Source organism: Streptomyces sp. NBC_00316 (genome assembly GCF_036158715.1).
GTDB lineage: Bacteria > Actinomycetota > Actinomycetes > Streptomycetales > Streptomycetaceae > Streptomyces.
Window position 1 is genome coordinate 1,261,137 of sequence record NZ_CP108023.1, and the last position, 57,671, is coordinate 1,318,807.

Annotated in this window: 47 protein-coding genes and 1 pseudogene (2 of these 48 cut by a window edge); 22 read left to right on the forward strand and 26 right to left on the reverse strand. The window is 69.7% G+C overall.

The annotated features are described in order from the left end of the window. Both pntB and OG878_RS05720 read left to right on the forward strand, forming a co-directional pair. Positions 1 to 686: the final stretch of a Re/Si-specific NAD(P)(+) transhydrogenase subunit beta gene (gene pntB / locus OG878_RS05715; protein WP_328885749.1), read on the forward strand. Its footprint begins 787 nt before the window's first position; only the last 686 of its 1,473 coding nucleotides appear in the window; its start codon lies beyond the left edge, outside the window; its stop codon occupies positions 684 to 686. Between the two features lie 190 nt (positions 687 to 876). After that, complete coding sequence (locus OG878_RS05720) at positions 877 to 1,575, forward strand: GntR family transcriptional regulator (RefSeq protein WP_328885750.1); 699 nt, start codon at positions 877 to 879, stop codon at positions 1,573 to 1,575. Positions 1,576 to 1,877: 302 nt separating this feature from the next. Here OG878_RS05720 and OG878_RS05725 read toward each other — a convergent pair whose 3' ends face one another. The 5 genes from OG878_RS05725 to OG878_RS05745 form a co-directional block, all read right to left on the reverse strand. Further along, positions 1,878 to 3,311, reverse strand: a complete 1,434-nt coding sequence (locus OG878_RS05725; RefSeq protein ID WP_328885751.1) for an OFA family MFS transporter — start codon at positions 3,309 to 3,311, stop codon at positions 1,878 to 1,880. A gap of 509 nt (positions 3,312 to 3,820) precedes the next feature. Continuing rightward, positions 3,821 to 4,033, reverse strand: a complete 213-nt coding sequence (locus OG878_RS05730) for a formate dehydrogenase subunit delta (protein ID WP_328885752.1) — start codon at positions 4,031 to 4,033, stop codon at positions 3,821 to 3,823. Then, a complete protein-coding gene (fdhF, locus tag OG878_RS05735; protein WP_328885753.1) occupies positions 4,030 to 6,837 on the reverse strand; it encodes a formate dehydrogenase subunit alpha in 2,808 nt (935 codons plus the stop codon). Before fdhF ends, OG878_RS05730 begins: the two co-directional genes overlap by 4 nt. After that, positions 6,834 to 8,468 (reverse strand): formate dehydrogenase beta subunit, encoded by a 1,635-nt coding sequence (locus OG878_RS05740; protein ID WP_328885754.1) that lies wholly within the window; start codon positions 8,466 to 8,468, stop codon positions 6,834 to 6,836. Before OG878_RS05740 ends, fdhF begins: the two co-directional genes overlap by 4 nt. After that, positions 8,465 to 9,031, reverse strand: a complete 567-nt coding sequence (locus OG878_RS05745; protein WP_328885755.1) for a formate dehydrogenase subunit gamma — start codon at positions 9,029 to 9,031, stop codon at positions 8,465 to 8,467. The genes OG878_RS05740 and OG878_RS05745 overlap by 4 nt, the downstream gene beginning before the upstream one ends. A gap of 423 nt (positions 9,032 to 9,454) precedes the next feature. On the opposite strand from OG878_RS05745, the gene OG878_RS05750 reads away from it, so the two are divergent. Continuing rightward, positions 9,455 to 10,141, forward strand: coding sequence for a GntR family transcriptional regulator (locus OG878_RS05750; RefSeq protein WP_328885756.1), 687 nt, complete (start codon positions 9,455 to 9,457; stop codon positions 10,139 to 10,141). On the opposite strand, the gene OG878_RS05755 is transcribed toward OG878_RS05750, so the two are convergent. The 6 genes and pseudogenes from OG878_RS05755 to OG878_RS05785 form a co-directional block, all read right to left on the reverse strand. Next, entirely contained in the window at positions 10,102 to 10,905 is an 804-nt protein-coding gene (locus OG878_RS05755; protein ID WP_328885757.1) for an acyl-CoA dehydrogenase family protein, read from the reverse strand. The genes OG878_RS05750 and OG878_RS05755 overlap by 40 nt on opposite strands. Before the next feature lie 189 nt (positions 10,906 to 11,094). Then, a complete protein-coding gene (locus OG878_RS05760) occupies positions 11,095 to 11,646 on the reverse strand; it encodes a beta-class carbonic anhydrase (protein ID WP_328885758.1) in 552 nt (183 codons plus the stop codon). A gap of 167 nt (positions 11,647 to 11,813) precedes the next feature. Beyond that, complete coding sequence (locus OG878_RS05765) at positions 11,814 to 11,987, reverse strand: hypothetical protein (RefSeq protein ID WP_328885759.1); 174 nt, start codon at positions 11,985 to 11,987, stop codon at positions 11,814 to 11,816. A 165-nt stretch (positions 11,988 to 12,152) separates the two neighbouring features. Further along, positions 12,153 to 13,541: an OFA family MFS transporter gene (locus tag OG878_RS05770; RefSeq protein WP_328885760.1), complete on the reverse strand. Its 1,389-nt coding sequence runs from the start codon at positions 13,539 to 13,541 to the stop codon at positions 12,153 to 12,155. Beyond that, a complete protein-coding gene (locus tag OG878_RS05775) occupies positions 13,528 to 14,691 on the reverse strand; it encodes a DDE-type integrase/transposase/recombinase (protein ID WP_328885761.1) in 1,164 nt (387 codons plus the stop codon). Before OG878_RS05775 ends, OG878_RS05770 begins: the two co-directional genes overlap by 14 nt. 307 nt (positions 14,692 to 14,998) lie before the next feature. Further along, positions 14,999 to 16,178, reverse strand: a pseudogene (locus OG878_RS05785) (IS3 family transposase). A 99-nt stretch (positions 16,179 to 16,277) separates the two neighbouring features. Between OG878_RS05785 and OG878_RS05790 the strand changes: the two are divergent. Together OG878_RS05790 and OG878_RS42205 are read left to right on the forward strand one after the other, a co-directional pair. Then, positions 16,278 to 16,565: a hypothetical protein gene (locus OG878_RS05790; protein ID WP_328885762.1), complete on the forward strand. Its 288-nt coding sequence runs from the start codon at positions 16,278 to 16,280 to the stop codon at positions 16,563 to 16,565. Next, positions 16,549 to 17,103: a TIGR04222 domain-containing membrane protein gene (locus OG878_RS42205; protein ID WP_443049064.1), complete on the forward strand. Its 555-nt coding sequence runs from the start codon at positions 16,549 to 16,551 to the stop codon at positions 17,101 to 17,103. The genes OG878_RS05790 and OG878_RS42205 overlap by 17 nt, the downstream gene beginning before the upstream one ends. 6 nt (positions 17,104 to 17,109) lie before the next feature. Here OG878_RS42205 and OG878_RS05795 read toward each other — a convergent pair whose 3' ends face one another. Together OG878_RS05795 and OG878_RS05800 are read right to left on the reverse strand one after the other, a co-directional pair. After that, the gene (locus tag OG878_RS05795; RefSeq protein ID WP_328885763.1) at positions 17,110 to 17,232 is read right to left on the reverse strand and encodes a hypothetical protein; all 123 of its coding nucleotides are present in this window, start codon (positions 17,230 to 17,232) and stop codon (positions 17,110 to 17,112) included. Positions 17,233 to 17,506: 274 nt separating this feature from the next. Then, complete coding sequence (locus OG878_RS05800; RefSeq protein WP_443049065.1) at positions 17,507 to 17,620, reverse strand: SDR family oxidoreductase; 114 nt, start codon at positions 17,618 to 17,620, stop codon at positions 17,507 to 17,509. A gap of 353 nt (positions 17,621 to 17,973) precedes the next feature. Here OG878_RS05800 and OG878_RS05805 point away from each other — a divergent pair, with 353 nt between their 5' ends. Then, positions 17,974 to 21,081: a helix-turn-helix transcriptional regulator gene (locus OG878_RS05805; protein ID WP_328885764.1), complete on the forward strand. Its 3,108-nt coding sequence runs from the start codon at positions 17,974 to 17,976 to the stop codon at positions 21,079 to 21,081. A gap of 98 nt (positions 21,082 to 21,179) precedes the next feature. Here the strand turns inward: OG878_RS05805 and OG878_RS05810 are convergent, their stop codons facing one another. Further along, positions 21,180 to 21,452, reverse strand: coding sequence for a WhiB family transcriptional regulator (locus OG878_RS05810; protein WP_443049066.1), 273 nt, complete (start codon positions 21,450 to 21,452; stop codon positions 21,180 to 21,182). Positions 21,453 to 21,694: 242 nt separating this feature from the next. Between OG878_RS05810 and wrbA the strand changes: the two genes are divergently transcribed. The 3 genes from wrbA (at position 21,695) to OG878_RS42210 (ending at position 23,692) form a co-directional block, all read left to right on the forward strand. Continuing rightward, complete coding sequence (wrbA, locus tag OG878_RS05815; protein WP_328885765.1) at positions 21,695 to 22,312, forward strand: NAD(P)H:quinone oxidoreductase; 618 nt, start codon at positions 21,695 to 21,697, stop codon at positions 22,310 to 22,312. A 171-nt stretch (positions 22,313 to 22,483) separates the two neighbouring features. Then, positions 22,484 to 23,575, forward strand: a complete 1,092-nt coding sequence (locus tag OG878_RS05820) for an IS630 family transposase (protein WP_328885146.1) — start codon at positions 22,484 to 22,486, stop codon at positions 23,573 to 23,575. After that, positions 23,576 to 23,692, forward strand: a complete 117-nt coding sequence (locus OG878_RS42210) for a DUF2630 family protein (RefSeq protein ID WP_443049238.1) — start codon at positions 23,576 to 23,578, stop codon at positions 23,690 to 23,692. It begins immediately after the preceding gene. A gap of 79 nt (positions 23,693 to 23,771) precedes the next feature. On the opposite strand, the gene OG878_RS05825 is transcribed toward OG878_RS42210, so the two are convergent. Continuing rightward, positions 23,772 to 24,323: a gamma carbonic anhydrase family protein gene (locus OG878_RS05825; protein WP_328885766.1), complete on the reverse strand. Its 552-nt coding sequence runs from the start codon at positions 24,321 to 24,323 to the stop codon at positions 23,772 to 23,774. A 428-nt stretch (positions 24,324 to 24,751) separates the two neighbouring features. Continuing rightward, positions 24,752 to 27,553, reverse strand: coding sequence for an AAA family ATPase (locus OG878_RS05830; protein WP_328885767.1), 2,802 nt, complete (start codon positions 27,551 to 27,553; stop codon positions 24,752 to 24,754). A gap of 942 nt (positions 27,554 to 28,495) precedes the next feature. Here OG878_RS05830 and OG878_RS05835 point away from each other — a divergent pair. The 5 genes from OG878_RS05835 to OG878_RS05855 all read left to right on the forward strand — a co-directional run bounded on the left by OG878_RS05835 (position 28,496) and on the right by OG878_RS05855 (position 36,505). Then, positions 28,496 to 31,354 (forward strand): helix-turn-helix transcriptional regulator, encoded by a 2,859-nt coding sequence (locus OG878_RS05835; protein ID WP_328885768.1) that lies wholly within the window; start codon positions 28,496 to 28,498, stop codon positions 31,352 to 31,354. A 110-nt stretch (positions 31,355 to 31,464) separates the two neighbouring features. Beyond that, entirely contained in the window at positions 31,465 to 32,115 is a 651-nt protein-coding gene (locus tag OG878_RS05840; protein ID WP_328885769.1) for a helix-turn-helix transcriptional regulator, read from the forward strand. A gap of 134 nt (positions 32,116 to 32,249) precedes the next feature. Continuing rightward, on the forward strand, positions 32,250 to 32,786 hold the full coding sequence (locus OG878_RS05845; protein WP_328885770.1) for a helix-turn-helix domain-containing protein: 537 nt from the start codon (positions 32,250 to 32,252) through the stop codon (positions 32,784 to 32,786). A 162-nt stretch (positions 32,787 to 32,948) separates the two neighbouring features. Further along, on the forward strand, positions 32,949 to 33,422 hold the full coding sequence (locus OG878_RS05850) for a Dps family protein (protein WP_328891143.1): 474 nt from the start codon (positions 32,949 to 32,951) through the stop codon (positions 33,420 to 33,422). Positions 33,423 to 33,604: 182 nt separating this feature from the next. Then, on the forward strand, positions 33,605 to 36,505 hold the full coding sequence (locus tag OG878_RS05855) for a helix-turn-helix transcriptional regulator (RefSeq protein ID WP_328885771.1): 2,901 nt from the start codon (positions 33,605 to 33,607) through the stop codon (positions 36,503 to 36,505). Positions 36,506 to 37,439: 934 nt separating this feature from the next. Here OG878_RS05855 and OG878_RS05860 read toward each other — a convergent pair. Both OG878_RS05860 and OG878_RS05865 read right to left on the reverse strand, forming a co-directional pair. Further along, positions 37,440 to 37,886 (reverse strand): SsgA family sporulation/cell division regulator, encoded by a 447-nt coding sequence (locus tag OG878_RS05860; RefSeq protein ID WP_328885772.1) that lies wholly within the window; start codon positions 37,884 to 37,886, stop codon positions 37,440 to 37,442. A 368-nt stretch (positions 37,887 to 38,254) separates the two neighbouring features. Beyond that, a complete protein-coding gene (locus OG878_RS05865; RefSeq protein ID WP_328885773.1) occupies positions 38,255 to 38,692 on the reverse strand; it encodes a universal stress protein in 438 nt (145 codons plus the stop codon). A 624-nt stretch (positions 38,693 to 39,316) separates the two neighbouring features. Between OG878_RS05865 and OG878_RS05870 the strand changes: the two genes are divergently transcribed. The 4 genes from OG878_RS05870 to OG878_RS05885 all read left to right on the forward strand — a co-directional run bounded on the left by OG878_RS05870 (position 39,317) and on the right by OG878_RS05885 (position 43,614). Next, a complete protein-coding gene (locus OG878_RS05870) occupies positions 39,317 to 40,255 on the forward strand; it encodes an SDR family oxidoreductase (RefSeq protein ID WP_328885774.1) in 939 nt (312 codons plus the stop codon). 372 nt (positions 40,256 to 40,627) lie between these two features. Continuing rightward, positions 40,628 to 41,101: a carboxymuconolactone decarboxylase family protein gene (locus OG878_RS05875; protein ID WP_328885775.1), complete on the forward strand. Its 474-nt coding sequence runs from the start codon at positions 40,628 to 40,630 to the stop codon at positions 41,099 to 41,101. Between the two features lie 464 nt (positions 41,102 to 41,565). Beyond that, a complete protein-coding gene (locus OG878_RS05880) occupies positions 41,566 to 42,309 on the forward strand; it encodes a PIG-L deacetylase family protein (protein WP_328885776.1) in 744 nt (247 codons plus the stop codon). Positions 42,310 to 42,849: 540 nt separating this feature from the next. Continuing rightward, complete coding sequence (locus OG878_RS05885; RefSeq protein WP_328885777.1) at positions 42,850 to 43,614, forward strand: sigma-70 family RNA polymerase sigma factor; 765 nt, start codon at positions 42,850 to 42,852, stop codon at positions 43,612 to 43,614. Between the two features lie 99 nt (positions 43,615 to 43,713). On the opposite strand, the gene OG878_RS05890 is transcribed toward OG878_RS05885, so the two are convergent. Together OG878_RS05890 and OG878_RS05895 are read right to left on the reverse strand one after the other, a co-directional pair. After that, the gene (locus tag OG878_RS05890; RefSeq protein WP_328885778.1) at positions 43,714 to 44,556 is read right to left on the reverse strand and encodes an alpha/beta fold hydrolase; all 843 of its coding nucleotides are present in this window, start codon (positions 44,554 to 44,556) and stop codon (positions 43,714 to 43,716) included. Between the two features lie 262 nt (positions 44,557 to 44,818). Further along, positions 44,819 to 45,769 (reverse strand): alpha/beta hydrolase, encoded by a 951-nt coding sequence (locus OG878_RS05895; RefSeq protein ID WP_328891144.1) that lies wholly within the window; start codon positions 45,767 to 45,769, stop codon positions 44,819 to 44,821. A gap of 660 nt (positions 45,770 to 46,429) precedes the next feature. Here OG878_RS05895 and OG878_RS05900 point away from each other — a divergent pair. The 4 genes from OG878_RS05900 to OG878_RS05915 all read left to right on the forward strand — a co-directional run bounded on the left by OG878_RS05900 (position 46,430) and on the right by OG878_RS05915 (position 50,901). After that, a complete protein-coding gene (locus tag OG878_RS05900) occupies positions 46,430 to 47,617 on the forward strand; it encodes a low temperature requirement protein A (protein ID WP_328885779.1) in 1,188 nt (395 codons plus the stop codon). A gap of 404 nt (positions 47,618 to 48,021) precedes the next feature. Continuing rightward, entirely contained in the window at positions 48,022 to 48,633 is a 612-nt protein-coding gene (locus OG878_RS05905) for a hypothetical protein (RefSeq protein WP_328885780.1), read from the forward strand. An 865-nt stretch (positions 48,634 to 49,498) separates the two neighbouring features. Further along, positions 49,499 to 49,858, forward strand: coding sequence for an alpha/beta fold hydrolase (locus OG878_RS05910; RefSeq protein ID WP_328885781.1), 360 nt, complete (start codon positions 49,499 to 49,501; stop codon positions 49,856 to 49,858). 851 nt (positions 49,859 to 50,709) lie between these two features. Continuing rightward, positions 50,710 to 50,901: a hypothetical protein gene (locus tag OG878_RS05915; RefSeq protein WP_328885782.1), complete on the forward strand. Its 192-nt coding sequence runs from the start codon at positions 50,710 to 50,712 to the stop codon at positions 50,899 to 50,901. A gap of 418 nt (positions 50,902 to 51,319) precedes the next feature. On the opposite strand, the gene OG878_RS05920 is transcribed toward OG878_RS05915, so the two are convergent. The 6 genes from OG878_RS05920 to OG878_RS05945 all read right to left on the reverse strand — a co-directional run. Beyond that, positions 51,320 to 51,487, reverse strand: a complete 168-nt coding sequence (locus tag OG878_RS05920; protein ID WP_328885783.1) for a hypothetical protein — start codon at positions 51,485 to 51,487, stop codon at positions 51,320 to 51,322. Positions 51,488 to 51,847: 360 nt separating this feature from the next. Next, positions 51,848 to 53,212, reverse strand: a complete 1,365-nt coding sequence (locus OG878_RS05925; RefSeq protein ID WP_328885784.1) for an MFS transporter — start codon at positions 53,210 to 53,212, stop codon at positions 51,848 to 51,850. A gap of 50 nt (positions 53,213 to 53,262) precedes the next feature. Then, complete coding sequence (locus OG878_RS05930) at positions 53,263 to 54,912, reverse strand: thiamine pyrophosphate-binding protein (RefSeq protein WP_328885785.1); 1,650 nt, start codon at positions 54,910 to 54,912, stop codon at positions 53,263 to 53,265. Next, a complete protein-coding gene (locus OG878_RS05935) occupies positions 54,909 to 56,429 on the reverse strand; it encodes an aldehyde dehydrogenase family protein (RefSeq protein ID WP_328885786.1) in 1,521 nt (506 codons plus the stop codon). The genes OG878_RS05930 and OG878_RS05935 overlap by 4 nt, the downstream gene beginning before the upstream one ends. Next, on the reverse strand, positions 56,426 to 57,295 hold the full coding sequence (locus OG878_RS05940) for a fumarylacetoacetate hydrolase family protein (RefSeq protein WP_328885787.1): 870 nt from the start codon (positions 57,293 to 57,295) through the stop codon (positions 56,426 to 56,428). The genes OG878_RS05935 and OG878_RS05940 overlap by 4 nt, the downstream gene beginning before the upstream one ends. Continuing rightward, positions 57,292 to 57,671 carry the final stretch of a cupin domain-containing protein gene (locus OG878_RS05945; RefSeq protein WP_328885788.1) on the reverse strand. The gene runs 733 nt beyond the window's last position, so the window shows 380 of its 1,113 coding nt (coding positions 734-1,113); its start codon lies beyond the right edge, outside the window; its stop codon occupies positions 57,292 to 57,294. The genes OG878_RS05940 and OG878_RS05945 overlap by 4 nt, the downstream gene beginning before the upstream one ends.

The window sequence follows — 57,671 nt, forward strand, 5'->3', positions numbered from 1 at the left end:
CCTACATCATGTGCCGGGCCATGAACCGGTCCTTCCTCTCCGTTATCGCGGGTGGTTTCGGGATCGAGGCCGCCCCGAGCGGCGAGCAGGAGCAGGGCGAACACCGGGAGATCAGCGCCGAGGACACCGCGGCCGCTCTGGCCGGCGCCACGCAAGTGATCATCACCCCGGGATACGGCATGGCCGTCGCCCAGGCGCAGCACCCGGTGGCGGAGCTGACCCGCCGGCTGCGCGAGCGCGGCGCGCGGGTGCGCTTCGGCGTGCACCCGGTGGCGGGGCGGCTGCCGGGTCACATGAACGTCCTGCTGGCCGAGGCCCGGGTTCCGTACGACGTCGTCCTGGAGATGGACGAGATCAACGACGACTTCGCCGGCACCTCGGTCGTCCTGGTCATCGGCGCCAACGACACCGTCAACCCGGCGGCGCAGGACGACCCCTCCAGTCCCATCGCGGGAATGCCGGTACTGCGGGTGTGGGAGGCGGAGCACGTCATCGTGTTCAAGCGGTCCATGGCCTCCGGGTACGCGGGAGTGCAGAATCCGCTGTTCTTCCGCGAGAACAGCAGCATGCTCTTCGGCGACGCCAAGCAGAGCGTGGAGGCGATCCTGCGCGAACTGACGGCCACCGACGCGGACGCGGTCGCGGGCTCCGGCTCCCAGCCGGCGGAGCAGCCCGCTCCTGCCTGACCCATATCAGCCGCGTGTAGGGCGGCGGCCGGGGTACGCCCACGGACGCCGCCCTTCGCGCGTGGCTGTCACGCCAGGCTCCGCACCGCCACCAGCACAGGAGAGCACAGCAGGAACAATTGCATACAGCATCCTATATGCTCTCCAGGAACTCTCTCGCACCACACTCACCGCCATCACGAGGGGGCCCATGCGCGAGCCACGCACCTCCCCGACCACCCCGCCGAAACCAGTCGTCCGGCCGGCACCTCTGCGTCAAGCCGTCCACGACGCCCTGCTCGAGCTGGTCGTCGGCGGCGTTCTCCCGCCGGGCCACCACCTCGTCGAGGCCGAACTCGCCGAGAAGCTCGGCGTGAGCCGTCAGCCCGTACGCGAGGCCCTGCTGCGCCTCCAGGTGGACGGATGGGTGGAACTGCGCCCCGGGCAGGGCGCGTTCGTGCACCGTCCGACCGTCGAGGAGGCCACTCAGCTCCTCGGAGTCCGCGCCATCCTGGAGACCTACTCGGCGCGCGGCGCTGCTCAACACGCGACCGGTCCCGACATCGCGCGGCTGTGGGAGCTGCAGGCGGCCGGGGTCTCGGCGCTGGCGGTGGACGACGCCCGCGGCATCGTCGAGGCCAACGCCGCACTTCACGGCTTCATCACCGATCTCGCGCGCAACCCCGTCCTCGCCGAACTGATCCGGCAGGTCGATCGCCGAGTGCGCTGGTACTACACGCCCATCGCCCGGCCGCGCGGCAAGGATGCGTGGAACGAACACGCAGAGATCATCGACCGGATCGCGGCCGGTGACCCCGAACAGGCCGAGGAACTGATGCGTCGGCACACCCGGACGACCACCGACTTCTACTGCCGGCAGCTCACGGCCGCGTCCCGGGTCCGGGCATGAACATGGCGCAGGCTCGCCGCACCGTGCTGCGAGCCTGCGCCACGCGACGGCACACACCGACCGCGTCTCCGCTCCACGGATCCGCCTGGCCGGTTGCCGAGCCCGATGGAATGTGACCTCAACCACCGTGCCCAGAACCGTAGTTGGCCGGGGCCGGTCGGAGCAGGGAGCGCACCCCACCGTCCGGCCCCGGTACGTGCCACGGGCACCCGGTGGACGACTGCCGCCGCCGTCCACCGGCCTGTTCCCGCCCGCGCACGGTCCACGGGCCCGGGCGCATCGGCGCCCGGGCCGTTGTTCTCTCAGTTCGTAGCTCCGCTCAGCCCGAGGCTGTCGGTGCTGCTGCCACCTCGGTCCGCGGCGGATCGTGCGGCCGGCAGCGGGTCCTGGCCTTCGGGGCGTCCCGGCTGGCGCAACAGCAGGGTGATCACGGCCGACAGGAACGCGATGCCGCCTGCCAGGTAGTAACCGCCGGCGTAGCCCCAGGCGTCGATCACCGAGGCGGCGAGGCCACCGCCGCCGACGCCGCCGACCAGCTTGGCGCTGTAGACGAGGCCGTAGTTGGAGGCGTTGTTGTTCTCGCCGAAGTAGTCGGGGACCAGTGCCGCGAACAGCGGGTAGAAGGCGCCGCCGCCGAAGCCGTTGACGAACGCGAAGATCAGGAACAGCGGCTCGTTGTGGGCCTGCCCGGACCACAGGACGCCGAACTGTGCGACGCCCGCGATCACGAGGACCAGGGTCAGGGTCTGCTTGCGGCCCAAGGTGTCCGACAGCCAGCCCACGGCGGCCCGGCCCACCCCGTTGACCACGGCGAGCACACCCGCCGAGGAGGCTGCGATCAGCGGCCCGAAACCGAGGCTCTTGGCGAAGGGCACCTGGAAGTTGATGCCGAAGAGCGAGACGCCGCCGATGCAGACCAGCGCGAACCACATCAGCGGCAGCTGCCCGGTCCTGATCGCTTGCATCGGCGTGAACTGCCCCTTGGCCGGCGGGTTCTTGCGCAGTCGGCGCGCCACCCGCTCGGCGTCCTCGCCCCCGCCGCGGTTGAGCGGGTCCACGTCGTGCGGCCACCAGCTCTTGGGCGGGTCGCGGAAGAAGAAGCCGCAGGCGCCCACGAGGAGCACCATGCCGAGGCCGATCAGGTCGAGGACGAGCTTGTAGTTTCCCGCGTGAAACCAGTAACTGAAGACGAAGATCAACGGCAGGGTGCCGTAGGCGAATCCGCCGTTGACGAAGCCGGTCCGCGCACCCTTGTTGTCGGGGTACCACTTGCCGACCATGTTGATGCAGGTCGCGTAGACGAGTCCGGCGCCGGCACCGCCGACCACCGAGTAGCCGAGGATCACGACGATCGGGTTGTCGACATGGGAGATGGAGACGAATCCGAGTCCGGAGAGTAGGGCGCCGAGGAGCATGCCCGTCCTGGCCGAGAGCCTTCCGGTCTCCCGGAGCCTGCCCGCGGGGAAGGCGACGCCCGCCTGGAAGACCGCCCAGACACTGGCGATCCAGAAGGCCTCGGTGAGGGTCCAGCCGTGGGCGTGTTCGAGGGTCGATTCGGCCGAGCTGTAGCCGTACTCATAGACGCTGACGCCCATCATCGCAACCCACGGAAGCCAGACCATCCACGCTCGAGGCCTGCCCAGGATGGAGCGGTCGGTCTCGCCTACGCGGTAGACGCGCCCGTTGGCATCGGTGACCTCCTGATACGAGGAAGTCGTCTGCGGTGCTACTGACATGTGTGCCTTCCCTTGCCTGAAAAGAGCCTGGCGTGCGCCCCCTGGGGCCTTGCTCTTCGTGCAGCGGGTAAAAGCGACTCCCCTCCGATGAGCGCGCCCGAGCTTTGGTCGGGCACGGTTGAGGGGTACGCCGTCGACGCGTCACGGGGTCCGGGGCGGCATCCCGGACTCCGCCGGCGCAGGCGGTGACCTGGCGGTTCGGCCTCGGGGCGGCGGGTTCAGGTCCGCGCCGAGGCACTGAAGACAACTGACCTGCCGGCCCTGGCGCAGGGAGCCCGACCGGCGATTGCATACGGTATGGAGTTCCGGATTCGAGTGTCCAGTGGGTCGGCACGAAGCTTGACCAGTGCATTACCCAAGTACCTTGGGGGACCACGCCGTTACGCGCCGCAGCCGATGCGGCCGCCTGATTCCGGGCACGCCGAAGGGCCCCGCGGGTCTCACCCGCGGGGCTGTGGGGGCAGTGCCCGCCGCATCACGGCGCGGCCGGCACTGCTCTCAACTCCGTGTCAGCGCAGCAACTTCACCGCCTCGGCGACCAGCGGGTGCACCTCGGGCGCACCGTCGTCCACCAGCGCATACAGCTTGGAGCGCATCCGCGGATCCCAGAACCTGCCGATGTGTCCGGCCAGTTCGGCGACGGCCCGCTCAGGTGGCAGATGGGCGAGGTTCGTGGCGATGTCGTTGGCCATCCGGCGCTCGGCCGGCCCGGTGGCGCTCACTCCTCGGCCCCCGTCACGGCGGCCACCGCGCCCCTCTCCTGCCCCTGCGGCGCTCGCGCGACCTGGACCGCCGTCACCTTGTACTCTGGGCAGTTGGTCGCCCAGTCGGAGTTCTCCGTGGTCACCACGTTGGCGCCGGTGACCGGGTGGTGGAAGGTCGTGTAGACGACGCCGGTCGGCATCCGGTCGGAAACCTGGGCGTGCAGCGTAGTGGTGCCGACCCGGCTGGCCAGAGTGACCAGATCGCCGTCGGTGATGCCCCGGTCCTCCGCATCATGCGGATGCAGCTCCAGGACGTCCTCGGGATGCCAGGCGACATTGCCGGTGCGGCGCGTCTGCGCCCCGACGTTGTACTGGCTGAGAATGCGGCCCGTGGTGAGCACCAGCGGGAAGCGGCGCGTGGAGCGCTCGTTGGTCGGCACGTACGAGGTGACGACGAACCTGCCCTTGCCGCGCACGAATTCGTCGACGTGCATGACGGGCGTGCCCTCCGGCGCCGCCGCGTTGCACGGCCACTGGACGCTGCCCAGCTTGTCGAGCAGCTCGAAGGAGACCCCCTCGAAGGTCGGGGTGACCGCAGCGATCTCGGCCATGATCTCGCCCGGGTCGTCGTACGCCATCGAGTACCCCATGGCGGTGGCGATCTCGGTGACGATCTGCCACTCGTGCTTGCCCGCCTTCGGCGGCATCACCGCGCGCACCCGGTTGATCCGGCGCTCCGCGTTGGTGAAGGTGCCGTCCTTCTCCAGGAACGACGCCCCGGGCAGGAACACATGGGCGAACTTGGCGGTCTCGTTGAGGAACAGGTCCTGGACGACCACGAGTTCCATCGCCGCCAGGGCCGCGGTGACGTGTTTCAGGTTCGGGTCAGACTGCGCGATGTCCTCGCCGTGCACGAACAGGCCGCGGAAGGAGCCGTCGATGGCCGCGTCGAACATGTTGGGAATGCGCAGGCCCGGCTCGGCCAGCAGCGTGCCGCCCCACAGGTCCTCGAAGACGGTGCGTACGGCGTCGTCGGAGACGTGCCGGTAGCCGGGCAGTTCGTGCGGGAAGGAACCCATGTCGCAGGAGCCCTGGACGTTGTTCTGACCGCGCAGCGGGTTGATGCCCACTCCGTCGCGACCGATGTTCCCGCACGCCATCGCGAGATTGGCCATCCCCATGACCATGGTCGAGCCCTGGCTGTGCTCGGTGACGCCCAGGCCGTAGTAGATCGCCCCGTTGGGTGCCCCCGCGTACAGCCGGGCGGCGGCGCGCAGTTCGTCGGCCGGGACGCCGGTGACCGGCTCCACCGCCTCCGGGCTGTTCTCGGGGCGGGCCACGAACCCGGCCCACTCCTCGTAGCCCTCGCACCGCTCGGCGACGAAGTTCTTGTCGACGAGCCCTTCGGTGACCACTACGTGCGCCATGGCATTGACCACGGCCACATTCGTGCTGGGCCGCAGCTGCAGATGGTGGTCGGCCTGGATGTGCGGGGAACGGACGAGGTCGATGCGGCGCGGGTCGACCACGATGAGGCGGGCGCCCTCGCGCAGCCGGCGCTTCATCCGGGAGGCGAACACCGGGTGTCCGTCGGTGGGGTTGGCACCGATCACCATGATGACATCGGCCTCGGCGACCGAGCGGAAGTCCTGGGTTCCCGCGGACTCACCGAAGGTCTGCTTCAGGCCGTAGCCGGTGGGTGAGTGGCAGACGCGGGCGCAGGTGTCGACGTTGTTGTTGCCGAAGGCTGCGCGGACCATCTTCTGGACCACGTACACCTCCTCGTTGGTGCAGCGCGAGGAGGTGATGGCGCCGATCGCGCCCTGCCCGTACGTGTCCTGCAGGGCCCGCATCCGTCGCGCGACGGTGGCGATCGCCTCGTCCCACTCGACCTCGCGCCAGGGGTCCGTGATCCGGCCACGGACCATGGGCTTGAGCTGGCGGTCAGGGTGGGTGGCGTAGCCGAAGGCGAAGCGGCCCTTCACGCAGGAGTGGCCCTCGTTGGCGCCGCCGTCCTTGTACGGGACCATGCGGACGAGTTCGTCGCCACGCAGTTCGGCCTTGAAGGAGCAGCCGACGCCGCAGTACGCGCAGGTGGTGATGACCGAGCGGGTCGGCATGCCGAGGTCGACGACGGACTTCTCCTGGAGCGTGGACGTCGGGCAGGCCTGCACGCAGGCACCGCAGGAGACGCACTCGGAGTCCATGAAGGACTCCCCCGCGCCCGCCGCCACCTTGGAGTCGAAGCCGCGCCCCTCGATGGTCAGGGCGAACGTGCCCTGCACCTCGCCGCAGGCGCGGACGCAGCGGGAGCAGGCGATGCACTTGGAGGCGTCGAAGTCGAAGTACGGATTGGAGGTGTCCTTGGGCGCGTCCAGGTGGTTCGCGCCGTCCTGCCCGAAGCGGACCTGGCGCAGACCCACCACGCCTGCCATGTCCTGCAGTTCGCAGTCGCCGTTGGCGGGGCAGGTCAGGCAGTCGAGGGGGTGGTCGGAGATGTAGAGCTCCATGACACCCTGGCGGAGCTTCTCGACCTTGGGTGTCTGGGTGGCGACCTTCATGCCGTCCGTGCACGGGGTGGTACAGGAGGCCGGAGTGCCGCGCCGGCCGTCGATCTCGACGACGCAGAGCCGGCAGGAGCCGAATGCCTCCAGGGAGTCGGTCGCGCAGAGTTTGGGGATGTCGATGCCGGCCTCGGCCGCCGCCCGCATCACCGAGGTGCCCTCGGGGACGCTCACCGGTATCCCGTCGACCTCGACCGACACGGTCGCAGGTCCGGGCCGCTCGGGGGTGCCGAAGTCGGGTTCCTTCAGAAGTGTCATGCTGTGCCCTCCGTCCTCGCACCAGGAACGCGCGGGATTGGGATGTCGACGACCCGGGACCCGTTGAGGGAACGCGCCGGGCCGGAGAAGTCGTCCGGGAAGTGGGTGAGCGCGCTGCGCACGGGCAGCGGGGTCAGACCGCCCATGGCGCACAGCGAGCCGTCCGTCATCAGCTCGCACAGGTCGTCCAGGACCGCCAGATTCTCGTCCCGGTTCTCACCCGCGATGATCTTGTCGATGGTCTCCACACCGCGCACCGAACCGATCCGGCACGGAGTGCACTTGCCGCACGACTCTGCCGCGCAGAACTCCATGGCGAAACGCGCCTGCGCGGCCATGTCGACGGTGTCGTCGAAGACCACGATGCCGCCGTGCCCGACCATGGCCCCGGCCGCGGCGAACGCCTCGTAATCCATGGGGAGGTCGAACTGCGAGGCGGGCAGGTACGCGCCGAGTGGGCCGCCGACCTGCACCGTCCGCACCGGCCGCCCGCTCCGCGTTCCGCTGCCGTACTCCTCGACCAGCTCGCGCAGCGTGATGCCGAAGGCGGTCTCGACTATGCCCCCGCGCGCGATGTTCCCGCCGAGCTGGAACACCTGCGTGCCACGCGAACGCTCGACGCCGACGTCCTGGTATTTCTTGGCCCCCTCGGCCAGGATCACGGGAACCGTCGCCAGCGTGAGGACGTTGTTGACGATCGTCGGCTTGCCGAAGAGGCCCTCGATCGCCGGGATCGGCGGCTTGGCGCGGACCATGCCGCGCTTGCCCTCCAGGCTCTCCAGCATCGAGGTCTCCTCGCCACAGATGTACGCGCCCGCGCCGACCCGGACGTGCAGCTCGAAGTCCAGCCCGGAGCCGAGGATGTCCTTGCCGAGCCAACCCTCTCCGTGCGCGGCCTCGATGGCGGTACGCAGGGCGGCAATGGCATCGGGGTACTCGGAACGGACGTAGATGTAGCCCTCGTCGGCACCGACCGCGTGCGCGGCGATCGTCATGCCCTCGATGAGCAGGAACGGGTCGCCCTCCATGAGCATCCGGTCGGCGAAGGTGCCGCTGTCGCCCTCGTCGGCGTTGCAGCAGATGAACTTCTTCTCGCCGTCGCAGTCCAGGACGGTCTTCCACTTGATGCCGGCCGGGAAGCCTGCCCCGCCCCGGCCGCGCAGCCCGGAGTCCGTCACCTCGGTGACGACGTCGGCGGGCGTCCGTTCCAGCGCGGCGCGCAGTCCGGCGATGCCACCGTGCCGTACGTAGTCGGCGGGCGAGAGCGGGTCGACGACGCCGACGCGCGCGAAGGTGACCCGGTTCTGCCGGGCCAGCCACGGAAGTTCGTCGACCACGCCGAGGCGCAGCGGGTGCTCGCCGCCGTCGAGCAGGCCGGCGGCGAGCAGGGAGGGCACGTCGTCGGGGGTCACCGGACCGTAGCCGACGCGTCCGTGCCCGGTGTCGACCTCGACGAGCGGTTCGAGCCAGAGCATGCCACGGGATCCGTTGCGTATGAGATCAAGCTCCAAGCCGGCACTGTCAGCGGCCTGTTGAAGTGCGGCGGCCACCTCGTCGGCGCCCACGGAGCGGGCAGCCGAGTCGCGGGGGACGTAGATCCGCAACGACGGCGGTGCGGGATGCTGGGTCATGGCCGGGATGCCTCGCTTCCGTCGGGCGTGGCGTCGGGGTCGACGCGCGGTGTCCGGTCAGGCCCGTGGAGCAGCGCGCCGAGCCGCTGCTCATCAACCCGCCCGTACAGGCGGCCGTCCACCTCGACGGCGGGCCCGAGCGCGCAGTTACCGAGGCAGAAGACCTGCTCGACGGTGACCGAACCATCGGATGCGGTCTGCCCGAGGGCGAGCCCGCTCTGCTGTACGTACTCCACGAGTTGCCCCGCGCCCTGCGCCTGGCAGGCCTCGGCGCGGCAGACGCGGACGGTTCGGCGGCCCGCGGGCTCGGCGCGGAAGTCGTGGTAGAAGGTCACCACTCCATGCACATCGGCCCGCGAGAGGTTGAGCTCGTCAGCGAGCACCGGGACGGCCCCCTTCGGCACATATCCAAGTTCGGCCTGCAGGGCGTGGAGGATCGGCAGCAATGCGCCACGCTGCTCGCGATGGGCGGCGGCCACCCTCCTCACCACCATCTCCACCGTTGGATCACTGGCCGGATCACCGGCCCGTTCGCCGGTCGGATCACTGGTCCAGATCTTCATGGCCGTCCCGCCTTTCGTCAGGGCCGTGGGGAAGTTACGGGCACGGGCACCTGGGGGTCCGGTCCGAGCACCACGGTTCACGTTCACAGGGGCACCTCGACCTCCCCTCGCGCGTACGGCGCAAGGGGCGAAACGGTCCTAGCGAAGCACGCACCCCGCGTGCATACAAGCTTCTGTATACAGAATACCGACTGAGTACTCCCCCGCACCCTCGCGATGCCGGTCATTTTCCGGCCCGAGGCTCCGAGTTGGCCTCGGACACCACCATCACCCGGCCCCTCGGAACATCACTGGAGGTCGGACAACAGACATCACTTTGCATACGAAAGCCTGTATTCTGAAGCGGCCGTCGCGCAGGCCGCCCGGCGGAAACGTCCGGCACAGCCGCCGACTCGGTGAGCTCGGAGGCGGAACAGGAGAACCGTGCGCGAAGGCTCGACGGCTTCCTCGGCCCGCCGCGTCGCCCGCCCGGCGCCGTTGCGTCAGGCAGTGTCCGACGCCCTGGCAGAGCTGATCATCAGCGGCGCCCTGGAGCCGGGCCAGCACCTCGTCGAGTCGGAACTCGCCCAGCAGCTGGGAGTCAGCAGGCAACCCGTGCGTGAGGCGCTGCAGCGTCTGCACACCGACGGCTGGGTCGACCTGCGGCCTGCCCTGGGCGCGTTCGTGCACATCCCCACGCAGGACGAAGCGGCCCAACTCCTCGGAGTCCGCACCATATTGGAGACCTACTCCGCGCAGCTGGCGGCGCAGCACGCCAAGCCCGAGCACATCGAGCGCCTGTGGGAGTTCCAGCAGGAGGGCGTGGACGCACTGGCGGAGGGGGCGACCGACCGCCTTGTCGCGGCAAACACCGCCCTGCACACCTACATCACATCCGTCGGTGGCAACGAAGTGCTGGCCGAGCTGATCGCACAGGTGAGCCGCAAGGTGCGCTGGTATTACACCCCGATCGCCAACTCCCGTTCCAAGAGCTCCTGGAACGAACACGCCCGGCTCATCGAAGCCATCGCCAAGGGCAACCCGGAGCAGGCCGGCGAGATCATGCGTAAGCACACCGATCGGACCCGCACCTATCGCGGGGCCGTCGCGGCCGAGGTCGCGAGCGCCTGACCCGAACCCGCGGCGCCGAAGGCCGGTCCCGTCAGCGTGTCGAGCGTGGGGTGAACGGCGGCGGCCCCGACGGCGGCACGGAGTTCGAGCAGCCACGGCAGCACGGCGTCGAGCAGGACCCCGACCCCCTCGCCATCCGCCCCCAGCATGACCTCGGCCGGGACGCGCACCGGGTCGGCGCCCACCGTCGAGGCGGCGCTGGCCCGCGGAACCCCGGTGGCGCGCGCCGGAACGAACAGCCCCGGCGCATGGGCCGGCACACCCCACAGCGTCAGACCGTCCGCCACACCCGGGCCGACGGGCAGCGTCGACCAGACATAGCTGTCCGCCTCGCCGGCAGCGACCACATCACGCTTGCGGGCCCGCAGTGTCACCACGTCGCCGGTACGACACGCGGTCGACTGCGCGGCCCCGTGCGCACCGTCCTCCACCAGCGCGAGGGTGCACAGATGGCGTCCGCCCGCGACCTCCTCCCGCAGCCACGGACCGCCGTGCGCCTCGACCACCGCTGCGGCCGCGTAGTGGGACTGGAGCACCGCGGCCGTCGCAGGGCACACCGGCGTGACCTGGGCGACCACCTCCGCGGCCTGCGCCAAGTCGGCGCCACCACCACCCGGTTCGGCCGGGCAGGTCAGCCCGAGCAGCCCGGCCCGGCCGAGGGCGGTGACCGCCTCGCGAGGGAACTTCCCCTCACGGTGGGCCCGTTCAGCACACGGAGCGATGACGTCGTCCAGGACATCGCGCAATGCGTTGGGATACGACACAGGGCGCCCCCTCGGGTGCGGTTTCCGATCCGCCCCGAACGGGCGGTTCCGACTACAGCGCTGCAATGGCAGCGACGCATTGCATACAGTATGCCAAGCAGTGTGCGGGCGCTACGTCTCGAACGGCCCAAGTGCGACCACGCCGTCCCCCGAGTCTGCTCACTACGTCCAACTCGGCCCGAGCACATGTCACTTGGGCTCCGTGATCTCCCTCAGCAGCCCCGTCGCCACGTCGAAGACAAAGCCCCTGACGTCATCGGTGTGCGGCAGGAACGGCGAGCTGCGCACTCGCCGCATCGACTGCCGCACGTCCTGGTCGACGTCGCGGAACGACTCCACCGCCCATGCCGGCCTCTGTCCGACCTCCATTTCCAGCTCGTGCCGGAACTCCTCGGTCAGCATCTGCAGTCCGCACCCCGTGTGATGGATGAGCACGACGCTGCGGGTACCCAGGGCGCGCTGGCTGATGGTGAGGGAGCGGACGGTGTCGTCGGTGACCACTCCGCCGGCGTTGCGGATGGTGTGGCAGTCCCCCAGCTCGAGCCCGAGCGCGGCATGCAGATCGAGGCGGGCATCCATACAGGCCACGACCGCCACACCGAGGACGGGAAGGGCAGTCATCCCGGGGTCGCGGAATGCGTCGGCGTATGCACGGTTGGCCTGCACCAGGGAGTCGATGGCCGAGCCCCGGTCGGGGGCGCCGGTGGACGGGCGGGCGTTGGCAGGTGTCGATGTCGACATGCTGGTCACCTCTCGGTCCGGTTGTTCGAATCATTCAGGTCGCTGCTCGGGCCACATGCCGCCGCCCCGGCAAACCGGGGTGACGGCAGTGACATCGGGAATCGGGAGTGGTCTTCCAGAGGGTGAGCGGCGGGTGCGCCCCCGCGCGACTCGGCCAGGCCGCACACTCACTCCGGAATGCGCCTCTCCCGGAGCTTTCCGGCCGGGAAGGACACTGCCGCCTGGAAGAAGATCCAGACGCTCGGGACCCAGAAGGCGTTGTTGGAGGTCCGGCGGTGTGCCGAGTACAGGGTGACCTCCGCCGTTCCGAAGACGTACTCGAAGACGCTGCCGGCCGGCATGTCCGGTCACGGGTCGGCCACCATCGTCCAGCGCGGGCGGCCGGGGACCTGCTGGTCGGTGTTGCCGGTGTGGTGGACGCGGTGGCGCGGGTTCGTGATTTCGCGGACGTCCGCGCCGGCCCGGGTGGCCGGCGCGGAGCGGGTCAGGTGTGGTCCGCGGTCATGTCAGGAGATCTCCCGGCTGATCGGATACGGATTGGGTTCGATGTGCTTGGTGTTCGGCCGGCCCGGTGCCCGCAGGAACACCGCCAGCACCGCGGAGGCGAGTCCGATGCTGCCTGCCAGGGCGAAGGCACCGCCGTAGCCCCAGGCGCCGACCACGACCGCGCCGACACCGGAGCCGACCAGGCCGGAGATCAGCTTGGAGCTGTAGACCATTCCGTAGTTGGAGGCGTTGTTGTTCTCACCGAAGTAGTCCGCGGTCATCGCCGCGAACAGCGGGAAGATGGCGCCGCCACCGAAGCCGGAGACCATCGAGCAGAACAGGAAGAACGGCATCGACCCGATGTCGCCGGAGAAGAACACCCCGAACTGTGCGGATCCCAGGACCAGACAGACGATGATCAGTGTGTTGCGGCGTCCGTACCGGTCGGAGATCCAGCCGATGACTCCCCGGCCGGTCCCGTTCACGATCGCCTTCAGTGACATGGCCGTGGCCACGATGCCGCCGGCGAATCCCATTTCCTTGCCGAACGGCACCTGCATGGCGATACCGAAGATGTTGATGCCTGCCGTGCACAGCAGACAGAACCACATCATCCACAGCACCGGGGTCCGGGCCGCCTCGCGCGGGGTGTACTGCTTGACCGCCGGCGGGTTCTTGGCCAGCGACCGCACGATCCGCGGGTCGTCGGAGACCTTCAGCGGATCGACGTGCGACGGCCACCAGTTCTTCGGCGGGTCCTTGAAGAACCAGCCGGCGACCGCGACGACCGCACAGCAGATGACCCCGACCGAGACCAGTACACCCTGGTAGTTGGACAGGTCCATGTACGAGGTGAAGAGGAACACGAACGGCACCGAGCCATAGGCGAAACCGCCGTTGACCATGCCGGTCTTGCCGCCCTTGCGCTCCGGGTACCACTTACCGACCATGTTCACGCAGGTCGCGTAGACGAGACCGGCGCCGATACCGCTGAACATGCCGAAGCCGAAGTAGGCGACCACGACATGCGGTGCGTACGCCAGCGAGAGATAGCCGAGCAGGGTGCCCAGCGCTCCGAGAAGCATCGCGCTCCTGGCCGGCAGCCTCCCGCTCTCACGCAGCTGCCCCGCCGGAAAGGCCACGGCCGCCTGGAAGAAGATCCAGACACCCATCAGCCAGAAGATATGGCCACTGGCCCACAAGTGGGCCTCATGCAGCGTGTCCTCCGCGGACGTGAACGCGTACTCCGACGAGCTGATCCCCAGCATGCCCATCCAGGGGAAGAGCACCATGGTCCAGCGCGGGCGGCCCATGATGTCCCGGTCGGACTCACCCATCCGGTAGCTTCGTCCATTGCTGTCCATCACTTCCCGATAGCGGGCATGTGATGGCATGTCAGTTGTCGTCATGTTGTTTTCCCTGCGTCGTAGAACCCTGGCCAGCGCCCCCTGTCCGGTTCTCACGTACCGTCAGGCCCCGTCCGCCCCGCCACCTGCCCTCCATTCGGCCAGGGCTCCCTGCGCCCCGGCCGGACTTCGAGCGCGCGTGCGTTCGCGAGTCCCGACTTCGCATCACCACATGAGCGGCCCCCTTCAACGACGACGGGAAAGTGATCCACTCCACTCGCGGAAATTTTGCATACGGTATGGAGTAGACCGTATTCTGGAGACGGGCCACCCCTGTGTCTAGAGGCTGCACGCCTTCTTTCTCGCTCTCACGTCCCGCGCCGATGCGACGGCTCGGCGATGCGCCGCCTTGACCGTGCAGCTCACGGCAGTTGACGGCCTCGCAGATGTGGGGCATCCCGTGCTGATACCGGGTCACGCCCATCACCCGGCGCACGATGACGCTCGCGGAACGCAGCCCCCGTTCCGATCCTGGCAGGCAACGCGGGCGTACTGACTTGATCTTTGACCTGTGCGGCGTGGGCGCGGGGAAGCGTTCGACCTCGCCGTTGGTCTGCAGACGCCAGGGGCACGTCCAGCGTGGGCTGATGCCCAGGTCACAGCAGGTCTGGCGCCAGGTTTTCTTGGTGTAGGCCCAGGCGTTGTCGGTCAGGACGCTTTCAACGGTGATGCCTCGTGCCGCGAACCATGCTGTGGCGCGGGTCAGGAAGCCGGCGCAGGTCGGGGCGGTCTCGTCGGGCAGGTCCTCGGTGTATGCGAGGCGGGTGTGGTCGTCAGGGCGGTGTGCAGGTAGGCGTATCCGGCCGCCGTTACGGCGGTCCTTGTCCGGGCTGCCGGCCGCCCGGCCCAGGACTGTGTGGCCGCCGCCGTTGGGGATGCGACCGAGCTTCTTGACGTCGATGTGGATCAGTTCCCCGGGCCGAGCGCGTTCGTAGCGGCGAATGGGCTCACCGGTGGCCCCGTCCAGTACGGCGAGAACGGGCAGGCCATGACGTCGCAGGATCCGGTGGGCGGTGGAGGCGGCGACACCCGCACGGGCCGCCGGCCGCAGCGGGCCGATGCGGTGTTCGCGCCGCAGGCGGATGACCTGTTGCTCGACGGCGACGGGTGTGCGCAGGGGCTGGTGGTGTGGGCGGCTGGAGCGGTCCTCCATTCCTGCCGGCCGTGCGTTCTGTAGCGTCCGGCCCACCGGGCCGCGGTGGTGTGGCTGACCTGGAAACGTTCCGCGGCCCGCCGCAGTGGCCCAGCCGTCTTCACGACGCACCGGGCCAGAAGTAGCCGGCCTGTCGGAGTCACCGGGGCATTACGGTGGGAAACGAGGGCCTCCTGCGGGTCGGTGGTAGATGTCGCAATCCGCACCGAACCCAGAAGGCCCTCACCCGTGCAAGCACCCAGCTCCCATGTCACCAACGTCCCGGGACAACACACGGGACTGCTGCAGGGTTGGGTGACAGCGGGGTTTATGCAGCCAGGGCTGCGGCGGGGGTCATGATGGTCTCGTACTCGACGGGGGTCAATCGGGCCAGGCGTCTCTGACGCCGGCGTCGGTGGTAGGTGCGCTCGATCCAGGTCACGATCGCGATCCGCAGCTCCTGGCGGGTGCCCCAGGTGCGGCGGTCGAGGACGTTCTTCTGCAGCAGCGCGAAGAAGCTCTCCATGGCCGCGTTGTCGCCGGCCGCACCACCCGGCCCATGGAGCCGACCAGGTCGTGACGTGCGAGAACGGACACGAACTTCCGTGAGCGGAACTGCGACCCGCGATCGGAATGAACAGTGCATCCGGCGACCTGGCCGCGACGGGCCACCGCGGATTCAAGGGCTCGCACCGCGAGGCTGGACTTCATCCGGGCGTCGATGGAATAGCCCACGATGCGGCTGGAGTACACGTCCTTGACCGCGCACAGATACAGCTTGCCCTCGCCGGTTGCGTGCTCGGTGATGTCCGTCAGCCACAACCGGTTCGGCCCGGCTGCGGTGAAGTCCCGCCGCACCAGATCATCATGGACAGGCGGCCCGGCCTTGGCGTTCTTCCCACGGCTCCTGCGCTTGCCGAAGGCACTCCACCAGCCGTTGTCCCTGCAGATCCGCCAGGCGGTCCGCTCAGCCATCGACTCACCGGCGGCCCGGGCCTCGTCGAGAAGGAAGCGGTGACCGAACTCGGGATCGTCGCGATGCGCACCGAACAGGGCGTTGGCCCGGTATGCCTCGGCGAGCTCGGAACCGGTGACCGGTGAGGCCAGCCACCGGTAGTAGGGCTGGCGGGCCAGCCCGAGCACCCGGCACGTCACCGCCACCGGCACCCGGTGAGGGGCAGCGGCGGCGGCCAGCTCGCGGACGAGCGGGTACATCATTTTGACGGCAGGTTCGCCTGCGACAGATACGCCGCAGCCCTCCGCAGCACCTCGTTCTCCTGCTCCAGCAGCCGGATGCGCTTGCGGGCCTCGCGCAACTCGGCCGACTCACCCGACGCTGTCGCGGGCCTGGCGCCCTCATCGGTGTCGGCACGGCGCAGTCACTTCGACAGCGTGATCGGGTGGACGCCGAAGTCAGCGGCGATCTGTTCCAGCGTGACGCCGGGCTCACGGTTGCGCGCGACCCGCACGACGTCCTCGCGGAACTCCTTCGGATATGGCTTGGGCACTGCAACATCCTTCCAGGCCGCCTCGCAGCAAGCCAGGTCAGGTGTCACTTATCCGTGCAGCAGTCCCCTGACCCATGAGGAGCAACCAATGTCGAATCTATGACTACGAAGAAAGCCAAGCTGGTCGCCAGGACCGCCAGCGCACTGACCGCCGGCGGCATTGCTGAGAGCGCCTCGCCGGCCTCGGCGAGAGAAGCGGCCGCGGGCGCGACGAGGGTTACCACCGGCGGTTCAGTGAAGAGATGCCCGTACGGGGCCCTCCCGATAGTCGTGCTCGATCCGGTTGTCCGGAGGCTCGCCGTTTACGGCTGCCGTACCAGCGGAAGGATAGGCTCGGCGTCGGATCCCGGGCTCAGAGTTTGGGGGAACCGTGCAGCGCACTGCTGAGCTTGATTTCTATCAGACCGCTTACATCTGCGGCGGCCGAGAACGCGTGGCGATGGCGGTGCTGATAGCACTGCTGTGGGACGGTCAGATCAAGATTTCGCCGACACTGCATCGGGTCAATGTGGTCCGGGGTGCGCCTCGTGACGGCCTGGAATCTGCCGTGCTCGATCTGATCCCCTCTCGGGGGAGGTTCCTGCGGGGCGTCGTGCAGGTCGTCTCGGACTCGGCACCGGTGCAGGACATCGGCCGCGCAGCGTACGAGGCGCGGATTGCGCCGGCCCCTGGGTGGGGCGCTCTGTGGCAGTGGGGCCGTCTCCTCACACGCCTGAGGCTGCGTCGCCGACTGCACAGGCGGAGTCACCTTCTGTCCGACGCACTCGGCCGAATTGCGATCAGGGGGACGTCCGGGATTTCGGACAGCACGTTGCGGCGTACCTTCGAACACCCCGATCCGCCCCGCCCTGTGAAGCTTCCGCCGCCTCGCGGCCCCAAAATGAGCAACCCGTACGACGCCAACTTGTACCGGTACGACGGGTAGAGGCGGTCAGTCGACGTGAGACGACCGGGTGTCGCCATTGCTGCCGAAGTGACTGGCGTCGTTGCCGCCAGCGACCCGCTCGTCGTGGCGGGCGCAGCGCAGGTACACCACGTCCACGGAGTACAGCATCGACGGCACCATTCAGTCCTGTAGCCAGAAGCCTCATCCATGCCGGTCAGGCGGCTGCGCGCGGCGCTGTGGTGGGTCGCTGTCAGTGATGGTGATGGTGGGCGTCCGGTGATAGCCGGATGGGTCCGGTCGGCACTCCAGCGGGGGCGCCGGGTCAGGTCCGTGACGTCCAGCCAGTCGTGGAGCAGGAAGTCCAGGTCGCGGCGCGAAAGCAGGAGGGAGTCCATGGTCGGGGGTCCGATCGGGGAGGGTGGGTGAGGATGTGGGCGGCGCTTCAGACAGTGGTACCGATGCCGCCGTCGACGGGGATCACCGCGCCGGTGACGTACGCTCCGGCTCGGCTGCACAGGTAGACCGCCACACCGGCCATGTCATGAACACTTCTCACCCAGGCGAGAAACCGGTGTACTCATACCGGCATGCCGGGCCGCTTCGACCGTTCCGGGCCGAGCCCGGCCGGGTCCATTCCGATACGACGATGGAGACCTGGCACCACCGTGCGTTTCCAGCCCTCAGGTCAGCACATCACGCCGGAGTTTCTGCGGAGTCGTCGGCCGGGAACGAGTGGCGGAAGTTCACGGACGCATCAAAACTTCCTGCGAACTTCCTGGAACGGCCGAGGCCCGCCGGAAGAGACTGCTGGCACAGCGCCGCGGCGTGTGGCCGCATCGGCCGTCACCCCACCGGAGCACACCCCTCCCCCGGCGCTGCAGCCCGCTCACTGCGCCCCGAGGAGGCACCGTGGTTCAGGACCTGTCCCGTGCCCGACCGGCCGGCCTCCCGCTGGGCGCGCGCGCGGACCGGGCGGCGGCGCTTCGCGGAGGAGAGACCGCCTCCGAACTGGCAACCCGTCAGGGGAACGCCCGGAACACCGGAGATCCCGCCGGCTCCAAAGCCGCTCTCAAGCTTCTGCAACCACATGCCGGCGGACCGGCGCCGCACCGGGCCGTTGCACTCGAGGGCATCCACGCGCACCCGCGGTCGCCGGCGCCGCCGCGTGAGGGGCTCGGCACGCCAGCAGACCCGCGTCGCGCGGTGCCGGTGCTGCGCGGCAGGGAGCGGGAGTTCGCCGCGCTGACCGGTCTGCTGGAGGACGCGGAGCGCGGAGAGGGGGGTCTGCTCCTCATCGAGGGGGCGCCGGGCTCCGGGAAGTCGCGGCTGCTCGAAGAGGCCCGGCTCGCGGCCGGGCGCCGGGGATTGCGCGTCTTCCACGGTGGCGGCGATCCCGAGGGGCACACCGTTGCGCTGGGGCCGATCCTGCAGGCCTTTTCCTCCGGGAGCGATCCGCTGTTCGACGCGCGGCAACTGCGCGATGTCACGCAGTTGCCGAACCAGGGGTTCTGGATCCTGCAGGAGATCCGCGAACGTCTGGAGCGGGCGGCGATGGCCACCCCCCTTGTCGTGCTCGTCGACGATGTGCAGTGGTGTGACGAGACCAGTCTCCTCGCGTTGAGGAACCTGCCCGAGTCGCTGGCCGGGAATCCCGTCGTCTGGCTTCTCGCAGCGCGCACCGCGGGGCTGTCGGGTGGCGCCCGCACCACCGTTTCCCGGCTGGCGAGAGAAGGCGGCCGGCGCATACGCCTGGGTCCACTGGACGACGAGGCGATCAGGGATCTCGCGCGTGACGCCCTCGGCGCCGTGCCCGACGAGGCCATTCTGGACCTGGCGTCACCGGCCGAGGGCAAGCCGCTGCTGTTGAGGGAGCTGTTCGAGGGGCTGCGGGACGAAGGCGCCGTGACGGTACGTTCCGGCCGGGCGCGCCTGACGGGCACCCGGATACCCAAGCGCTTCAAGGAATCCATCCGGAACCGTCTGTCCCACTTGTCGGACACGGCGCGTGACTTCGCCGAGGCGGCCTCCGTGCTGGGCCGCTCCTGCTCGGTCGACCTGATGGTCGAACTGCTCGAAGTACCCCTGCGTTCCCTCGTGGAGCCGCTGCAAGAGGTACTCGCGTCCGAACTCATGGTGGAGATCGACGGGCGCGTGGCCTTCCGCCATGACCTGGTACGGGAGGCCATCGCGGGCCTGGCGCCCGCCCCCCGCCGACGTTGGCTGCAACGCCGGTCCGTCGACCTGCAGTTGGCCCGTGGGGTGCCGGTGACGGACGTCGCGGCCATGCTCTGCGACAGCGCGGAGCCGGGCGACCGCGAGGCCGTGACTCTGCTCACGCACGCGGCGGCCGAACTGGCGCCCCGGGCGCCCGCGGCCGCCGCCGAACTGAGTGCCCATGCCCTGCGGTTGCTGCCCGGGGACGACCCGGCCCGGCCTCGGATGATCGCGGAAACCGTGTCGCTGCTGTGGCTCGGCGGTGACCACGGCCGAGCACTGGAGCTGGCCGAGTCGGCGATTCGGGAGCCGGGCACCCTGGACCCCGAGAGTGAGGCCCGACTGCGCCTGGATCTCGCCGGCCTCACGAGCCAGCAGTCCTTCGTCGAGGCCGTCCGGCAGGGGCGGCTGGGCACGGCGGTCGAGGGTGCGTCCGCCGGCCTCAAGGGCTACTCGCTGGCCCTCCTGGCACTGAATCTGACCAGGGGCGGCTCCCTGGACGACGCTCACCGGACGGCTCTGCGCGCCCGGGCACTGGCACGGAGCGCGGGGCGGACGGCCGCCGAGGTCACGGCGCTCATCGCGGAATCGATCGTCGCCTTCGCCCGCGCCGACTGGGGGCGTGCCCACGCCGCGTCGGACCAGGCGGTCCTGCTCGCACAGGAAGTGGACCCGGCGGAGATCCCCTACAAACCGGGAATGTGGCGGATCTACCTGCTCAGCAGTTGCGGGCTCGCGCAGCGGGCGGTGGACGAGGCGGAGGAAGGATTCCGGCTGGCCAGACGGCACGGCCAAGCGGCGTCGATGCACTTCTGGGCCATGGGGCGTGCACGCTTCCTGCTGGACGCGGGACGCTTGGAGGAGGCACGTGCCGAGGCCGAGGGCGTGGTGGCCATGGCCGAGGACCTCGGTACCGCCGACTTCACCGACACCTCCGTCCGCTATCCCGTCGGCCTCGTCGCCATGCACACCGGCGATCGGCAGGGAGTACGCAGAGCGGCACGTGACGCCGCCGAGATGATGCGCGACGAATCGGTGTTCGTGAGCCGCTTCGGCGCCTGGCTGGCCGCCCAGGCGGCCGAGTGGGAGGGGGACAGCAGGCGAGCCCTGGAGCTGATGCCGCCCGAGACGGAGTTCTTCGACACCGTGCATCCCGAGTTCTGCCTGCCGTTCGACCCGACGGACCAGCCGGTCTTCGTACGCATCGCGCTGCGAGCCGGTGACCGGCAGCGCGCCGCACAGGCGGTCGCGGTGGCCCGGCAGAGGGCCGAGGCCGATCCGGAGTTCGCAAGCCTCGCGGCGGCGGCCGCGCACGCACACGGACTCCTGAAGGAGGACGCGGAGCTGCTGGCGGAGGCGGTGGAACTGTACCGGGGCAGCCAACGGCCGATCGCCGTCGCCTCGGCGTGCGAGGACGCAGGGCGCGTCCTACTGACGACCTCACCGGTCCGGGCCACTCCGTACCTGGAGAAGGCGCTGCGCCTGTACGAGGAGTGCGGCGCGGAATGGCACGCCGCGCGTGTCAGGCGCCGCCTCGCGCCGGCCGGGAACCGGACGAGGCCGGCGTCACGCGCCCGGAACCGTTCCACGGGCTGGGCCGGCCTCTCGCGAGGGGAGCTGCAGGTGGTGCGGCTGGTGGCGGCGGGAGCGACCAACCGCGAGGTGGCCGAGCGGCTCTTCGTCTCGCCGCACACGGTGAACACCTATGTCCGGCGGTCCTTCAAGAAGTTGGGGATCACTTCCCGGATCGAACTGGTGAAGATCGCGATGGAGCAGGACCAGGAAGTCGCGGGCGCCGCCTGAACACATGCGGCCCGGCGCCGGCGCGGCGGGCGGTGGCATCACTCATGGGTGGCCCGCCGCTCCGGATGCCGGGAGGGCAGGCGCGGTAGCGCCTGCCCTCATCCCTGACGGCTGCGCTCCGCCTCCGACAAGCCTCCCCAGACGCCGTACGTCTCCTTGATCCCGAGGGCCATGCGGGCGCATTCCTGGCGTACCGGGCAGCCGCCGCAGATACGGCGGGCGCGCTCCTCCCGCTCATGGCGCCGGCGACCGCGCTCCCCGGTGGGCGAGTAGAAGATGGAGCTGTCCATGCCCCGACAGGCAGCGAGGCGCTGCCAGTCCCACAGGTCGCCCATGGGCTTGAGCCAGGTCAGGTGGCTGGTTCGTTGCATGAGCCCTCCTCACGCTCGTTCGTATCGGTACGTCACAGAGCCTGCCGCCGGCCGGGGACCGCGGCATCCGTCGCATGACTGACGATGCGACCGGGGACGGGAAGCAAGGCCGGCCGGGTCGGGCGAACTCCGGTGAGTCGATTGACGGATGTGAGGGTGTCCAGGTCTCGGTGACGATCGGAGGCGGGAGGTCCGGCCCGTTCCGTGGCCGTACCCCGATGCCGTCCCGAGAGGAAGTCCCCGTGAGCTCTACCGTGAAGGTCTCCGTCATCTACTACTCGTCCACCGGCTTCAGCGCCGAGATAGCGAAGGAGATCGCCGAGGCCGCCGAGAAGGCGGGAGCCGAGGTCCGGCTGCGGAAGGCCGCCGAGTTGGCACCGGAGGCCGCCATCGCGTCCAACGAGGCGTGGGCCGCGCATGCGGCGGCCGGCGCGGGCATCCCCGTGGCCACGCCGCAGGACGTGGAGTGGGCCGATGCCGTGATCTTCGGTACGCCGACCCGTTTCGGCAACGTGTCCTCACAGCTCAAGCAGTTCCTGGACACACTGGGCGGCCTGTGGGCACAGGGCAGGCTGGCCGACAAGGTCTACAGCGGATTCGTCACCACCGCCACCACGCACGGCGGCCAGGAGTCGACGCTCCTCGCGCTGTACAACTCCATCCACCACTTCGGTGGCCTCGTGGTCGCTCCCGGCTACACCGACCCGGTCAAGTACATCGACGGCAACCCGTACGGCACCTCCCACGTGGACGGTCAGGGCAACAACCCGGTCGGGCCGCAGACGCGCGACGCCGCGCGGCACCAGGCCGAGCGCGTCGTGCGGATCGCGGGCGCGTTGAAGGCGGGGCTGGCCGCCTGAGAGCAGCGGCCGTGGGGAGGGGCCATGCCCACCGGCCACGGGGATGCGGGCCGGGCCCCTCCGGTGCCCGGCCCGCTGGGTCCGGCAGCCCGCGTCGGGCCGGCACTCAACCAGTGCGGGGACCTGCTAGTGTCCCGAGTCTTAGGAAAGCTTTAGAAGTATGCTTGGCTCATGGCGCGCATGGGTCGGCCGACGGTCGAAGTGGTCCTGACGGATGACGAGCGGGAGACGTTGCTGCGCTGGTCACGGCGGGCGACGTCCGCGCAGGCTCTGGCCTTGCGCTGCCGGATCGTCCTCGCGTGCGCTGACGGGTTGTCGAACACTGCGGTGGGCGCGGACCTCGGGATCCACCCGACCACGGTGGCCACATGGCGGAAGCGGTTCGCGGCCAACCGGCTGGAGGGCCTGGCCGACGAGAAGCGGCCGGGCCCGGCGCGCACGGTGACCGACGAGCAGGTCGAGGACGTGATCGTGCGGACCCTGGAGGCGACGCCGAAGGGCGCCACGCACTGGTCCACGCGCGAGATGGCGAAGCAGAGCGGGCTGAGCCAGTCGACGGTCTCACGGATATGGCGCACCTTCGGCCTCAAGCCGCACCAGGTCGACACCTTCAAGCTGAGCAAGGACCCACAGTTCGTCGAGAAGGTCCGCGACGTTGTGGGCCTGTACCTCGATCCGCCCGAGCGCGCCATCGTGCTCTGCGTCGACGAGAAATCGCAAATCCAGGCGCTGGACCGCTCGGCCCCGGTGCTGCCGATGATGCCCGGCATGCCCGAGCGCCGCACCCACGACTACCTGCGCGGAGGCGTCACCACCTTGTTCGCGGCGCTCAACACCGCCACCGGCGAGGTCATCGGCTCCCTGCACCGCCGCCACCGCGCCGCCGAGTTCAAGAAGTTCCTCGCCAAGCTCGACAAGGAGGTCCCCGCCGAGCTCGACGTCCACCTGATCTGCGACAACTACGCCACCCACAAGACCCCCGCCATCCAGAAATGGCTGCTCGCGCACCCGCGCTTCCACATGCACTTCACGCCCACCAGTTCGTCCTGGCTCAACCAAGTCGAGCGCTGGTTCGGACTGCTGACGGACAAGCAGATACGCCGCGGCGTCCACAAGAACGTACAAGCGCTGGAGAAGGACATCCGCGACTGGATCGCCCACTGGAACGAAGACCCCAAGCCGTTCACCTGGACCAGATCCGCCGACGAGATCTTCGAACGCCTCGCCGGCTACCTGAACCGCCTGCCGAACCCCAAATCCTAGATATGTAGTGCTCCTAAGACTCGGGACACTAGGCGGCGGGCACGGAAGGTGGCCGGCGAGGATCCGGACGAGACCCCCGTACGACCGGCCTCGCAGGTGGAGAACCACCTGTCCTGAGGCCGGAGTCGGCCAGGAGGCCGGGGAGCTTCCGAGGGCGGCGACGGCCTGTTGCCGCCCGACGGTACGCGGAGCGCGATCATCGATGGCCGGGATCGCCCTCCAGGTCTGCGCGGGCACCGGGGTCCCGATCCTGGCGAACGGGCATGTCGCCGCCCTCGGGCGCCCAGCCGGGACGGCGCAGCGGACCGCGCAGCCTGCCCATGACCTCTGCGGGCGAGCCGTCGATGACGGAGCGGGCGGCGAACACGCTGCGCTGTTTGACGCACGCGCCCGTGCCGACCAGGGATTCGGCTCCGATACGGCTCCAGCCGTCGATGAGCGCACCCGCTTCCACCACGCTGCCGTTTTCCACATGACAGCCCTGGAGGATCGCGCCGGGACCGATCACCACGTCGTCCTCGATGACCAGGTCACTGCCGGGCAGTGGGCGCAGCACGGTGTTCTCGAGAATCGTGACGCGTGCGCCGATCCGTATGGCGCCCCGCGAACCGCCCACGACACGCACCCCGCCGGCGATGATCGTGTGCTCGCCGACGACCACGTCGCCCACGAGTTCCGCGCTGTCGGCCACCAGGACCGAGGGCGCCACCTGAGGTGACACACCGCGGTACGAGTAGTGCTGGCCCAAGGGTGCTCCCGAAACGATCGCCGCCGGCTTGATGTGCCGGAAGTCGGTGTCCGGATCGTAGGACGTCTTCCGCGCGGAGTTCGCCGCCCGGCCGTCGAACCTGCCCCAGCGACTCGGAGTTGTGCCCCTTGGAGCAGTCGGGTGGTGGATCGCTCTGCTTCGGCACGTCGCACGAAGGCAGTCCGCGGCGTGCCGCCACGGGCCCCCTTCGTGGTGTGCGTGATCGCTGTGCCGGTCAACGGGTGGCCGCGGTGGCCCTCTCGACGAGACGGGCTCCGGCCCATCGCGCGGCTTCGCCCTCAGCGTGCTGCGTGCCGCCATCCGAGAGCAGCTGTCGTTCGGCCGAGGCTTGTCCCCGACACCGGCGCACCGGAGCCAGGCTGTACCTGCCCGTGCGTGCCGGTCCCCGGAACCGCCCCCTCGGGCGGTCACCGCGGCTGCAGCACCGACGGAAGCTGTCCGCGTGAGGCGACCCCGACCTTCATGAAGACACGCGAGAGATGGCTGGCCACCGTGCGGTGGGTCAGCGCCAACTGCCAGCCGATCATCTGATTGGTCAGACCGGCTGCCGCCAGGCTGGCCACCTCCGCCTCCCTGGGGGTGAGATGGAACCGTGCCGCCCAGTCCGGGTGCACCGACGCCGTCACCTCACCGGCGGCGATCAGTTCGGACGCTGCGCCACGCGCCCACGCGTCCGAGCCCAGAGCGGTGAACGAGTCGTGTGCCTTCTGGAGGTGCGTACGGGCTTCCAGCACGCGCCGCTGACGACGGAGCCACTGCCCGAAAGCGAGCTCGGTGCGGGCCAGTTCGTAACGCAGCGGTGCGCTTCGAGCCGTCAGGGCGTCCATGAAGTGACGCTCGGCCTCGTCACCCTCGCTCAGCAGCGCACGTGACCGGGCCACGAGGTGCCCCACCAGCTCCGATCCCACGCCGCGGTTGACCTCCGCCACGCGCCGCACCTGGTCCCGGACCTCGTCCGGGCGACCGGCGGCGACGGCGGCGGCGACGTAGTCCCCCAGTGCCCAGCCGGCGACGGCCGGGTGCCAGGCGTCACCGCGGTCGGTCGAGAGCATGCGCAGTTCCTCGAAGGCGTCCTCCGGCCGGCCATGGGTGAGCGACATCAGACCCCGCGCCCACCGGGCACGGGCGGCCAGCATCTGCAGGCGGCGTGGCAGGGCGTAGGAGAGGATCTCGTCCGTGAGCGCCTGATGGCCCTCCTCGTCGCCCGTCCACGCCTGTGACTGGGCCACCCCGGTCCGGAACGCCAGGTGCGCGCAGGTGTCGTCGGCCATCCGGGCCCAGTAGATGCCGAGGTCCGCGTCCCGCTCCACCGCGGTCCTGTGGCCCAGGAGGACATGGGCGATCTGCAGGTGGACGAGCACGGTGACGGCGGGCCCGAAGTGCCCCAGTTTCGCGAGGGGGCGCAGGATCCGGCTGCCGATGAAATCGGTGGTGACCGGATCGTCGAGGGCGGTCCCAGTGACGACGTGGGCGACGGCGTGCCGGAGGCTCTGGGGACGTGCTCCGGCCCCGTGCTCCGCCGCGGCCGCGTCGAGCAGCGTGCGCGCCCGTGCGCCGTAGGCCGCGCGGTCCGTCCAGCACAGGGCCGCCAGGAGATCGGGGTCGTTCTCCCGTCCCGGCTCGCCGAGCTTCGTCTCCAGCGTCGGCCGCAGCGCCGTGCTCCATGCGGGGTTGCACAGTGCCGGGGCGATCGAGCAGGCGACGGGCACGAACGGCGGGGGCCAGTGCGTACTCGGCGCGGCTGCCGAGCGCAGCAGCAGGGCGACGGCGTGGTCCGGAGTTCCGTCGGTGCTGTAGGCGACACGGGCCTCCAGCGCGCAGACCTCCGCGGTCAGTGACGCCGGCATGGGGGCGGCCACGAGCCGTCCGACGAGGCGTCGCAAGGTCCGTACCTGTCCTCGCAGACCGGCGGCATGGGCGGCCTTGGCCAGCCTCGCGGCCCGGCCCTCGGCGGTGGGACTGAGTTCGGCGGCCCGCTCCAGGACGACCGCGGCCTGCGGCAGGTCCGCCGTGATGCCCTCCTCCAGTGCCGCGGCCGTGGCCTCGTCGGGGTCGGTGGATACGGCGGCGACGTGCAGGGCGCGCAGGTAGGGAGTGTCGGCCAGGACCTCGGCCAGCGCGAGATGCACAGGTCTTCGCTGGCCGTGGGAGGCGCCCCAGTGGAGGGCGGACGGAAGCAGGGGGTGGGTGAAGCACAACCGCCCTTCGACGACCGACACCAGACCGGCCCGCCCGGCGGCGGTCAGCCCGCCCGCGTCGATGCCGCTCGCTTCCGCCGCCTCCAGCAGGACGTCGACACGGTCGGTGTGCGCCACGGCAGCCAGCAGGAGAAAATCGTCCGCCGTCGAGGGCAGCCCGTTCAGAAGCGCGCTCACGTCCCGCTGGAGGGGCTCGCCCAGGGGCAGCCACGGAGCCAGGAGGGATGTCTCCGGCATGCCCGGGTCCCGCAGGGTACGGGCGATGCCGATGATGCCCGCCGGGTTGCCGCCCGCCTCCGCCAGTGCCCGCGAGCGCAGCGGGGGCGGCAGGAAGCGGACATGGCTGTCCAGCAGCCGCTCGCCGTTCGCGGGTTCCAGCGGACGCAGAACCAGCTGGGGGAACCGGCGGGTGAACGCCCTTCCGTCGCCGCGCTGAGTGGCGACCAGGAGTGCCACCGGCCCGCGGCGCATCCCTCGAACCGCCGAGGTCAGCGCTTCAAGTGACTGCGCGTCAAACCATTGGGCGTCGTCGAGGGCGATCATCAGCGGAACGGCGTCCGCCGCGTCGGTCCTCCTGACCAGCGCCTTGACGAGCGCCGTTCCCGCTGTGAGGGGATCCTCGACGGCGGCGACGAGCTGGGTGGCGAAGAGGTCACCGATCTCGGGGGCCGCCGCCGGCTCCCGCTCGAAGGCGGGCAGCCGGAGCAGGAGCTGCGTCAGACCGGCTCCGGCCACGTCTGCCTCTGCCCGGTGGCCGCTGACCTCCACAACCGTGAACCCCGCACGGCGGGCGAGGGCGGCCGCCTCCCGGAGCACGGCGGACTTCCCGATGCCTATGGGGCCGGTGACCACGAGGACCTCACCGGAGCCCGTCGCGCGGGAGAGAAACCGCTCCACTTCCCGCAGTTCGGTGTCGCGGCCTATCAAGTCGTCAATGGCAGGCGGGCCCTGGACCTCCCGGTCCTCCTGGACGCAACGATCGGACAGGTTGTTGTCATGGGGTGCGTGCACTCGTCCGCTTCCTCCGAATGTGGCTGTGCCGGGTGCTGGGGCAAGGGCCCCGACGGGTGGGGGGAGTTCTCTTGCGAGCGGTGATGGGGCATCAGTGGGCAGGGCGGCCCGCGTGGTGTGGTGGGGCCTGGCGCAAGTCGTCCGCCGCGCCCTGCGGCATATGACATGTACAGGGGGGCGCGGGCTACGTGAGTGGTCATCAGGTCGTAGCGTGCAGTCACACTACACAACGTGTTGCGCCGAACACGTCGGTCGGGCGGCCCCCGACCAGTGGCAAGCCACTCACCCAGGGGGCTTGACCTGCCGAAACGCAACCCCTGCCGGTGAAAAGGGCAGCGAAAAGGGGCACGAAGGGGCAAGAGCGCGAACCGGCCGTCCGGCCACCGCCGAAAGACGGAGGTTCCCGCCACCTCATCCCGAGTGCGGCGGGAACCTTCCATCGGCCCCGGTGTCAAGCCGGTGGGTTCCGTTGCCCGGGCCAGGCCGAGTTCTCGATGATGTGGACGAAGTTCTCGCGCCGGTGGCCGGCGACGGAGCGTTCCGGACCTGTCGATACGGCAGCAGTGGTGATGGACCGGATCGGCCGTGGTGTCGCGGGTCGGTTCGCCTGCTGCCCGGGCCGGCCGGGTGTCGGGTACCCGGCACGGGCCACGGCCGGTTCGGTCGAGGACAGGGCGAGCACGCCTTCTGTTCCGGTTCCGCGCGGCCTGAGCGGAATGCCTGTCTCCGGTGGTGGCACGCGCGCGGACACCTGCTGAACGGCTTGTCGACGACTCGTTCACCACCACGACCAGCGAGAACATCGTCCGCGGAGCCGCGAAGCGGTGAACAGCGTTTGTCACACGACCATGCGATGCGCGCCGCTTGCTCCTGATGCCACGGTGTGTGTGACACCGGAATCGGATCTCGTCCGGTGCCATGTCACAACGAGGGGCGGCAGCCATGCAGACGATGACTTCTCCCAAGCCGGCACCGTCGTCCGGGGCCCATCCTTCGGGCGCCCGAGCACGCATGGCCATGGCCGATGCGCTGGTGCGCGCATCGGGCCTGCGCGGGTACCGCGATGTTCTGGACGAGTTGGGTTCGGCTCTCGACGGCGCCCGGGACGGCCGCGGTTCAGCGGTCGTCATCCGAGGGGGGCCCGGAAGCGGGAAGAGCACGTTGTTGCGACGGACAGCGGACGTCGCGGTGGCCGAAGGGTGGCAGGTCTTTCAGGTCTCCGGCGTCCCCGGCGAGGCGGGCCCGCCCTTTTCCGCGCTCCGGTCACTGGCCTATCCGGTGCTGAACGCTTCCCGTGACCTGCCCGCAGCGTTGCGCACCGCCCTGCTCGACACCGTGGCCGGCGGTGTGGGGGTCACCGACGCGCTGCTCGCCTACTCCGGTCTGCGCCAGCTCCTGCTCGCCGTCGCACACCGTCGCCCCACCATGGTGATCGTCGACGACTGCCAGTGGCTGGACCCCGGATCGGCCAAGGCGCTGGCGTTCCTGGCGCATCGTCTCTCCGGGAGCCGCCTGGCGCTGATGGCGGCCGCACCCCTGGACATTCCCGGTCCGCTCGACGGCAACGGCACCCTGGAGCTCGTACTGACCGGCCTCGACGACCGCGCCGCCGACCTGCTCCTCACGGATCACCATCCCGACCTCGCCCCCGGTGTCCGGACCACCGTCGCAGCCACGGCCCAGGGCAATCCGCTGGTACTGATCGCCCTGCCCTCCGCGCTCACGCCCGGGCAGCGCCGAGGAGAGTCGGCGCTGCCCGATCCGCTGCCGGTGGGGGTGACCGTCGAGCGGGCTCTGGGCGGCCCGTTCCGTGATCTGCCCGTCGACACCCGTGTGATGTTGTCCCTCCTCGCCACCGTGGACGGCGAAGCGACGCGGAAGGACGTGGTGTCGGCGGCCGAGGCCCTCGGCATCGATGCGGATGCCCTCGTACCCGCGGAGAAAGCCGGCCTTGTGACCGGCGATCAGGTGCTTCGCTTCAGCACGCCGGCCTACCGGTGTCTGGCCGAGGCCACGGCGCCCGCAGCCGTCCGACGTCTGGCCCGGTCGGCATGGGCCGACTACGGGTACACCCAACTCGCACAACAGGTGGACGGACAGGCGTCGGCCGCATCCGGGGAACCTGCCATGAAGCGTTTCGACGCCATCGCGCGGGCCGCCCTCGGCCGGAGGGACTGGGACGCGGGGTTCCGGGCCCTGCAGCGTGCAGCGGACGCCAGTACGCGTCCGGAGCAGCGCAGCCGGCGGTACGCGGCCGCCGGAGAGGCGGCCCTCAGGGCCGGGCACCCCGACGAGGCACTTGCCGTCCTCCGGGACAGGCCGGCCGCGGACAGCCCTGCCGGCACCTACCGCTCCTTCGAACTCGTTCGCGCGTGCGCCGAGTTCGACACGGTGTGCCGTGTCGGGCGCAGCAGCGGGGAGCTGGCGGGCGCGCTGTTCTCCGGGACCGTGATCGGCTCCGAGGTGCGGGACGAGGCAGCTCTGCGCCTGGCGGAGACCGGCTCGCTCAGGCTCTCCCCCGAGCCCGCGAGGATCGCGCTCGACTGGCTGGAGCAGCACGACAGCGTGGGCGGCGAGCCGCTCCGTATTGCCGTCACCGCACACCTGGCGCCGGTGACGCGCGCGGCGGAGATCCGAGAGCGCCTGTTCGCCGCGGTCGGCAGGTTCCACGAGAACCCCGGCCTGTCCGATCCTCGCGAGCTGGTCTGGATGGCGGACGCCGCCCTGCGTATCGACGAAGCCGGCCTCGGCGACCTCCTTGTGACCACGGCGCTCCGGCGGCTGGATCCGAATGACCACAGCCGGATCCGGCACTGCGAGGCGTTGCAGGCGGACCTGATGCTGAGCGGCGGCCGGTGGACGGAGCTGTGCGACTTCGCGGCGTCCGGGCGAGAGAGGACGAAAGGGGACGGCGCCGGCCGCCATGACATCGATGTGACCTCCCGGCTGCTCCTGGTGTACGCCTGCCAGGGCCGCTACGAGCAGGCCGAGACGCTCCTGCACGAGGTGCGCCGGTGGGGCGCCGGGCACGGTTCGGCCCACCACCTCCAACTCACCGAACACGCCGCCTTCCTGCTGGCGGCGGCCCGCGGAGACGACGCGTCGGCCCGTCAGGGCGGCCCTGTGTCCCTGTCGGGGGCCGGCGATCCGGTGACCAGTGCCGTGGCGCGCCGCGCGTACGTCGACGTGATGCGGGCCGCCCTGACGCACGGGGATGCCGGGGCGGCGCGCGACCTCCATGCGCGTGCGTCGGCCTGCCGCCTGGAGGACGTCTCGGCCGAGACGTCCCTGGCGGTACGGCACGGAGCCGCCCTGCTCGCCGCCCACGAGGACGCGGCCGACGCCGACGAGCGGTTCCGTCGCGCGCTCGAAGCCGCTTCCTCGTCGACTCGTCCCTTCGCCCGGGCACGTCTCGCCCTGGACTACGGGAGGTGGCTGCGCCGGCAACGGGAGACGGCGGCCGCACGCACCCAACTGCGCGCGAGCCTGGACGTCTTCGTCCGCCTCGGAGCGGTGCCGTGGCAGGACATGGCCCTGGCCGAACTGCGCGCGATCAGCGTCAGCGCGCGGGAAACGGGCGCGGGCGCCGTCCAGAGTCCCGGCGCCGCCTTCCTGTCCGCACAGGAGCGGAGGATCGCCCACCTCGCCGCCCAGGGCCTCTCCAACCGGCAGATCGCCGACCGCCTGTTCATCTCGCCGAGGACCGTGGGTTCCCACCTGTACAAGGTCTATCCACGACTGGGCGTCAGTTCGCGCCGGGAACTCATGCACGCTCTGGGGAAGTTCGGTGATCTCACATGACGTCCGGTTCTGCTGCGGCCCTGCCCGTACCGGCTCGCCCCGGTTCCGTCGGTCGCACGCGCCTCACCGCGGTGCCGGTCCGAGCCGAAGCCGGTCACACGAACGACTCGATGACGTCCCCGGGGCCCGGGCGGGAGCCGGCACCCCTGACCGTCGCGGTGACCGCGGGGGACACCATCACGGCCGAAGGGGCCGAGGCCTACCTGCGAGGAGCCGAGGGGGTGCGCGTGGTCGACTGGGGAGCGTGGGACCGCGCCGACATCGCGCTGGTCCTGGTTCACCGGGTGACGGACAGGACCATCGGGTGGATGGAGCGCGTCTGCAAGGAGACCGAGGCGCGTGGCGGGCTGCCGATCCTGCTGGTGGCCGACGAGATCGGTGAACGCGACCTGGTGCGAGCGGTCCGCTACGGCCTCGTCGGCGTTCTGCCCCGTCGCGAAGTGGGTTACGCCCGTGTACTGGAGGCCGCTCGAAGCACCCTCGAAGGCAGCGCACCCATGCCGGCCCGGCTGGTCCGGTCGTTGGTCGAGAGCATGCGCTCGCTCGCCTCAGCCGTGCAGCAGCACGGGACCGACCTGTCGGAACGGGAGGTCGACGTTCTGCGCCTGATCGCCGAGGGGCTCAGCACGGCGGAGGTCGCCGCTCGGCTCAACTACTCGGAGCGCACGATCAAAAACGTGCTGCACGAAATGATAACGCGCCTCGGGCTGCGGAATCGTACCCATGCGGTGGCATATGCGATCAAGAGGGGGGTGGTGTGAGACGAACGGGGGCCGGCCATGACCCGATGCCCGCCTGCATGTGCAGTGACAGTGCACGGATGTAAATTCCCTATCCTTGCGTGGCGAGCCGGTCATTGCGCCGGGAATTCAGTAGCGAAACACGATGGATGGCGATGATCGGCAGTCAACTCCGGGCGCTACGCATGGCCAAGGGGCTCAGCCTCCGCGCACTGGCCACGGCGGTCGGGGTGTCCCCGACCCTTCTGAGCCAGGTCGAGCGTGGCGTGACCGAGCCCAGTCTCTCCACACTTCGCAGACTCGCCGACGTGTACGCGGTCTCCGTCGCCGACCTGTTCTCACCGGACAAGAAGATGTCCACCGCGGTGAGTCGGCCCGGTGAGAGGCCGGTGCTGCTCAGCCCACGGGGAACCGTCCGCTACGAGCGGGTCACTCCGAGCAATGGCACCCTGGAGGTCCTGCGAGCGGTGCTCGAGCCCGGCGACGTGACCAGCCCGGAACCCTGGAGCCATTCCTCGGTCGAGTGCGCCTATGTCATAACGGGTTCCCTGACGGCGGATATCGAGGGAGTCACGCAAACGGTCCACGCGGGCGAGGCCGTCACCTTCGATTCAGGAATACCCCACCGTTATCTCAACGAGACCGACGACTCCGTTGAGTTCGTCATCTCCACGAGCCCGCCGGCCCAATAGTGCCGCGCACCGGAATATCTGCCCCATGGGGAAGGGGTCCTGACCGAAGGGGAAGGCGCGGTGTGAATTCTGGGGTGAAACGGCCGGTTTGTGGTCAGCTGGTTCCGGAGTCCTCGCTCCATGACGACCCGGCATGTCGCCGTACCGAACGGCGCACTCTCGATGTCCGTAGTAAAGAGCCCGCTCTCGGAGGAGAACCGACGGATCACGGGCGACGCACTGCAAGGTGCCCTGACCGATCTGCTCGACCTGTCGCTGGTGGCCAAACAGGCCCACTGGAATCTGTACGGCCCTCGCTTCCGGTCGATACACCTGCAACTGGACGAGGTCGTGACTGCTGCTCGCGCCTACGCGGACACCGTGGCGGAGCGGGCGGCGGCCATCGGTGTGAGCCCGGACGGCCGTGCAGCGACCGTTGCCAAGACCAGCGGTCTTCCCGGCTTTCCCGAGGGCTGGATCTCGGACGAGCAGGTGGTGGCGGTGCTCGTCGAGGCGTACGGCATGCTGGTCAACCGGATGCGCTCACGCATCGAGGCCACGGAGAAGGCCGACGCGGTCTCCCAGGATCTGCTCATCGGGCTCACAGCCGAGCTGGAGAAGGAGCACTGGATGTTCCAGGCGGAGAACCGGGGATAGCCACTCCCGCGGTTCGCGCCGAGGGCCCGCTCCGGTGCGACCCGGCGGGCCTGTCCGTCTGACGGCGTATCAGCGGCGGTTCTCGCTGACCGTCCCTGCCTCGCGCAGGCCGCCGGACCGCACGGAAGGCGCGGTGGCATATTCCAAAGCCCGCGCTTCCGGTCGGACCGCCCTCGGTTAGGATGCCCGCACCGGGGGTGGAGAGGCGGCGGTCCGTGCGCAATGGGGGAAGGCCGGACAACGGAAAAGACGCCGGCGGGCGCCCGCGCGCTGCCCATGGGTGGGAACCTCCCCGCATCCGCGGCCGCGACGACGTGCTCGCGCTCGTACGGAACTCGCTGCGACGGCTGGAGAACCGACACGGCCCAGAAGTGATCGTCATCGAGGGCGTGCCCGGCTCGGGCAAGACGCGCCTGCTGGACGAGGTGTGCGTGCTCGCCCGCACAGCGGGCATGCACGCCTTCAAAGGCGGCGGCGACCCGGAGGGGCAGCTCGCCCCCATGGCGCCGCTGCTCGACGCATTGCTGGCCACCGAGGCGCCTGTCCTGGACCGGTCGGCCCTGCGGGCCGGGGCCACGTCGACCGACCAGCGCTTCTGGCTCCTGCGCGAAATTCAGGACCGGTTGGAGCGGGCGGCGTTGGAACAGCCCCTGGTCATTGTTGTCGACGACGTCCAATGGTGTGACGAGGCCACACTCGCGGCGCTGCGCGCGCTTCCGGAGCGACTGTCCGGCCATGCCGTCATGTGGGTTCTGGCGTCCCGGGGCGAGGCACCGGATCACGTCGAGCAGACACTCGGCCGGTTGAAGGAGGCAGGGGCGGCAGCGGTCTCGTTGACGCCCTTGGACAGCGGTGCCGTGGCGGACGTGGTGGCCGACCTGCTGTCGGCCACCCCTGGTCCGGATGTCCTGTCCGCCGCACGAGGTGCCGAGGGCCGCCCACTCCTGCTCGTCGAGCTCGTGCGGGGCCTGCGGGAAGAGGGCTTGATCGTCATGGAGGGCGACAGGGCCCGGCTCGTCGGCGGGCGCATCCCTCTGCGCTTCCGTGAGTCCGTCGACCAGCGGCTCCAGCAGGTGTCCCCCACCGCCCAGGAGCTGGTGCGGGTCGCGTCCGCACTCGGCCGTGAGACCCCGATCGGCCAACTGGCCGAAATGATGGACCGGAAGCCCGCCGAGCTCCACCCCGCCGTGCGGGAAGCGCTCGGATCGGACCTGATGGTGGGTGACGGGGTGCACCTGCGCTTCCGCCACGACCTGATCAGGGAGGCCGTGAAGGCGGGCATTCCCACGACGGTCCGGCGGCTGCTGCGCCGCAGAGCCGCGGAACTTCAGCTCCGCCACGGCGTACCCGAGGTGGAGGTGGCCCTGCTGGTCGCCGAGAACGCAGAACCGGGCGACCGCTGGGCCATCGACGTACTGCGCCGGGCAGCCGCCGAACTCTCGTCCGTCGAGCCGCACATGGCGGCCGAGATCAGCCGCAGCGCCCTGGACCTGACACATGACGGAACCGCTGAGCGCGGGCTGCTGCTCGCCGAGACGGTCCATCTGCTCTGGCAGAGCGGGCGGGCCGCCGAGGCGCGAACCATGGGTAGCAAGGCCCTCGAAGGTCTGCTGGAATCGGAGGCCGAGGGCCGCATCCGTCTCGGACTGGCCATGGCTTCCAGCCGGCACTCGTTCACGGAGGCGGTGCGCCAGTGCCGTGACGGACTTTCCCTGCCGACGCTCTCTCCCGGTCTGCGAGCCCGGCTCCTCGCCATGCTGTGCGTCGCTCTCGCCAGCAGCGGGGAGGTCCAGGCGGCCGAGCGCACGCTCCGGCCCGCCCTGCACGCCGCGCGGGAGGCGCAGAACCTCTCGGCGGAGGCGTCGGTCCTGTCCATCGAGTCCGTGGTGCGTTTCTACCACTTCGACATGGACCTGGCCCTGCGCAGGATCGACGAGTCCCTCGAGATCGCGAGCCGTCTGGACGGGCCGGCGCTGTCACTGCCCCACCTGTGGCGGAGCATGCTCCTGAGCGCCGTCGGCGAAGCCGACAGGGCCGTCGAACTGGTCGACACGCAACTGCGGCAGGCGTTGACGGACGGCGAGGCGGACCTCACGCGCATGCTGCTCATGACCCGCTGCCGTCTCCTCCTCGACGCGGGCCGGCTGTCGGACGCCCGGGCCGAGGCGGAGGCCGTCCTGTCCATGGTCGACGAACTCGGGCCCGGTGACTTCGTGGACGCCACGGCCCGGTACACCCTCGGCCGTGTCGCCCGGCATCGTGGAGACCCGGCAGGCGTGCGCGCGGCGGCCGAGCACGCGCGACGGATGCTGGGTGACGACTCGGTCCTGATGCGGAACACGGGCGCCTGGCTGGGTGCCCTGTCGGCGGACGCGACCGGTGACCTCGAGGCCGTCGACCACTGCACACGGTACGCGGCCGAGTCCTTCGAGCGCCTCGGTCCCGCCCTGGCCGGCCCCGAGGATCCGACGGACCAAGCCCTGTATGTGCGGATCACTCTGCGTGCCGGTCTGCGGGACCGGGCGGAAGCGGCGACCCGCGCCGCGGAGCGGCGCGCGGCCGCCGGCCCGCGGTATCCCGTCCTCGCCGCCGCGGCGGCACACGCCCGGGCGCTGCTCACCGGTGATGTCCCGCTGCTGCGGCGAACGGTCGACCTGCTGGAGAGCAGCTCGCACCGGATCGCACGAGCCTCCGTGCTCGAGGACCTGGGGGTCGCGCTGGCCGGTGAGGGGGACGCAGAAGCCGTCGGGCGCCTCGACCAGGCGCTGGAGCTGTATCTCGAGGCGGGAGCGGACCGGGACGTGGACCGGGTACGGCGCCGTCTGCGGGAAATCGGCGTGCGGCGTGGTTCGTCGGAAGGCGAGCGGCGCTTCGGTCTCACCGCGTCCGAACTGAAGGTCGTACGGCTGATCGCGCAGGGCGCCACGAACCGGACCGCCGCCGAGGCGCTCTTCCTCTCGCCGCACACCGTGAGTTCCCACCTGCGGCACGCCTTCGCCAAGCTGGGTGTCAACTCCCGCGTGGAGCTTGCGCGTGTCTTCGCGGAACTGGAGGACGAAGACCGCAGCGGCCCGGCCGGCTGACGGGCGCCCGTGCCGGCTCACTCGACCACATGGCCGGGAAGCGCCGGAAGTACCCGGTGAGGGCTTCGAGGTGGCTCTTCCGGCACGGAAGCACTCGTGCACCTCGGGGTACAGCTTCACATCGGCCGGGTGTTCGCAGCTGCTGCAGTGGGATCCCGTCGTTGCCGGGACGGTCGAACAGTGCCCCGTCGCGGGTCCAGGTTGAGGCCGGGCAGTCATGTGACAGATGCCGGGCGCCCGCGAACGCGGAACCCTTGAAGCGGCAGGGCAGCCACCCCTCGCCTCCGGTGAGGGACCCACGGAGACGTGTCCGCGGGTCACCACGCACGCGGGCTCGTCCCCGAGGACGCTCGTCCGCCTTCCTCCCCCGGTGCCCCCGCGGCCGGGGCGGGAGACGAGCGCCGTGGGTGGTGGAACCGGTCGTCATCCCGGGTCGGGGTGCCGCTCGTCCTGCCGAGGTGGCCCGGCCCCTGGCTCGAGCCGGGCCGGGCCACCGGACCAAGCGTTGCAGCGCACGAGTACGGCCGGCACGGCGCCCATGACAGGCGACGGGCCGGCCGGGCCGCTGGGACATCCGTCCGCCGGCCCCCAGCCAGCGTGCCCGGCTCGCGCGGCAGGCGAGAGGATCCATGAACAGGTCGTTCCCGTCGGCGCGCCGGAGCGACGCTGTGGGCCGACGGCTACCCGGCAACACCAAGGACGTGGTCGACGAGAACCCACCTGGCGTGCTGGGCTGCCCCCCTTGGGGACCCGGCGTGGGCGAGCTGATTCACGCGGGCACCGTCGTGATAGTGAGTGAGGGGCCGCTGGAACACCCGTGGCAACGCCGTACCCGCGGTTCCCACCACGCGCGAGATCTGCCTGAGCTGCCCGAGGAATACGTACGGTCTCCGGCCCTGACTGCCTGCCCGGCTTGGGCCGGGCAGGCAGTCAGTCAACGCTCCAGGAGACTGTCGGCGAGTGCATCCCAGTCGAGCAGCTCGTTCTCGCTGCCTTGGGGAACCAGCCCGTAGGTACTCTCGAGCCACCGCCGTATCTCCGGCAGGCCCGCCTCGAACGTGGCACGGCCATCCGGCCGTTCGAGACTGAAATACATGTAGGGACGCGGACTGTGGCGACGGCAGGAAGGCCACACCTTGAAGTCCCCTTCACCACTCGCTGCCTTTGTGCCGGCGAACAAGAGGTCACGCGACACCACCCAGGTGATGCAGATCCCGGTCTCCAGGATGAGATCGATCCCCACCGCGAACGGATCGTCGAGGCTGTAGCGGAAACGGCAGCTGATCGTTTTGCGTTCCCCGAGTGTGAACAACGGGCGGATGTCAGTGAGGAGTTCCGGAACCTCTTCCCAGGCGGTGATGTGCGGCTGCTTGTCGGCCATGTCATTGCTCCCTTCCCGGCAGGCGGATCCCTCCCATGCTGTGGTGGCGGCGCCTGACAGGCATCGGTCGAACGACTGGCTGCACGCCCTCGACGGACCACCGCGCCGTCGGGATCCGCGGAAGCGGCGGCTCCGCAGGGCCGCTCCTGGGAGATGCACGATGCGCTGCTGAGCCACCAGGGCGCGCTGCGACCGGCCGCGCGTTCGAGCCCGAGAGGTGACACGTGGTCAACAAGAAAGGGCCTCGGCCCCGAAGCGCGTCAAAGACTTGGCCCGTGTTGCCGCAAGCGATCGGCCCGGCCCCGCCATGGGCGGTGCCGGGCCGATGTCGTCCTGCGGAAGGACGGGCGGGACGAGGAGCGGGATGCTCAGCTCTCGGAGGGCACAGGCCCTTCCGGTGCAAGGAGAACGGCCAAGTCGCTGGCGTGGGCGACGGCGTCGCTGACGCGCGGGTTGAAGAAGGCCGCGACCGCGCCGCGGTGGTGCGGGCTGAGGACCAGGAGATCGGCCTGCTGCTCACGCGCCGCCTGCAAGATCGCTGCGGGAATCTGGCCGGTCACGGCACTGATGACGTCACCTTGCGCCGCGACTCCCTCTTCCCGCAGCGTGGCGAGTGCCTCGCGGAGCACCTCCTCGGCCTCTGATTGCTCCTCGACGGGCACGGCGGTGTCCCAGGCGACCATGGTTGCCGCGATGTGGATGACATGAACCTTGGCGCCGGTCAGGCGGGCCATGTCGGCCGCCATGCGTATCGCGGAGTGGCGGGCGGGACTCGGATCGACAGCAACAAGGATGGTGTGGAACATGGGTCTCCTCCGTGAGGCAGGTGGGGTCGGCATACTTCGAGCCAGGGGGCATCGGTCGGGGGTTCCGGGTGCCGTCCCCGGGGACCGAGAAACTGCGTGCCGAGGCGCGTGAGCTGCGTCGGCGGGTGCCGGCGCAGGACGAAGGCGACGACGATGACAGCGGAACGGGGAGGTGGGCCCGCGGGAACGGGCAACGCGGCCACGGCGCAGGCGGCGGTCAGGACCGACCACCATGCTCTCCATGACAACATCTTCCTTCCGAGGCGCAAACCCCTGATCCCAGGTGTCCGTCAAGGCGAAAAGTCCAGCAGATCCCCCGATTGCATCTCGTGATCTCCTCTAAATGGCCCACCCGCTTCCGGTGTTCAGGATCCGGTCGGCTCCAGTGCGTGGATCGCGGACTCATACATCCGCGCGATTGACATACGCCATGACCACATCGTCGGGAACAACATCCTGTCACACGCTGTTCAATCGGTGTCGCGTTCTCGTCGGACCTCGCGCACGATGCACGCCGAGCCCTGTCCTGGCCGGCTGCTCCGTGGTCCAGCGTGACCTGGATCAGGCCGCGCCGTATGTGGACGCTGACGTCCGAGCAGTGATCCGTACGATCAGGAGCTTGTGATGAAGGAAAAGGAAGTAGTCCTGCCCGACCTACGAGGAAAGCTTGCCGTGGTGACCGGGGCGAGCGACGGCGTCGGTCTCGGGCTGGCTGAACGGCTCGCCCGCGCCGGTGCCGAACTGGTTCTCCCGGTACGCAACGCGGCCAAAGGAACCAACGCTCTCGAGCGCATCAGTGCGCACGTGCCGGGAGCGCAGGTCTCCACTCGCGTCCTGGACCTGGCTTCGCTGATGTCGATCGAAAGCCTCGCCGACAGGCTGACCACGGAAGGCCGACCGATCAACCTCCTGATCAACAACGCGGGAGTGATGGCGCCCCCTGTCCGGCACACCACGGAAGACGGTTACGAGCTGCAGTTCGGGACCAACCACCTTGGTCATTTCGCGCTCACCGCGCGTCTGCTGCCCTTGCTGCGTGCCGGTCGGGCTCATGTGACCACCGCGACCAGCAGTGCCGCGCGTGGCGGCCGAATCAGCTGGGACGACCTGCAGAGCGAGGAGCGTTACTCGCCGGTGCGTGCCTATGGTCTGTCCAAGCTGGCCAACCTGTTGTTCGCACTGGAGCTGGACTGTCTCAGCACAGCGGGCGGGTGGGGCATCGTCAGCAATGCCGCCCACCCCGGTACGACACTGACCAATCTGTACGCCTCCGGACCCAACCTCGGCCGTACGCGCCCGAGCCACTACGCGACGGTGATGAAGCGGCTCGCACGCATGGGCGTTCTCGTGCAGTCCGTCGACGCCGGGCTGCTCCCGTTGCTGTACGCGGCCACCAGCCCGCAGGCAGCGGGCGGACGTCTGTACGGCCCGGACGGCTGGGGCGAGTTCACCGGCAGTCCCAAGGAACTGACGGTCTACAAGTCGGCCCGGAGCGAGGCCGACGCAGCCCGGCTCTGGCGGGTCTCCGAGCGTCTCACCGGCGTCACGTTCGCGGCAGTCTGAGGCAGCCGAGCGGTCTCAGGGCCCAGATCGAGCGACCGGGCCGGGGGCATGGAGGACAGAGCGGTACGGTTCAGGGCGGGCGGGCAGTGGCGGGAGATGCCGAGGGGGTTCGGTGCCTGACCGACCTGGAACCCGAACCCCTGGGCCCATCGCAGCTGCAAGGGTTGCTCACTCGCAAGGGAGCGAGTCCACGAGCTTCTGCGCGGTCTTCAGGTCTCTGCTGTCCGCGGCATCGCCGAGGGCGAGGTTCCCGACGGGTCTCGATCGGCGGGAGCACGCCGAGAGAAGCACGTCACACTCTCCGACCTGTCACAGTTCGCCGGCCGTCCCGGTCAGTAGTGTGTATCCGCACTACCGCAAGGAGATCACACCATGGATGCGCGACTCGACTACTTCGGCAATGCGCTCGGAGCCAAGGTGCTGAAGCACATCAATTCCGCCACCAAGGTCGCGTCGGACTCGACGCTGCCGCATGCGACGCAGGAACTGGTGAAGATCCGCGCCAGCCAGATCAACGGCTGCGGCTTCTGCACCGACATGCACACCAAGGACGCCGCCCAGGCGGGAGAGACCCAGCAGCGCCTGAACCTGGTGGCGGCCTGGCGGGAGGCCACGGTCTTCACCGACGCCGAGCGCGCCGCGCTGGAAGTGGCCGAGCAGGCCACGCGCATCGCCGACGCGGCCGGTGGAGTCACGGACGAGGCCTGGGCGAACGCCGCCAAGTACTACGACGAGGACCAGCTCGTCGCGCTCATCTCCCTCCTCGCCATCATCAACGCCTACAACCGCATCAACGTCCTCACCCAGCAGCCCGCCGGCGCCTACCAGCCCGGCCAGTTCGGCTGACACACCGGCACCGCCACCGGACACCTGCCGTCCGTCTCCACGTCGCCCCGACCAACGACGGGGAGACGGACCTCCGGCCCCAGCCGGTCCGCTGACGGCGACGCTCTTTCACGGCCGCACCACCGACCTGCGCGCCGTGATTCCCTCCGTGCCGCCGGCCTCACCACCATGGGGCCGGTGCCGGCGCAGGTCGTCGGCGGCCGCTGTCCACCTGACGGCAGAACACACTGTTTCGAGCGCTCGCACACGGTGGGACGAGCACCCCTGCCGCGAAGCGGTGCGAGCGTCTGCTCCGTAGTTCGACACCCGGTGAACATCGCGCAAAGGCATGCAATACCCGGCCATCCGCCCTGCGCTTCCCGGACCGCGTCGCCATCGTCACAGGAGCGGGCTCGGGCCTCGGCCAGACCTCCCCCGCCACGGTTTTCGCACCATCACGGGAACAACTGACGAAAGCAGGTACGGTGACCGATTCGACTCTCCCCCCTCTGCATCCGATGCCGGACGACTGGCAGCGCGCCCTTGCCGTGGTGGCCCATCCCGACGACCTCGAGTACGGATGCTCGGCCGCTGTCGCCTCCTGGGTTCAGGACGGCCGTGACATCGCCTATGTCCTCGCCACGCGTGGTGAGGCCGGTATCGACACGCTGGCGCCGGCCCGAGCCGGGTCGCTGCGGGAGGATGAGCAACGTGCCAGTGCCGCGGCTGTCGGTGTCGGCACGGTGGAGTTCCTCGACCACCACGACGGTGTGATCGAGTACGGTCTCTCCCTGCGCCGGGACATCGCCGCCGCCATACGCCGTCACCAGCCCGATCTGCTGATCACCCTGAACCACCATGCGACCTGGGGTCCGGGTGCCTGGAACACCCCGGACCACGTAGCCGTGGGACGGGCCGTCCTCGACGCGGCGGCGGATGCCGGCAACCGCTGGATCTTCCCGGACCTGGCTGAACAGGGGCTGCAGCCCTGGAACGGAGTCCGGTGGGTGGCCGTCGCCAATTCGCCTTTTCCCACGCACGCGCTGGCTGCGGACCGTGGCTTCGAGCAGGCGGTGCAGTCTCTGCTGCGGCACCGCGCGTACATCGAGGCATTGACGGACGAGGATCCCGAGACGTACGTACGCCGATTTCTGACCGACAGCACTCGTGCGCAGAGTGCGCGGTTCGACGGGCAACCAGCGGTCGTCTTCGAACTGTTCAACCGGTGACGGGGCCGGAGAAAAGCACGATCCCTTCTCCTGACCGGCCTCGGATGTCACAGACGTCCACGATCCTCGGTCTTCTGCAGCACACACGTACACGTAGGCATCCATGACTGAGAGATGGTGAACATGTCGTACCCGGAACAGGTATATCGGGGAGACAGCGGTGAGGTCAGCGCCGTATTCCGTCCGGTGAACACGCCACCCGGTACCGGTGAGGCCGGAGAGGACGCCATTCACTACCTGGCGACCACAGAGACCACCCGAGGCGAGTTCGGGCTCTACCGAGTCGAGATGAAGGCGAAGGCGGGCGGGTCGGAACGGTTCCCGCCGACCCTCACGGCGCTCCCGCAACCGCTCTGCCCGATCGGGCCATGAGCAGGTCCGACCGGGGCGACGGACCGTAGGAACCCGGCCTGGCGCACCGGAGAATTCATGCCCTCCTTCCACCTGCGGGGCGGGCAGTCGAATGACAGATGCTCGGGCTCGGCGTACAGGCCAGCCTGTCCCTTAATCCGTTCCGGACGTTTCCCACCGCCGTCCGGGATGACGAGTGAGCATCATCGCAACAAGCAGGAAGCAGGGGACGATTTGAACGCCGCACAGACGTCTTCCACCGAAACGATGGAGGAAGCCGTTTCCGTATTCATCGCATTCCGTCCACGGCTCTTCCGTATCGCACACCACATACTGGGAAGCGCGGCCGATGTCGAAGACGTCGTCCAGGACGCGTGGCTGCGCTGGCAGCACACCGACCGCACCCAAGTACTCGATCCTCCGGCCTACCTGGCACAAATCACCGTTCGTCTGGCCCTCAACGTCGTCCAGTCCGCCCGTTCTCGTTATGAGAGCAGCGCCGGCCCCAGGCTGCCCGACATGGGCGACACCGGCCCGGACCTCCCTACCAGGGCCGAGCGAGCGGAAGCACTGGACCAGGCCCTGGACCTCCTCCTCGAAAAGCTGAATCCCAGGGAACGGGCTGCCTACATTCTCCGCGTAGCCTTCGACTACCCCTACAGCGAGATCGCCGACAATCTTCAGATCAGCCCGATCAACACCCGCCAGATCGTCAGTCGGGCCCGCAAGCGCCTTGTGGCGGAGGAACGCAAACCGGCGCGCACGGTGGAACACAAGCGACTCATGAACGCGTTCGTCACCGCAGCGCAGTACGGCAATCTCACCGGCCTGGAAAATGTCCTGGCCCGCGACACCGACGGCGATCCGACCGGAGACGGCCGGCGTCGGCGCCGGCCGCAGCACGCCCTGACCCCTGCGCCGGGGCGCGCATGCGGTGCCGGGCGCAGTGCCTGAGGACATCGGCCGCACCACTCCCACGGCCTTGCCTGCCGCCGAACGCGTCGAGGGCGGGGTGGCATGGCAGCCACCCCGCCCTCACGGGTTGCCGGCCGGTCAGTGGACCGTCCGCGCGGCTTCCTCGATGATGTGGGCGACGTCGTTGGGACGGGAGACGCTCACGGCGTGCGATGCGCGGACTTCGACGGTGTGGGCGTGGGCGCGCTCGGCCATGAACCTCTGGACCGCCGGGGGGATGTTGAGGTCCTGGGTGGCCACGAGGGACCAGGACGGAATGGTCTTCCAGGCGGGCTCGGAGGCGCCTTCCTGCAGGGCGGAGTTGGTCACCGGTCGCTGAGTGACCGCCATGAGGTCGGTGGTGTCGTTCGGGACGTCGGCGGCGAACTGGTGGTGGAACTTGGCCTGTTCGATGTAGAGGTCCGCGTCCTGGGAGCCGTCGGGCAGGGTGATCGGGACCGGGCGCAGGGCCTCGCCGAGTGTGCTGCCGGGGAATTTGCCGGACAGGTCGATCGCGCTCTCTCCCTTGTCGGGCAGGAAGGCGGCGATGTACACCAGGGCCTTGACGTTCCCGGTGCCGGTGGCGGCGTTGCTGATGACCGATCCGCCGTAGGAGTGGCCGGCGAGCACGACGGGCCCGTCGATGCCGGCGAGGAGGTCCTTGAGGTAGGCGGCGTCGCTGCTCAGCCCACGCAGCGGGTTGGCCGCGGCGACCACCGGGTAGCCGTCCCGCTTGAGCCGCTTGACGACGGCGTTCCAGCTGGTGGAGTCGGCGAACGCGCCGTGGACGAGGACCACGGTCGGCTTGGGACCGGGCGAGGACGGTCCCTTGCCGGCGGTCGCCGGAGCGACCGACACGGCGAGCAGCGCACCGGCGACGCCCACCGTGGCCATCAGGGACAGAGGCGTACGGGCACGCCGGAGGAACGAAGGTCGTTTCATGTCAGGGCCTTTCGGGGCGATTTGGTTCAGCCGGGTCCGGAAGGGACGGCACGGCAGGGGTTTTGCGGCAGCACGCTGTCGCGTCTCGAGTCACATGGGGACGCGCCGCCCGTAGGCGCGGTCGGGGGTGCGGCACGGGTGGCGCGTCCCGCGTGACTCGCCCTGTTCCGGTTGTCGGACGCTTGTGTCGGAGCGGCGGGCGGCAGGGGTTGTGTGCCGTGCGACGGCCCGCCGGCCCGATCTCAGTCGGGCGGGTTCGGTCTCAGTCGGTGTGCAGGGCGCTGCGCAGGCTGGTGATGGCCTGGTGCATCGCGGCGGTGGCCGCGTTCGTGGGCCGGATGGGGTTGAGCATCATGAAGTCGTGCAGGGTGCCGTTGTAGCGGATGCTGGTGGTCGGGACGCCGGCTTCCGTGAGCTTGCGGGCGTATGCCTCGCCCTCGTCGCGCAGGACATCGTTCTCGTCGACGAGGACGAGCGCGGGCGGCAGACCCTCCAGGTCCTGCAGACCGGCCCGAAGCGGCGACGCGGTGATCTCGGCCCGCTGGGCCAAGTCCGTGGTGTAGCAGTCCCAGAACCAGGCCATGGCCTTCGCGGTGAGGTACGGGCCGTCGGCGAACTCCCGGTAGCTCGCGGTGTCCTGGGCCGCGTCCGTGACGGGGTAGTACAGCGACTGGTGCACGAAGGACACATCACCGCGCTGCTTGGCCATCAAGGTCAGCGCCGCGGTCATGTTGCCGCCCACCGAATCACCGGCCACGGCCAGACGCGACACGTCCAGCCCCTCTTCGGCACCGTTCTCCGTGATCCACCGAGCGGTCGCGTACGCCTGCTCGATCGCCACCGGGTACCTGGCCTCCGGGGAGCGGTCGTACTCGACGAACACCACCGCCGCATTCGCACCGACCGCCAGCTCGCACACCAGACGATCGTGGGTACCCGCGTTCCCGATCACCCACCCACCGCCATGGACGTACAGGACGACCGGCAGCACACCCCGGGCACCGGCCGGCTTGACGATCCGCACCGCCACCTCACCGACCTCCGCCGGCACCGTGACCCACTTCTCCCACACCTCGGGCTTCTCGATCGGCGCCGCCTGCAGATCATCGAGGACCTTCCGGGCACCCTCCGCACCCAACTCGTACAAGAACGGCGGACTGGCCGTCGCCCGCGCGAGCTCCCCAGCCGCAGACTCAAGCACCGGCTTGTTCACCACTTCGTTCTCCTAAGGGGTAGCAATCCCGTATGACGCTTTCACCCTTAAGACCGGTCATCCACCAAAGATGTGACATGTAGTGATCCATCACCGATGGGATCGTGACCGCGAACCGCCCGTGATCCCCCTGAACTCCTGCTCGGTGGGCTTGGCGATCTGCGTCCCTTTCCCTTCCCGCCGGGTGAGGTGGAGGGCTGGGGCTGCTCCAGGGGGCGTTACCGATGCACTGCATGACATCTCGCATACGCGATGCGGCGCAGCGTGTGAGACACCGTCGCCCCTCCGTGTGGTCCGTCACCTACGCCTGCCGGAGGATGCCGGAAGTGTCCGACGGTCTCCTGGGTTGGCTCGTTCACGGCCGTGCTCCTGGGACAGGATTCCCGAACTGCCTTCGCCCTTATGACCGGCCGGACCCGAAGATGTGACATCCCGAGACGGGTGCTCGTCCCCTCACGGGTATGGTGGCAGCGGCGTGTCCCGGTCGACAGTGACTTCACAACAACGATTCGGCCTGGACGAGACCATCTGGCACCCGCACGACCCAAGTTGCACGCGGGCAGGGTGCAGCGTCGCATTGCCCCGCCTGCCACACGTGTGGCGGAGTGCGCTCGGCGCACAGCCTCATCGACGTTGCCGCATCGCAGGGATCACACCACCATGAGTCACTCGCCCTATGCAGACAGTGCCTGGTATCGGCCGATGCTCGCCCGCCATTCCGGCGAGGATCACCGCACCGCCACCGCGCTGGAGCTGTTCTTCGATCTCTGTTTCGTTGCCGCCGTTTCCCAGGCCGCCTCAGCCTTCGAGCACGGGTTCGCCGAGGGGCACCTGGGGCACAGCCTGCTCGGCTATGCGCTCGTGTTCTTCGCGATCTGGTGGGCCTGGATGAACTTCACCTGGTTCGCCTCCGCCTACGACACCGACGACATCCCGTATCGGCTGCTCACCCTGGTCCAGATCTCCGGGGCTCTCGTCCTGGCCGCCGGCACCACACAGGCGCTCACGCACGGGAATTTCGAAATCATGACCTGGGGCTATGTCGTCATGCGGCTGACCATGGTCACTCAATGGCTGCGTGCCGCGCACACGGACCGGGAACGCCGCGCTTCCTGCCTGCGCTACGCCCAGGGCATCTTCGTCCTGCAGTTGGGCTGGCTGGCCCGCCTTGCCCTGCCCGACGAGGGTGGTGTCGCATCGTTCTGCATCCTCGCCCTGGGCGAACTCGCGGTGCCCGTGTGGGCCGAGCGTGCGGCCGGGACCACGTGGCACCCGCACCACATCGCCGAGCGCTACGGCCTTTTCACACTGATCGTGCTCGGCGAGTCCATCACGGCTGCCACGCTTGCTGTCCGGACCGCGCTGGACAGCGACGCGGAACTCGGGTCCGTCCTCGTGATCGCGCTGGGTGGGCTGCTCACCGTCTTCGCCCTGTGGTGGCTCTACTTCACCCAGGACGCACCACGCCGTCTCTCCAACCAGACCACGGCGATGCTGTGGGGATACGGCCACTACGCCGTCTTCACCTCCGCGGCTGCCGTGGGCGCCGGCCTCGTCCTCAACGTCGGCCACGCCACCGGCCACGGCGCGCTCACCGATCACCAGGCGGCAGCCTCCTACACGGTGCCCGTCGCCGTCTTCATAGCCAGCGTATGGCTTCTGCACCGACAGGCAGCGCAGCTGCCCACCCTGGCCAACGTCCTCCATCCGGTCGCTGTGCTCACCGTCCTCGCCACCACGTTCACCCCGATTCCCGTACTCGGCACCGGTGTCGTCGCGGGGCTCCTGATCGGTGCGACACTCACCGTGGTCCGGCGCGCGGAGGTCAGGGCCGCACTGCCCGCCTGACGAGCATCGAATACGCACCCACCTTGCAGGACGGGATCTGGCACGGACCTGAAGCAAGAGGCGGACCGGTTCCTGGCTCTGTAAGCCGTTGGCAACGCCTCCCTGCAGATGTCCGGGTGCCACACGGCAGAAGGATCCCCTCCTGCCCACGACCTCAGCTCGAACCCGTTGCGTTTCCGAACAAACAGTGGCAAGAATGGATGAGGCACAGCTTCATTGTTCATTGTCCCAAGCACCGCCGAAGCGCATTCGCCGGCAAGCCTGGAAGCCACGGGTGCTCAGCCTGGTCCAGGCCGAGCCTGCTCCTGCATATGATGTCCGCCGGGTCCGTCCCGGCGTTCGGCTCGAGTGACATCGCAGGTGAGCCAGGCGGGAACGCGAAAGGTTGAGGACGAGAGGAACACATGGTCTCCGCAGCCCGCACGGCACATAACATCGAGATCACCGCCGAGAGCCTTCAAGAGGACCTCGCCCGCCTGGAAGTCCAAAGGCAGGCGCTGGAAAGGGAACTGGCCGCGGTCGTCGCCCATCTCGGTTCCGTCCAGCGCGCCCTCGGCGCCCTCCAGGCGTTGATGTCCGAGACGGGTGACGCACCGTTGTCCGACACCGCAGAGGCCGACCACGGCACGCCCTCCTCACCCGCGCAACCGCACGCGGACACACTGCCCCCGGACCGGGCGGACGCCACGACCGCGCCCGGACACCGGGCCCGGCGGCCGGAGCGCCGGCCCGATACCCAGAAGCCCGCTCCCCCGGCCGCCCGCTCCGGCGCGACAACCGGTTCCCGGACCGCCACCGACGGGGACACGAGCTACGGCAAACTGACCGAGCAGATCCTGGAGTACTTCGCCGGAGTCGGCAACGTCGACGTGCGCGCCCGCGACGTGGCGGCGGTTCTCGGCCGTGATACCGACAGCGGCAGCATCAACACGGTCAGGAGCACCCTGGACCGCCTGGTCGGCGCCTCCCGTATCCGCCGCACCGGACGAGGCCTCTACCGCGCCAAGAAGTCCTGAGGACCCACCGCAACGAGACGGTCCACAAGCGGACGAACAACCCGGTACTGGCAACCCACGCGCTCCCTGTGCATCAGGCCGACAAGCGCTCCTTGTGCGCGGGCAGCCCACACGATGCACCGGGCTGCCCACCGCCTCCCGCCCGCGCCTCCGCGGAGAGGTGCCCCAGGTATGCCGCACTGCCCGCTGACCGTGCTGTCGCCGAGAGGATTCGGGTTCCATATCCCCCGCCGGCGTCGGCCCAGCGGGGAGACAGCCCAGGCGCCACCTACGGGGGACAGGAGGACGAACCCGGAACACGACACCTGAGCGGCTCTGGTCGCAGGTGCCAACACGTTCGAGCGTGCTCCACGGAAGCCGTGTCCGACGCGACGCCCACAACGATGTGATCAGCGTACCAGGGACCCCGACGGTTCCACACTGTTCTCAGTAAGCGATGCCACAGTGTGTGCCCCGTTGGCGTGCGCTCGGCATCCCCGGCATCTCCCGGCAGGCATTGCTCCACCGCGCCGCCTCATGACCTGGCGCCCGGTCGGCGCCAACGACCAGCGATTTTACGCTACATATGCAAGAGATTCCTTCCGGCGGACTCCGAGCGGGGCGACAAAGGACAGCGGGGGCTACCGGCGCGTGTCGTCCGCCATGTTGTGTAACAGTGTGATGACATGCCCCAGCGTGCCTTGATCGCTGTCGACCTCCTGACGCAATATCTGGGAAGTGTGAACGCTCTGTATCAACCCCCCGCTCTTCCGTATCCCGCTGAAGACCCTGCCTCACCCCTGTCTCCCGGCACGCACACGATCGTCGTCCAGCACGGGCCCTCTCACGTCGAACAGCGCTACCACGTGGCCGGCGCCGGCCCGGTGTGCATCGCCCACTCCGGTGGACCCGGCATCGGCTGGGAATACCTGCGCATGCCGATGCTCGAACGCAGCCTGACCATGGTGTACATCGAGCCAGTGGCACGGGCGCATCCGGTCGACTCACCGCCCCCCACGACTACACCCTCGCCACGTACACCCACTTTCTGCACGCCGTGATCGACCATCTCGCCCTTCCGAAGATCACGCTGATCGGCCATTCACATGGAGGGTGCGTCGCACGCTCGTCGCTCCGAACTGTCGCAGTCGCTCCCCGGCGTCTCCGATGCCTCCATCGAACTGAGCACTTGCGGGGTCGGTCACCGCCCGGAGCGTGTGGGGCGTCACGAGAGGGGCCGATGTAGAAGTGCCAGCACCAGAACGCGGAAGCGACGACAACCCCCACGATCACGAGGCCGCCAGGTCCACCCAGCACTTTCGCGGGAACCGGGCGCCTGCGTGGATCTGAGAACGCAGCCAACAACAAAAGCAGTGCCGACGGCAGGAACAGGAACATCCCCACAAGGACGCCCAACACCCCCCAGACCGCGAGCGCCAGTCCCACGATCACGCAGGCCCGCTTGAAGCTCTCAGGGCGCCGCTGAAGAAAGATCGGCACCGTGACAGGCATGGCTGTCAGGAGGAACAGCGGAACCAAAAAGCTGTCCAACCCGAGAAGTAGCGCCGGCACGGCCACGAGCATCGCTCCCACCGGGAGGCTCCGCTGCACCCAGTGAATTCTTGCGCCGTACGCCGACATGGTCTCTACGGCGGATCTCCCTCATGCGAGCCGTTGAACATGTTCAAGCTATCGGACGGTACCGAGCGTGGCACGCGTGACCAGCCGTATGCCGGGCAGTCGCGACCCAGAGCGTCGTGGTCATTCGTACAGCGGCGCGCTCGCCCGCCGAAGGCGGACGGGATGGGAGCTGGGGTACGTAGTGGGTTGAGGAGCGAAGTTTCGGCGGGCGCGACCACTCGCCCCCTGCACTTCCCGCTCCGCCCGGGTGGGCAGCTCGCCCGAGTAGGCTCCCAGCGATGCAGGGAGGGGCACCGTGGAGAGTCGTGGCGATGCATTCGCACTCTTGATCTGGGGAGCACCCTCGGCCGGGTTGATGATCCCGGCGGCCACGTCTGTCCTGATCGTTCGTTGGCGAAGAGCGGCGATCAGGTCTCTGGAAGGTGTGAGCGCGTCTCGTCAAAAAGGTCCGGGTTCATGACGTCAGCGGCTGCCACCAGCAAGCGGGAAACACTGCTCAACGGCGAACCTCAGCGGCTGGCCTGCCGATGGCAGCCCGCCCTGAAGGCCGGGATTCCCTGCGGAGATCAGGGGTGGACGTCGCCGCTGCGGGAAATCAGCGGATCGCCCAGCTCGCCGCCCGCGGCCTGCTCGACAACGGACGGCTGATCTACCTTACCGAGATCACATCGAGGGCCCCTTCAACGACAGCTGGTACGGCAAGCTGTTAGCCGCGGCGAAGGCCGGCAGGTTCGCCAAGCTCCAGCTCAACGGCGGTGGACGCATCGTCAGGCAGGTCGAAGAAGTCCCCCGGCGGGCGCTTCGTCCACTACCAGCCGGCCAACCACCTCACCCACTCCCCCGGCAACCTGCTTGACCAGATTCGACGAGGACGCTGATGCCCGGTTCGAAAACTTCTTCGAGCGACTCAACGGGCTCCTCTGAGTGGTGCCGCCAGAGCTAGAAGGATGTGCTGGATCAGCGGTCACTGACGTGGTCGAGGCCGCGCAGGAAGGGGTCAGGGCCCGCGCGGCCCCGGGGCCGCGAACCTCCGACTCGTAACCACCGGGGAATCGGGAGGCGTTGGTCAGCGAAGTGCCTTCCGTACCCCGATCGCTCGATCAATCTTGCCGAGTGTGGTCTCGATTTCGGATACGACCAGCATCGCGGCCTCCGGGTGCTCCTTGATGGCTCGGGTTACGGCAGGGCCGCTGATGGCCTTCGCTGCGTCCGTGACATGAGCGAACGTCTTCATGAGTCGGCGGATGTCCGCGGAGTCTGTCGGGTCGGGCTTCGTGCCGTTGCCCCGCTGCTGCGTTAGATCTGATGGGCAGGGCGACGGATGCTGCGGTGCGCCGGAGCTCTCGCTGGCGGCGGTGCCGTTGGTCAGTCGGCTGCCAGGGGTTCAAGGATCTTACGGACAGCACGGATGACGTCCGCGGGGGCCGAGTCGGAAGGGATCGCCGGCAACTGCTGGACTACCTCCTTCAAGGCGCGGCTCGTGACCGGCTCCCGGTGCGGGCCAGAGTGTCGTAAACAGCCACCGCCGCCGGGGCGCCGCTGACCTTGGGCCCGGCCCGCCGCTCTGGAGCGGTGGGCCGGGCCCAAGGCACGGTTATGCGGGAACGGCCTGCGCTGCGCGGCTGGACGCGGCGGCCTCCTTCGTGGGTGCGATGACCGAGCTGGTCGCCACGGTGAGGGCGCCCGCGACGGCGATCACGATGAAGGTCGCGTCGGTCCCCCAGGCGCCGTGCACGGCTCCGCCGATCCAGGGGCCGAGGATGCCGCCGAGCCGTCCGAAGCCGAGCATGAACCCGGTTCCGGTGCCGCGCGCCTGGACGGGGTAGGCCATGGCGCACGTGTTGTTCAGCATGAACTGGCTGCCGATCAGGAAGAACCCGGACGCGGTGGTCACCGCGACGATGACGAACGGGTTGTGCGTGAGGATGACGCTCACCGTCGCCAGGGCGCCCACCGTGCACCACACCGCGAGGCTGCCCCGCCGTCCGAGCCGGCGGTCGGCGACGTAGCCGCAGAGGATGCCGCCGAGGAACGGGAGGCTGTGCAGCGCGGCGCCGGTGCCGAAGCCCAGCGAGAAACTGTCGCCCCGCTCCACCAGCAGGTTGGGCGTCCAGGTGGACAGTCCGTAGTTGACGAAGAGCAGCAGGAACGCCGACAGCCACAGTCCGACGGTGGTCCGCAGGTACGGCGGGCGGAGCGGCAGCAGCCAATCCTCGCGCGACCGCGTAGAGCGCCCGGCGTCCGGCCGGACCGCCGCGAAGACCCCCTCGCGGTAGGCGGACGCGCGCTCCGGCCGCACCCGGCTCAGCAGCCGGGCCGCCTCGGCGGTGCGGCCGCGTGCCGCGAGGTACTCGGCGGACTCCGGGAACACGGCCAGGAACGCCAGGCCGACCACGCCCGCCCCGGAGCCCACGTAGAACAGCACCTGCCAGCCGTGGTGCACGGTGTACAGCACCCCGATGACCGCAGCGCCCACAGCGCCGAGCGAGAACCCGGCGGCGGCGAGCGACGCCAGCCGGAACCGGCTCTGGCTGGGCAGGTACTCGTTGATGTACGCGGTGCCCAGCGGCATGACCACGCCGAGACCCAGGCCGGTGACCACCCGGATCGCGAGGAAGCCGCTGTACGAGTCCACGAACACCGCGGTGAGCAGGCTGAACACGCCGGAGACCAGCAGTCCGCCGATCATGGTGGGCCGGCGGCCGAACCGGTCCGCGATGACACCCTGCACCAGCGCCCCGAGCATCACGCCGACCAGTCCCGCGGAGACCAGGAGCCCGGACTGGGCGGAGTCCAGGTGCCAGGCACCGGCGACGTAGTGGATGACATAGGAGGGGGCCAGCACGTCGTAGCCGTCGAACAGGATGGCCAGCAGGACGAGGCCCACCAGCATCCAGTGGAACGGGCGTAGTGGGGCCTCGTCCAGTTCGGTCCGGACATCTATCACTCTGTCGTCCATGGTCAGGCTCCTTCGGCTGCACGGGGTGGGACAGGGAGGGGACGGTGGTGCTAGCGGGCAGGACCCAGGTCGTCCGGGTCGGTGAGGATCTCGATCAGGGCGGGCCGGCCGCTCAGTTGCCTGACGGCGGCCGGGATCTCGGCGGGGTCGTGCAGTCGCCGTGCGTCCAGGCCGAAGCCGCGGGCGACGGCGGCGATGTCCACGCCGGAGATGTCCTTGCCGGGGTAGTCGCCGGTGTGCTCCGCGAGCCCGCCGTAGCGGCGCAGGGCGGCTGCCACGGCGGCGTAGGAGCCGTTGTTGACGACGACGAAGGTGACCGGGATGCGGTACCGGGCGGCGACCCACAGGGCCTGCAGGCCGAACTGGAACACCCCGTCGCCGAGGATCGCGACGACTCGGCGGTCCGGAGCGCCGAGCTGGTAGCCGAGTGCCGCGCCCAGGCCCCACCCCAGCGATCCGGAGGACGAGGTGAGGAAGGAGTGGGGCGAGGTCTGCGGCAGGGCCTTGAGCAGGGCGACCTCGGAGGTGGTCGCGTCCTCGACCACCGTGGTGCGGGAGTCCACCACCTCGGCGAGGGCGGCGGCGACCTCGGCCACAGTGGCCGGACGGCCCGCTCGGCGGGGCGGCGGGACCGGCTGGGGCTGTGCGGTGCCGGCGGCCGGGGCGGGCCGCGCCGGTGCCGCGGGCCGTTCGGGGAGCAGGGCGAGCAGTCCCCGGGCGATCAGCGACTCGTCCCCGACGAGTGCCTCGTCGACGCCCTGCACCCGGGCGAGTTCGGCCGGGTCGGTGTGCGTCTGCACGACCGCGACGCCGGGCGGCACAGCGGCTCCGCGCCCGGTCTCGAACTCCACGAAACACCGGCAGCCGAGGAAGAGCAGCAGGTCGCTCCCGGCCACGGCGGGGTTGCCGGGCGCGTAGGAGCCCGCGAACCGCGGGTGGTCCGTGGGGACGACGGACCGCTCGAACCCGGTGCGGTCCTCGTGGCAGACCGCGGCGCCGACCCGCTCGGCCAGCGCCAGCACGTCCGCGGTGGCGCCGTGCCGGCCCGCCTCCGCACCGGCCACGATCACCGGCGTGCGGGCCTGCGACAGCAGATCGGCCGCGGCCTGCAGGCGGTCCGGATCGGGGGCGGTACGGGCCGTGACGCGGTGCCTCGCGGGCGGCGGCACCGGTGCGGTGCAGGGGGCGTCCATCAGGTCCTGGGCCAGGCCGAGCCAGACCGGGCCGGAGGGCTCGGCGGTAGCCAACCGCAGGGCCTGGGTGAGGTCTTCGGGGATGGTGTCCGCGGTCGGCGACTGCCAGGCGCGCTTGACGAACGGCCGGGCCAGGTCGCCGGTCGACGGGAGGGTGGTGAACCCGCCGTGGGCCTGGATCGGGGAGGGCTTGAGGCCGGTGAGGACGATGACCGGGGAGTGCGCCAGCCGTGCGGCGTCCAGGTGGGCGAGGCCGTTGGCGAGCCCGAGGTGGGTGTGCAGGTACGCGACCGCGGGTTCGCCGGTCGCCCGCGTGTACCCGTCGGCCATGGCGACGGTCACGGATTCGTGGGTGGTCAGCACCACCTCGAACTCCGGATGGCGCAGGGTGGCGTCCAGGAAGGCCGCCTCGGTGCTTCCGGGGCAGATGAAGACCCGCCGGATGTCCCAGGCCAGCAGGGTCTCCAGGACGGCGTCGGCCGCCGTGCGGTCGGGGTGGTCGGTCATCTCGGCTCCACGGGGGTGTGGGCCCGCGCGGGGGCGGGGCCGGGCAGTCCGCTGGTGTCGGTCCAGTCGGCGACGGTCTGCGGTTCGGTGCATGCCTCCAGGGCGGGGAGCCCGTGTCCGCGGCCCAGGCCGCTGCTGTTGAACCCGCCGAACGGCATGTCGACGCTGGAGGCCCCGACGCGGTGGACGTTGAGGAAGACGCTGCCGGAGCGGATCCGGCCGGCCAACTGCCGGGCGTGGGCGCGGTCCTCGCTCCAGACGGAGGCGGCCAGTCCGTACTCGGTGTCGTTGGCCATGGCCAGCGCCTCGTCCTCGGTGTCGAAGGGCAGCACGGGGACGGCTGGACCGAACTGCTCCCGGGTCACCAGATCGGCACGCGGATCGATGTCGGTGACCACATGGGGCAGCAGGAAGTGCCCGTCCTGCCAGGTCGCCGGGTCCAGCTTGCGTCCCAGTTCGTGGACGGTGGCGCCAGTCGCCCGGGCGTCCGCGACCAGGGCGGCGACCTTGTCGAGCTGGGCCCGGTTGTTGAGCGGCCCCATGGTGGCGCGCTCGTCGAGGCCGTCGCCGACGGTGATCTCGTCCACGGCCGCCCGGAAGCGGTCGGTGAAGTCCCGGTAGTGGCTGCGGTGCACATAGATCCGCTTGACGTTGAAGCAGACCTGCCCGCTCATCCCGTAGACGCCCTGGACGAGTTCGGAGACCAGCCGGTCGGTGATCCGCGCGCTGTCCAGGACCAGCGCCGGATCGTTGCCGCCGAGCTCCAGGCTGACCCGCTTGAGGGTGCCTGCGGCACCGGCCAGCACCCGCCGCCCGGTCTCGGTGGAGCCGGTGAAGAAGACCTTGCGGACCAGGGGGTGCTCGACCAGCGCCGCTCCCGCGGAGCCGGTGCCGGGCACCGAGTTGAGCACGCCGTCGGGCAGTTTCGCGGCGAGCGTGCGCAGCACCCGGTGCAGGGCCAGCGGAGCGAGCTCGGAGGGCTTGACCACGACGGTGTTGCCGGCCATCAGGGCCGGGGCGATGCCGAGGAAGCCCAGGTAGACCGGGGAGTTCCAGGGCACGATGACGCCGGTGACGCCCATCGGGCGGCGGGCGAGCCAGACCGTTCCGCGGGAGTCGGAGCGCAGCACGCGCTCCTCGGCGAGCTCGGTGGCGAGTCCGGTGTAGTACTCCAGGATGTGGGCTGCTCCGCCCACGTCCAGTCGGGACTCCCAGCGGAGCTTGCCCTGTTCGCGGGTGAGCAGCCGGTCCAGCTCCGCGGCGAGCGGGCGGAGTTCGGCGACGGCGTCGAGCAGGACCGCGGCCCGCTCGTGCGGGGACGTCCTGGACCACGGGCCGAAGGCGTCATGCGCCGCGCGTACGGCGGCGTCGACGTCGGCGGGTGTACCGAGCGCGGCCTCCCCGACGACCTCGCCGGTGCGGGCCGGGTTGCGGACGGCGGTGCGGGCCGAGGCGGTCAGCGGGGTGACGCGGTTGCCGATGAGAACCTCGGCGCCGCCGACGGCGGTGCCGGTCACCGGACGACCCGCAGGGTCATGGAGCCCAGCCGGCTGATCCGCGTCTCCAGGCTGTCGCCGGCCTGGATCGGGCCGACCCCGGGGGGAGCGCCGGTGAAGACCACGTCGCCCGGGAGCAGCGTCATCATCCGTGAGGCGTAGGAGACGATGGCTGCGACGGGGGTGATGAAGTCGCCGGTGTTCACGTGCTGGCGGTGGTCGTCGCCGTTGCGGACCAGGTCGATCTGGAAGTCCGCGGGGTCGCCCGCCTCGTCCGCGGTGGTGATCCAGGGGCCGATGGGGGAGAAGGTGTCGTAGCTCTTGCGGCGCGAGCGGTCGGCGGCGCTGCGGACGGTGATGTCCAGGCCCACGGTGTAGCCGAGGACGTGGTCGAGCGCGGTGTCCTCGGGGATGTCCCGGCCGCCGGAGCCGATCACGATCACGAGTTCGGACTCGTGGTGGATCTCCTGGCCGGCGGCGACGACCTCCGCCGGCAGCACGATGTCGTCCGCCGGCCCGCTGATCGACGACGGCGCCTTGAGGAAGACGTCGAAGTCCATCATCCAGGACTCGATGTGGCCGAGGGTGCGCTGCTGCACGTCGTGCATCTCGGCCACGTGGTCGCGGTAGTTGCACGCACAGGCGATGATCTTGGACGGGTTGAGCACGGGTGCCCGGAGCCGCACTCCGTCCAGCGGCAGCGCGGGACCGGCCTTCGCGGCGGCCTCCAGTTCGGGGCGGAGCGCGTGGAAGCCCCGGCACAGGGCGCGCCACCAGCCCGCGGTGACGGGGTCGGGGTCGTGCACGGGCAGTACCGCGGTGACGTCGACGACACCGTCGTCGGTCACCACGCCGAGGCGGTTCTCCCCGAAGAGGGCGAGCTTCACTGGTGGTCCTTTCGGGGGGTGGAGCGCGGGGCGAAGACGCCGGTGACCGGCTGCGGCGTGTCGAGTTGCTGCTCGCGGTGGATGCCGAGGGCGCGCAGCACCGGGGTGTCGGCGAGGGTGAAAAGGTCGGACTGGTCGTCGGCGTGATGCTCGACGGCGGACCAGGAGGGCACGACGAAGGCGTCTCCCGGCTCCCAGTCGAAGCGGATCCCGTCGATGACGCTGTGTCCGGACCCGTCCCGGACGACGTGGATGCGGTTGCCCGTGCGGCGCACCGGCAGCGTGCCCCGGCCGGCCAGGATGCGTTCCACCCCGCAGGCCAGGGTCGGCAGGACGCTCGCTCCCGACTCGGGATTGGTGTACTCGACCGTGACGG

What these genes read in the sequence shown, in the direction of transcription:
- OG878_RS05855 (WP_328885771.1), top strand. Translation starts at nt 33,605, where the DNA reads ATGCCCGCACCGGGGGTGGAGAGGCGGCGGTCCGTGCGCAATGGGGGA.
- OG878_RS05875 (WP_328885775.1), top strand. Translation starts at nt 40,628, where the DNA reads ATGGATGCGCGACTCGACTACTTCGGCAATGCGCTCGGAGCCAAGGTG.
- OG878_RS05720 (WP_328885750.1), top strand. Translation starts at nt 877, where the DNA reads ATGCGCGAGCCACGCACCTCCCCGACCACCCCGCCGAAACCAGTCGTC.
- OG878_RS05775 (WP_328885761.1), bottom strand. Translation starts at nt 14,691, where the DNA reads ATGGAGGACCGCTCCAGCCGCCCACACCACCAGCCCCTGCGCACACCC.
- OG878_RS05790 (WP_328885762.1), top strand. Translation starts at nt 16,278, where the DNA reads ATGACTACGAAGAAAGCCAAGCTGGTCGCCAGGACCGCCAGCGCACTG.
- OG878_RS05745 (WP_328885755.1), bottom strand. Translation starts at nt 9,031, where the DNA reads ATGAAGATCTGGACCAGTGATCCGACCGGCGAACGGGCCGGTGATCCG.
- OG878_RS05765 (WP_328885759.1), bottom strand. Translation starts at nt 11,987, where the DNA reads ATGCCGGCCGGCAGCGTCTTCGAGTACGTCTTCGGAACGGCGGAGGTC.
- OG878_RS05925 (WP_328885784.1), bottom strand. Translation starts at nt 53,212, where the DNA reads ATGGACGACAGAGTGATAGATGTCCGGACCGAACTGGACGAGGCCCCA.
- OG878_RS05770 (WP_328885760.1), bottom strand. Translation starts at nt 13,541, where the DNA reads ATGACGACAACTGACATGCCATCACATGCCCGCTATCGGGAAGTGATG.
- OG878_RS05920 (WP_328885783.1), bottom strand. Translation starts at nt 51,487, where the DNA reads ATGAAGACGTTCGCTCATGTCACGGACGCAGCGAAGGCCATCAGCGGC.
- OG878_RS05795 (WP_328885763.1), bottom strand. Translation starts at nt 17,232, where the DNA reads ATGCTGTACTCCGTGGACGTGGTGTACCTGCGCTGCGCCCGCCACGAC.
- OG878_RS05900 (WP_328885779.1), top strand. Translation starts at nt 46,430, where the DNA reads ATGAGTCACTCGCCCTATGCAGACAGTGCCTGGTATCGGCCGATGCTC.
- OG878_RS05760 (WP_328885758.1), bottom strand. Translation starts at nt 11,646, where the DNA reads ATGTCGACATCGACACCTGCCAACGCCCGCCCGTCCACCGGCGCCCCC.
- OG878_RS05930 (WP_328885785.1), bottom strand. Translation starts at nt 54,912, where the DNA reads ATGACCGACCACCCCGACCGCACGGCGGCCGACGCCGTCCTGGAGACC.
- OG878_RS05740 (WP_328885754.1), bottom strand. Translation starts at nt 8,468, where the DNA reads ATGACCCAGCATCCCGCACCGCCGTCGTTGCGGATCTACGTCCCCCGC.
- OG878_RS05840 (WP_328885769.1), top strand. Translation starts at nt 31,465, where the DNA reads ATGACGTCCCCGGGGCCCGGGCGGGAGCCGGCACCCCTGACCGTCGCG.
- OG878_RS05860 (WP_328885772.1), bottom strand. Translation starts at nt 37,886, where the DNA reads ATGGCCGACAAGCAGCCGCACATCACCGCCTGGGAAGAGGTTCCGGAA.
- OG878_RS05850 (WP_328891143.1), top strand. Translation starts at nt 32,949, where the DNA reads ATGTCCGTAGTAAAGAGCCCGCTCTCGGAGGAGAACCGACGGATCACG.
- OG878_RS05845 (WP_328885770.1), top strand. Translation starts at nt 32,250, where the DNA reads ATGATCGGCAGTCAACTCCGGGCGCTACGCATGGCCAAGGGGCTCAGC.
- OG878_RS05885 (WP_328885777.1), top strand. Translation starts at nt 42,850, where the DNA reads ATGACGAGTGAGCATCATCGCAACAAGCAGGAAGCAGGGGACGATTTG.
- OG878_RS05810 (WP_443049066.1), bottom strand. Translation starts at nt 21,452, where the DNA reads ATGCAACGAACCAGCCACCTGACCTGGCTCAAGCCCATGGGCGACCTG.
- OG878_RS05905 (WP_328885780.1), top strand. Translation starts at nt 48,022, where the DNA reads ATGGTCTCCGCAGCCCGCACGGCACATAACATCGAGATCACCGCCGAG.
- OG878_RS05835 (WP_328885768.1), top strand. Translation starts at nt 28,496, where the DNA reads ATGCAGACGATGACTTCTCCCAAGCCGGCACCGTCGTCCGGGGCCCAT.
- OG878_RS05870 (WP_328885774.1), top strand. Translation starts at nt 39,317, where the DNA reads ATGAAGGAAAAGGAAGTAGTCCTGCCCGACCTACGAGGAAAGCTTGCC.
- OG878_RS05890 (WP_328885778.1), bottom strand. Translation starts at nt 44,556, where the DNA reads ATGAAACGACCTTCGTTCCTCCGGCGTGCCCGTACGCCTCTGTCCCTG.
- OG878_RS05915 (WP_328885782.1), top strand. Translation starts at nt 50,710, where the DNA reads ATGACGTCAGCGGCTGCCACCAGCAAGCGGGAAACACTGCTCAACGGC.
- OG878_RS05820 (WP_328885146.1), top strand. Translation starts at nt 22,484, where the DNA reads ATGGCGCGCATGGGTCGGCCGACGGTCGAAGTGGTCCTGACGGATGAC.
- OG878_RS05725 (WP_328885751.1), bottom strand. Translation starts at nt 3,311, where the DNA reads ATGTCAGTAGCACCGCAGACGACTTCCTCGTATCAGGAGGTCACCGAT.
- OG878_RS05865 (WP_328885773.1), bottom strand. Translation starts at nt 38,692, where the DNA reads ATGTTCCACACCATCCTTGTTGCTGTCGATCCGAGTCCCGCCCGCCAC.
- fdhF (WP_328885753.1), bottom strand. Translation starts at nt 6,837, where the DNA reads ATGACACTTCTGAAGGAACCCGACTTCGGCACCCCCGAGCGGCCCGGA.